A 54,191-nucleotide genomic window follows, 5' to 3' on the forward strand; every position below is an offset into this window, starting at 1 on the left:
CGTCGACCACCTCCAGGCCGGTGCCCTCGAGCAGCTTCGGTAGCAGTTCGGCGGCGGGCAGCCCCACCCGCTGCCGCAGCGTCTCCAGCGGCATTCCCGCCGCGACGTCGTGCTCGTCCGCCCAGCGCCGCACCGCCGCCGTCGCGCACTCGCGCCGCCCGGCCCACCACTGCGGGTCCACCACCCAGTCCCCCACCCGGAGCCCGGCCAACGGCAGGCCCATGGCCCGCAGCTCGACCGCGCGGGCGCACTCGGGCGGGCGGATCCGGCCGGTCGCCAGCTCCGCGGCGCGATCGCGGGCGGCGCCCCGCCGGCGCAACGCCGGCGGCCGGACGTCGAGCACCCGGATGCCCGCCGCGATCCGGTGCTCGCCCGGGTCGCGTAGCAACCCGACGTCCCCGACCCGCAGCGGCAGGGGCCTCGCGAGGCGCAGCCGGGCCGCGGCCGCTCCCAGCTGACGCACCTGGACCGGCACGGCCGCGGACCCGACGTGCAAGACCAACTGGCGATGCAAGCCGTCGGCGGCCCGCAGGGCGACGTCGATCTCCGCGGTGTCCAGCCACGCCCCGGGCGTGCGGACGGTGTCCCCGCGACCGACGTGCTCGCGGTCCACGCCGCGCAGGTTCAGCGCGACGCGCGCCACCGCGCCGACCGCCGGTTGGTCGCGGCCCAGCGACTGCACGCCGCGCACCGTCACGCGCCGGCCGGCCTGTTCCAGCTCGTCGCCCACCCGGATCGTGCCCGCGGCCAGGGTGCCGGTCACCACCGTGCCGGCGCCCCGGACGGTGAAGCTGCGGTCGACCCACAGCCGCACGTCGGCGTCCGGGTCCGGGACCGGCAGCCGGTCGGTCAGCGCCAGCAGCTCCGCGCGCACCCGCTCCAGGTCGGTGCCGACCGCGACGGGCGCGCCCGCGAGCGAGGTGGCGGCGAACCGTTCGCGCGCCTGCGCGATGGCCGGGCCGGGATCGGCCAGGTCGGCCTTGCTGATCACCAGCAGCGCGTGGCGCACCCCGAGGGCGTGCAGCGCCGCGAGGTGTTCCTCGGACTGCGGCATCCAGCCCTCGGTCGCGGCGACGACGAACATGACGGCCGGCACCGCCCCCACACCGGCGAGCATGTTGGCCACGAACCGTTCGTGGCCGGGAACGTCGACGAACGCCAGCTGGCGGCCACCCAGCTCGGTCCACGCGAAGCCGAGGTCGATGGTCAGGCCGCGGCGTTGCTCCTCGGCCAGCCGGTCGGGCCGCATGCCGGTGAGCCGGTGCAGCAGCGTGGACTTGCCGTGATCGACGTGCCCGGCGGTGGCTATGACGAACATGCCCGCACCGCCGCGGCCAGCAGCGCGTCGTCCTCGGCCGCCACCGTGCGCAGGTCGAGCAGGCAGCGGCCCGCCTCGAGGCGGCCGACGACGGGCGGGCTGGCGGCGCGCAGCGCGGCGGCGTAGGACTCGGGCAGGCTCACGGCGGCGCTGGGCAGCCGGACGTCCGGCGCGCCGCCGCCGCCGACGGCCGCGAAGCAGTCCACCGCCTCGGCGCCCGGCAGCGCGGCGGCGAGCGTCTCCGCACGGGCCCGCAGCTCCGCGACGTCGACCACCAACGCCCCGGCGACCGGCGTCGGCGGGCCGGTCAGCGTCGCTTCCAGCGCGGCCAGCGTCAGCTTGTCGACCCGCAGTGCGCGCGCCGCGGGGTGGCGGCGCAGTCGCTCGATCAGCTCGGCGTCACCCAGCAGCAGGCCGGCCTGCGGGCCGCCGAGCAGCTTGTCACCGCTCGCGGTGACCAGGTCGGCGCCGTCGCGCAGCGTCGTCGTCGCGTCGGGCTCGTCGGGCAGCACGGGGTGCGGCGAGAGCAACCCGGAGCCGATGTCGACGACCAGGGTCACCCCGAGGTTCGCCAGCTCCGCGACGCCGACGGCCGAGGTGAACCCGGTGACGTGGAAGTTCGACGGGTGCACCTTGAGCACGAAGCCGGTCTGCGGCCCGATCGCCTCGGCGTAGTCGCGCAGGCTGGTGCGGTTTGTGGTGCCGACCTCGCGCAGCCGCGATCCGGCCGAGGCCAGCAGCTCGGGGATGCGGAAGCCGTCGCCGATTTCGACGAGCTCGCCGCGGCTGAGCACGATCTCCTTGCCCGGGGCCAGCGTGAGCGCGGTCAGCAGCAGCGCGGCGGCGTTGTTGTTGACCACGTGCACGCCACCGGCGGCGGGCACCGCCCGGGACAGCGCCGCCAGCGCGGCCCGCCCGCGGCGGCCGCGCCGTCCCGTCGCCAGGTCTAGCTCGACGTCCGTGGTGCCGGCCGCGGCGACCACGGCGTCGACGGCGGCCCGCGACAGCGGCGCCCGCCCCAGGTTCGTGTGCACGACCACGCCGGTGGCGTTGATGACGGGGCGCAGGCTCGACGCGGTGGCCGGCAGGGCGGCGACGGCGTGCTCGGCGACCCGCTCGGGCTCGATCTCCCCGGCGCGCGCCCGCTGCTGCGCGTCGGCGATCACCGACTTCACCAGCGCGCGGCCCAGCAGCCGCTGGGCTTCGACCAGGCGCGGATCGGCGAGCAGGGTGTCGGTGCGCGGCACCCGCCGACGCGGGTCGCTCACGTCACGCTCGAGGGAATATGGCGGAGGCGGACGGGAATCGAACCCGCCAGCGGCAGCGTCTGCCGTTCGACGGTTTTGAAGACCGCGCCGGTCACCAGACCGGACACGCCTCCTCGGACCATGCCGACCATTATGTATCCGTGGCCTACCGACTAACCCAGTACGCCCACGGCGGCGGCTGCGCGTGCAAGATCCCGCCCGGCGAGCTGGAGGACGTGATCCGCGGGCTGGGCGCGAGCGCGCCGCGCGACCCGGTTGGCGAGCTGCTGGTGGGCCTGGACCACGGCGACGACGCCGCGGTGGTGCGCCTGCAGAACGGCACGGCGGTGATCGCGACGACGGACTTCTTCACCCCGGTGGTCGACGACGCGTACGACTGGGGCCGCATCGCGGCCACCAACGCGTTGTCCGACGTGTACGCGATGGGCGGCCGCCCGGTGGTCGCGCTGAATTTGCTGGGCTGGCCCCGCGATGTGTTGCCGTTCGAGCTGGCGGCCGAGACGCTGCGCGGCGGGCTGGACGTCTGCGGCCTGGCCGGTTGCCACCTCGCCGGCGGGCACAGCGTCGACGACCCGGAACCCAAATACGGGCTCGCCGTCACCGGGACCGCGGATCCGAACCGGTTGCTGCGCAACGACTCCGGCAAGCCCGGCACGCCGTTGTCGTTGACCAAGCCGCTGGGCGTCGGCGTGCTGAACAGCAGGCACAAGGCCACCGGTGAGCGCTTCGAACAGGCGATCGCCGCGATGACGACGCTCAACGCGGCGTCCGCCGCGGCCGCGCTGGCCGCGGGTGTCGAATGTGCCACGGACGTAACCGGTTTCGGCCTGCTCGGACACCTGCACAAGCTGGCGCGGGCCAGCGGTGTGACCGCGATCGTCGAGGCGGCGGCGGTGCCGTATCTGGACGGCGCGCGGGATGCGCTGGCGGCCGGCTATGTCAGCGGGGGCACGCGACGCAACCTCGACTGGGTGGCCCCGCACGCCGACCTGTCGGCCGTCGGCGAGGACGAGGCCCTGCTACTGGCCGACGCCCAAACCTCGGGCGGGCTGCTGATCGCCGGCGAGATCCCGGGCGCGCCGGTGGTCGGGGAGCTGGTGCCGCGCGGCGAGCACACGATCATCGTCCGCTGAGCCGGGCGGTGTTTCGGCGGCCGGCACTAGGGTAAAGGTCATGGCTATGCGGAAGCTTTTCTTACAGTGGCCGGTGGTGCGTCAGCTGCGCTCGGGTGACAAGCTCGGCCGCGGGTCGGCGGTGACCTCGAAGCAGACGCGCGCCGTCACGCCGCGCACGACGACGGCCGACCGGGTGGTGCAGAGCATCTGTCCCTACTGCGCGGTCGGCTGCGGGCAGCGGGTGTACGTCACCGACGAGCGGGTGGTGCAGATCGAGGGCGACCCGGACTCGCCGATCTCACGAGGTCGCCTGTGCCCCAAGGGCGCCGCGAGCGAGCAGCTGGTGAACTCGCCGGGCCGGCAGCTGCACGTGCTCTACCGCCCGCCGAGGGCGACCGAATGGCAACCGCTGGACCTCGAGACCGCGATCGACATGGTCGCCGACCGCTTCGTCGAGGCCCGCCGGCACGCCTGGCAGGACATCGACAAGAAGGGCCATCCGCTGCGGCGCACCATGAAGATCGCCGCCCTCGGCGGCGCCACCCTGGACAACGAAGAGAACTACATCATCAAGAAGCTCTTCACCGCCGCCGGCGCCATTCAGATCGAGAACCAAGCTCGCATTTGACACAGTTCCACGGTTCCCGGTCTGGGGACCTCCTTCGGGCGCGGTGGCGCCACCCAATCACTGCAAGACATGGCCAACGCCGACTGCATCGTCATCCAGGGCTCCAACATGGCGGAATGTCATCCCGTCGGCTTCCAATGGGTCGAGGAGGCAAGAGCTAACGGCGCCAAGGTCATTCACGTCGACCCACGCTTCACCCGTACCTCGGCAGTTTCGGACAAGCACATCCCGATCCGGGCCGGCTCTGACGTGGTGCTGCTCGGCGCGCTGATCAATCACGTCATCAGCAATGATTTGTGGTTCAAAGATTACGTCGTCGCGTATACGAACGCCGCCACCCTGATCAACGAAAACTATCGTGACACAGAGGATCTGGGCGGCGTGTTCTCCGGTTACGATCCCGAGACCGGGCAGTACGACACGTCGACGTGGGCCTACGCCGGACAAGAGCAGGGTCAGCAACGGCAAGAGCACGGCGCCAGCGCGTCCGCCCGCGCCGCCGGCGATGTGCACGGTAGCGGCGGTCCGCCGCTGCCGCACGCCCGCGTGCAGCGCGACGAGACCCTGCAGCATCCCCGAACGGTGTTTCAGATCGTCAAGCGACACTACGCCCGCTACACGCCGGAGATGGTGCGTGACGTCTGCGGCATCAGCACCGAGGACTTCCATTACCTCGCGCGCACCATTGCGGCGAACTCCGGCCGCGAGCGCACCACCTGTTTCGCCTACGCCGTCGGCTGGACTCAACACACGCTGGGGGCCCAATTCATCCGCACCGCAACGATTCTGCAGCTACTGCTGGGCAACGTCGGCCGCCCGGGCGGCGGCATCATGGCGCTGCGCGGTCACGCCACGATCCAAGGCTCGACCGATATCCCGACATTGTTCAACCTGCTGCCGGGCTACCTGTCGATGCCGAAGGCCGGTGTGCACGACACCTTCGACGAGTACATCAAAGCGGTCGGACCGAAGAACCAGAAAGGTTTCTGGGCCGACGCCGACACCTACATCGTCAGCCTGCTCAAGGCGTGGTGGGGCGAGGCGGCCACCAAGGACAACGACTGGGCCTACGACTACCTGCCGCGGCTGTCCGGTCCGCACGGCACGTACCAGACCGTCATGTCGATGCTCGACGACGATGTCGACGGCTACTTCCTGCTCGGCCAGAACCCCGCCGTCGGGTCGGCGCACGGCCGGCTCCAGCGCATGGGCATGTCGCACCTGAAGTGGCTGGTGGTGCGCGATCTCAACATGATCGAGTCGGCGACCTTCTGGAAGGACGGCCCGGAGATCGCGTCCGGCGAGCTGAAGACGGAGGAGATCGAGACCGAGGTGTTCTTCTTCCCGGCGGCGACGCACGTCGAGAAGGCCGGCTCGTTCACCCAGACCCAACGCCTCGTGCAGTGGCGGCACAAGGCGGTCGATCCGCCCGGCGACTGCCAGAGCGAATTGCAGTTCTTCGTAGAGCTGGGCAAGCGAATCCGCCAGCGGCTGGCCGGCTCCACCGACCCGCGTGACCGACCACTGCTCGATCTGACGTGGGACTATCCCACCGACGAGAGTGGCGAACCCGACCCCACCGCGGTGTTGGCCGAAATCAGCGGCTGCTACCTGACGGGCCCCAAAGCCGGCCAGCCCGTCCCCGGCTATACCGAACTCGGTGCCGACGGGTCGACCTCGTGCGGATGCTGGATCTACTCGGGCGTGTACGCCGAGGGTGTCAACCAGGCCGCCCGCCGAGCGCCGCTGGGCGGGCCGAGCCCGAGTCAATCGGAGTGGGGGTGGGCCTGGCCGGCCGACCGCCGCATCCTGTACAACCGCGCCTCGGCCGACCGGGATGGCAAACCGTGGAGCGAGCGCAAGCGCTACATCTGGTGGGATGAGCAGCGCGCCCGCTGGGTCGGCGACGACGTGCCCGATTTCCCCGTCGACCGCGCCCCGCACGTCCGGCCCGATCCCGAGGTCGGCGGGCCCGACGCGCTTGCCGGCGACGACCCGTTCATCATGATGGCCGACGGCAAGGCGTGGCTGTTCGCGCCCAAGGGCATGGTCGACGGTCCGCTGCCCACGCATTACGAACCGCAGGAGTCGCCGGTCGCGAACGCGTTGTACCCCCAGCAGCGCAACCCGGGACGAATCACGTTCCCGCGCAAGGACAATCTCAGCGCGCCCAGCGCCGGGGAACCCGGGGCCGACGTGTACCCGTACGTGTTCACCACCTACCGGCTCACCGAGCACCACACCGCCGGCGGAATGAGCCGGTGGCTGCCCTATCTCTCGGAGCTGCAACCGGAGATGTTCTGCGAGGTGTCCCCGGAGTTGGCCGCCGAACGCGGGCTGGAGCCCTACGGATGGGCCACCATCGTCTCACCCCGCGCGGCGATCGAGGCCCGGGTGCTGGTCACCAAACGCGTTGCGCCACTGATTGTCAACGGCCACACCGTGCATCAGATCGGGTTGCCATACCACTGGGGCGTCGGCGGCGACGCGGTGGTGAGCGGGGACGCGGCCAACGACCTGCTGGGCGTGACGCTCGACCCCAACGTGCAGATTCAGGAGTCGAAGGCCGGGTCGTGCGACATCCGGCCGGGGCGCCGGCCGCGCGGCGAGGACCTGCTGCGCCTGATCGCCGAGTACCAGTCGCGATCGGGTGCCACCACCGAGACCGGCAACGTGCGGATCAGCGAGGGAGTCTGGGAAGGGGGAGCCGATGGGTCAGCTGAGCGGACCGACCGACCCGACGAGTGACGCCGGCTGGGCAGAACCCAAGCCGCGCAAGGGATTCTTCACCGACACCTCCATCTGCATCGGCTGCAAGGCCTGCGAGGTCGCGTGCAAGGAGTGGAACCGCAACCCGCGCGACGGGGACCTGGAGCTGCTGGGCTCGTCCTACGACAACACCGGCTCGTTGGGCGCCAGCACCTGGCGGCACGTGGCGTTCATCGAGCAGGGCCGCGACCGGATCGACCAGGCGCGCGAATCCGGCCGCGCGCTCATCGATTTGGGCATGCCCGCGGTCCCCCGGCCCCCGGATACCTCGCCGCCGGACACCCCGGAGTTCCGCTGGCTGATGTCGTCGGACGTGTGTAAGCACTGCACGCACGCCGGTTGTTTGGACGTCTGCCCGACGGGCGCGTTGTTCCGCACCGAGTTCGGCACCGTTGTCGTTCAGGATGACGTCTGCAACGGGTGCGGCACCTGCGTCGCGGGTTGCCCGTTCGGTGTCGTCGAACGCCGCAGCGACGGCACCTACACGACGCCGGCGCAGCGGCCGGATCGCCCGGCCGAGAAACCCGTCTCCGGGGTGGCCCAGAAGTGCACCCTGTGCTACGACCGCCTCGTCGAAGACCAGATCCCGGCGTGCGCCAAGACCTGCCCGACGACGTCGATCAAGTTCGGCGACCACGACGACCTGGTGGTCAAGGCCAGGCAACGGGTCGCCGCGCTGCATGCCCAGGGACTCACGGAGGCCCGCCTCTACGGGGCCAACGAGCACGACGGCGTCGGCGGCACCGGGTCGATCTTCCTGCTGCTCGACGAGCCGGAGGTGTACGGGCTGCCGCCGGACCCGCGCGTGTGCACGGCCGACCTGCCGCAGATGTTCAAGCGGGCGACCATGGCCGCGGCCGGCATGGTCGGCGCGGCCGCATGGGCGTTCTGGAGTAGCCGGTGAGCACTTCGGAATTCGACAGCCTTCGCCCGCCGGAGCCGGCGGGCGGGAAGCGCAGGAAATCAAGCCGCAGGCGCCGTGGCCGCGATGAGTCGCTGATGGTTCCCGACGCCGAGTTCACCTCGTATTACGGACGTCCGGTCGTCAAGCCCGCGCCGTGGGGACCCGAGGTGGCGGCGTATTTGTTCCTGGGCGGCGTCGCGGGCGGCTCGGGGCTGTTGGCAGCCGGCGCCCAGCTCACCGGGCGAAACACGTTGCGCCGCAACACGAGGCTCTCCGCCTTGATCGCGATCGGGCTGGGCGCGGTCGCGTTGGTGAAGGACCTGGGCCGGCCGGAGCGATTCTTCAACATGCTGCGGACGGTCAAGCTGACCTCGCCGATGAGCATCGGCTCCTGGATCCTCAGCTTTTTCGGCGCCGGTATCGGGGTGGCCGCGGTGTCCGAGGTCGACCGGATGACCGGCGAACGAATCCCGTTGGGGCCGCTGCGTCCCGTCCTGCGCGCCCTGGAGGGTCCGGCCGGGCTGGAGGCCGCCGTCTTCTCGCCGCCGCTCGCCGTCTACACCGCGGTGTTGCTCACCGACACCGCCACCCCCACCTGGAACGCCGCCTACCGGGACCTGCCGTTCGTGTTCGTCAGTTCGGCAAGCCTGGCCGCCTCGGGGTTGGCGATGATCACCACCCCGGTGTCCGAGGCGGGCCCCGCGCGCACGCTGGCCGTCATCGGCGCGGTCGGCGACCTGATCTCCGCCAGGTTCACCGAGTTTCGAATGGACCCGGTGACCAGGGAACCGCTGCACCAAGGCAGGCCCGGCCGGCTCCTGGCCGCGAGCGAATGGCTCGCCGCGGCCGGCGGCCTGGGCGCATTGCTCGGCGGCCGTCACCGCGGCCTTGCGGCCCTGTCCGGGGTGACCCTGCTGACGGCTTCGGCCATGCTGAGGTTCGGCTTCTTCGAGGCGGGACTGGCGTCGACCCGCGATCCGCGCTACACGATCGAGCCGCAGAAGCGCAGGCTGGCGGCGCGCCGCGCGGCGGGCATCACGGGAGACTCGATCACCACCGCGGACTGAGCGAAGCGGCGGTTTGCGTATCGCGCGCCGGGGTACGTATAAGGGCATGACGAATTTCGGCTACACTCTGATGACCGAGCAGAGTGGGCCCAAAGATCTTGTACGGCAAGCTGTTTCGGCCGAAGAGCGGGGCTTCGACTTCGAGGTCTGCAGCGACCACTTCTCGCCCTGGCTGACGTCCCAAGGCCACGCGCCGAACGCCTGGACGGTGCTGGGCGCGGTCGCACACGCCACCGAGCGGGTGGACCTCTACACCTACGTCACGTGCCCGACGATGCGGTACCACCCCGCGATCGTCGCGCAGCAGGCCGCCACCGTGCAGATCCTGTCCGACGGCCGGTTCACCCTGGGCCTGGGCAGCGGCGAGAACCTCAACGAACACGTCGTCGGCAAGGGTTGGCCCACCGTCGAGCGCCGCCAGGACATGCTCCGCGAGGCCATCAAGATCATCCGCGAGCTGTTCGGCGGCCAGCTGGTGAACTTCACCGGCGAATACTTCCGGGTGGACTCCGCGCGCCTGTGGGACGTGCCAGAGGTCCCGGTCGGCATCGCGGTGGCGATGGCCGGTGCCAAGGGCATCGAAAGATTCGGCAGGCTGGCCGACCACTTCGTCGCGGTGGAACCCGACGGCGAGCTCGTCGACGCCTGGCACGCCGCGCGCCAGGCCGCCAACCTGGCCGGTGGGGGCCGCGTCGTGGGCCAGATCCCGGTGTGCTGGGACCCCGACCGCGACGCCGCGGTCAAGCGCGCCCACGAGCAGTTCCGCTGGTTCGCCGGCGGCTGGAAGGTCAACGCCGACCTGCCGACCCCGGCCGGTTTCGCCGGCGCCACCCAATTCGTCCGGCCCGAGGACGTCGCCGACTCCATCCCCTGCGGACCCGACCTCGACGCCATCGTCGAGGCGGTCCGGCCGTACTGGGAGGCCGGGTTCACCGACGTCGCACTGGTGCAGGTCGGCGGCGAATCGCAGGATCTCTTCCTGAAAGAAGCCGCCGAACCTTTGCTTGCCGCGCTGCGCGAGGCAGCAAACTAATCCAGGTTTGGCCCGTATCTGCCCGGGTATCCGCCTTCAATCGTGCGCAGCCGCCCGTACGGGCCGGCGGGGCGCGCGTATACCGGCTAGCAGCGCCGACTACCCGTGACCTGCAAAGCGGCTGTCTTGCAGCAACTTTGCCCGAAATGTGTTCGCCGAACGGCAAGGAGTGTTGACGATGGGCGATCGATCCGCCAGTACCACCTCCGCTTTGGTCAAGGCGCTCAGCGGCGCCAGTTTCGGGCTAGGTCTGACCGAGTTGGTCGCGCCCGGAAAGGTTGCTGCGATCGCGGGCGTGGACGACACCGCCCGGTCGCGCCGGGTCATCCGCGCGCTGGGCGCGCGGGAATGCGGCCACGGCGCGGCGCTGTTGGGTGGCCCCGAGAAGCTGGTATGGACCCGGGTGGCCGGCGACGTCCTGGATGTGGCGTTGTTGGTGGCCGGGGTGGCCGCCCGCGGCCCCGGGCGGCGACGGCGGGGCGCGATCTCGACCGCGCTGCTCGCGGGGATCGGGGGGCTCGACCTCTACACGGCCCTGCGCACGACCAACGGCGGCGGCCGGCACCTCAATGGCGCCCGGCATCGCACCCTGCGCGCCGCCGTCACCGTGCGGCGCCCGCCCGAGGAGGTGTACCGGTTCTGGCGCGACCTGGAAAACCTGCCGAGCTTCATGCACCACCTCGAGTCGGTCACCTCCGGCGCCGACGGACAGTCGCGGTGGGTCGCCAACGCCCCGGCCGGACAGTCGGTGCAGTGGGACGCGCAGATCACCGAGGACGACCCCGACAAGCGGATCGCCTGGCAGTCGCTGCCCGGCTCGGCGATCGAAAACGGCGGCAGCGTCGAATTCACACCCACCGCCACCGGCGACGGCACCGAGGTCCGGGTCAGCATCGGCTACCACATCCCGGGTGGCCTGTTCGGCAAGGCGGCGGCGAGCCTGTTCGGGGAGTCCCCCGAGCAACAGGTCAACGACGACCTCCGGCGTTTCAAACAGATCCTCGAAACCGGGCAGGTGCTGCGTTCCGACGGGTCCCCCGAGGGGACGGCCGCGGTCCGGCAGATGCATCAGCAGCCCGCTCAACCGAATGAAGGAGCCAGCGTATGAGGGCCACCGTGTGGGCGGGCCGCAACAGCGTCCAAGTCGAATCGGTTCCGGACCCCAAGATCCTCAACGATCGTGATGCCATCGTGCGCATCACCTCGACCGCGATCTGCGGTTCGGACCTTCACCTGTACGACGGTTACATCCCCACGGTGAAGCACGGCGACGTGCTGGGCCACGAATTCATGGGCGAGGTGGTCGAAGTCGGCAAGGCCGTCAACAACCTCGCCATCGGCGATCGGGTGGTGGTTCCGTTCCCGATCGCGTGCGGGGCGTGTTCCGCCTGCCAGCGTGACCTGTACTCGCTGTGCGAGAACTCCAACCCCAACGCCGGCATCGCCGAAAAGTTCATGGGCCACTCACCGGCCGGGCTGTTCGGCTATTCGCACATGCTGGGTGGATTCGCCGGCGGCCAAGCCGAATACGCGCGGGTGCCGTTCGCCGACGTGGGACCGTTGAAGATCGAAGACGACCTCACCGACGAGCAGGTGCTGTTCCTGTCCGACATCCTGCCGACCGGCTACATGGGCGCGGAGATGTGCGGCATCACCCCCGGCGACGTCGTCGCCGTGTGGGGGGCCGGCCCAGTCGGGCTGTTCGCGATCATGAGCGCCTATCTGCTCGGAGCGGCGAAAGTCATTGCCATCGACCGCGTTCCGTATCGTCTCGAGCTGGCCCAACAGATCGGCGCCACCGCGGTCAACTTCGCCGAGACGTCGGTCCTCGAGGAGCTGCGGGACATCACCGCCGGGCGGGGTCCCGACCATTGCATCGACGCCGCCGGCATGGAAGCGCGCAGCGGCTCCGCCCCGGTGGACGCCTACGACCGCGTCAAGCAGGCCGCGCGCCTGGAAACCGAACGCCCACACGCCATTCGGGAGGCGGCGATGAGTTGCCGCAACGGCGGCACCCTGTCGATCGTCGGGGTGTACGGCGGCATGATGGACAAGTTCCCGATCGGCGCGGTCATGAACCGGTCGCTGACCATCAAGACCGGTCAGTGTCACGTGCACCGCTACATGCGCCCGCTGCTGGACCGGATTCGCAAGGGCGAGATCGACCCGACCATCATCGTCAGCCACCACCTGAGCCTCGACCAGGCGCCCCACGGCTACGAGATCTTCAAGAACAAAGAGGATCGGTGCACCAAAGTCATCCTCAATCCCACGTAATAAAAGGGGAATAGTCATGGCAAATGAATTGCAGGGCAAGAAAGTCGCCATTCTCGCGGCCGACGGCGTGGAGAAGGTGGAACTCGAACAACCCCGCGCGGCGCTGGAAGAGGCCGGCGCGCAAGTCGAGCTGCTTTCGCTGAAGACCGGAGAAATACAGGCCCGCAACCACGATCTCGAACCTGCCGGAACTTTCCCGGTCGACCGTGCGGTGAAAGAGTCTTCGGCAGCCGAATTCGACGGCCTGGTGCTTCCCGGCGGGACGGTGAATCCGGACAAGTTGCGGATGGACGGCGACGCGGTCGACTTCGTGCGGGAGTTCGTCGGCTCCGGCAAGCCGGTCGCCGCGATCTGTCACGGCCCGTGGACGCTGGTGGAAGCCGGTGTGGCAGAGGGTCGCACGCTCACGTCGTACCCCTCGATCCGCACCGACCTCCGCAACGCCGGCGCCAACGTGGTGGATCAGGAGGTCGTCGTGGACGGCAACCTGATCACCAGTCGTTCACCGAAGGACCTGCCGGCATTCTGCGCGGCCATTGTCAAGCAATTCGCCCATGCGGCCGCGAGTTAACGAAGAAATGGCGATTGCCCCGCCGTTTGAACCCATCGGTTTGCGGGCATTACACAGGCCAAGCAGTGATCGCCCCGGCGATCCGTCGAAAGGCCAAAGTTGACCACAACATATCCAGGACCCGCCGTCTCGGCTGTTGCCAACGTTTATCAGCCGCAGGAGGATTCCCGATTGCTGGTGGAGGTAATGTGGGAAAGCGGGCTCATTTCAGGACGGCGTGTCCTCGATCTGTGTACGGGTAGTGGATTCGTCGCGATTGCCGCCGCCGAGATGGGCGGCGAGGACGTGACGGCTTTCGACATCTGCCCGAACGCGGTGGGTTGTTCGCGCGGAAACGCGGCCGCCGCCGGCGTGAATGTCGATGTCCGCAAGGGGACATGGAGCGACGCCCTGGACTGCGCGCCGTTCGACGTGGTCGTGTCTAATCCGCCGTATGTGCCGACACCGCCCGGCGGCGACACGGAGCACATCAGTCCGAGCGCGGGCCCGTCGTGGGCCTGGAACGCCGGCGTCGATGGACGGACGGTGCTGGACCCGCTGTGCGAATCTGCGCCAAAGTTGCTGTGCGACGGGGGTTCCCTGCTCCTCGTGCACTCGGCACTCGCCGGTGTCCAGCAATCTCTGGATTCGCTGAAGTGGGCCGGCATGGACGCGGAAGTGGTTGCGTCCAAATGGATACCGTTCGGCCCCGTGATGACGGCGCGCGCGACCTGGTTGGAGAGCGTCGGGCTGATACCGCCCGGCCGCCGCGAAGAAGAGCTGATCGTGATCAGGGCGGACAAGCGGTGAGCGCCACGCGGGTACAGGTGGTCGCGGGCGGGCCGGTGCTGGTATCCGGCCCGGTGCGCATCGAGATGCCCAATGGTGAGGTCGTCGAGTCCGACCGGTTCATGGTGGCGATCTGCACATGCCGGCGCAGCGAACAGTATCCCTTGTGCGACACCAGTCATCGGCGATGCCGGAACCTGGGACGCCGGACGCCTAGTCCAGCGCCCGCCGCAACGACGTCCGATCCTGCTGCCACGACGCCATAACCGCGTCTGCCAACCGGTTTTCGACCGCGGCGTGCGCGCGGATACCGAACACGATGTCATGGTCGAGTTGCGGTTCCCGGGCAACCAAGTCGCCGACCACATCGATGCGCACGACGTGCTCGTGCACGGCGTCGGCCTCGACATGCTCGGCGTAGAACTCGACGCAGGCCGACGGTGCCCCCATTCGCTGCAGGGCCCGCACCATCCGGCGGGATCCGGGCGGCGACGTGATCTCGGTCGACGCGAAGTGTCCGATCGCGGCCCCGCGCAGCTCGCGGTGCAGCCCGAACAGTGACATCAGGTTCACCGCGGCCAGAGCCTCGGCGCGGACGGCATCCGCGTAAGCCAGATACGTCGGGTCCAGATCCGCGGCCGCCATCAGATCGGCGAAGAGCTGCTGATGGAGCCGGGGACCCCGCCCGGCGCCGTACTCGTCGAATTCGATTGCCACGAAAGCCGCTTTCGCGACGCCCGTCAGCCGCGGGATCGCCCACGCGTGCGGGTCGCCCTCTTTGAGGTGATAAACCGACCGGTGCACGAAGTATTCGCGCATCTGCTGCCAGGTTCCGGTGTCGCGCAAGTAATACGACGGCCCGGTGCCGTCGACCGGTTCGACCGAAATCGCGTCCATTTCGGCGGCCGCCGTCTGGTCCGGCGGGATGGGGCCGACGTCGCGGCGCACGCCGGCCAGGAACACGCGTTCCAGTTCGCCGCGCAGCGTCAGCAGCGCCGGGCTCCATTCCCAGCCGGGGTCCACGCCCGCGAAGCCCCGGTAGTGCAGCTCGTAGCACATGCACAGCGCCAGCTGTAGATCCAGGCCGTAGGGGTCCGAATCGCGGACGGACGCGCCGATTCGGGTCAGGTGGTCGTGTGACGGCGGCCCGGTCAGGGCGCGACGAACGGCGGTCGACAGCGGCCCGTGTGCCGCCGGCAGGGCGGGTTCGGTGGTGATCGATGCGCGGGTCACGCCCACGACTACCCGGTATCCGGGGGGCACAAACGGTGCCAGGCCCCTAGTCGGCCTCGGCCGGTAGCCGAAACGTCAGGTCGGCGGTGGTGCCGGTGGGGGTGCACGTCATTTCCATCGTGCTGCTCAGGGCCTGCATCAGCAGCAAGCCCCGCCCACCGTTGCGCGGGTTTTCGTCAGGTGTCTTCCACGAGCCGTGGTCGGTGATCCGGGCGCGGACCTCGCCTTCTGCGAGTTCGGTCTCCAGCAGCATCGTGCCCGCCGGGCGTCCGGCGTATGCGTGTTCGACGCAGTTCGTGCACGCCTCGTTGACGACCAACACGATGTCGGCCGCCGAATCTTCGGGCAAACCGGCGGTGTCCAGCCAGTCGGCCAGCCGATGCCGGATGCTGAGCAATCGCTCTGCGCTGGCCTCGCTTTCGATCCGAAGCGGGGACTGCTGATGTCGGTAGATCACCATCGCCACGTCGTCGTCATACCCCGCGGCGGGGGCCAGCTCACGCAGTACGGCATCCGCGACGGAATCGAGCGGCAACGTCGTCGTCTTCACCAGTACCGCCGCGGCACGGGCGATCCCGTCGTCGATGGACTCGTGCTTGCGTTCGACCAGTCCGTCGGTGAACAGCATCAGGGTGGAGCCGGACGGCAACACGCGGCTGGTCTGCGGCCGGGGTTCCGATCGGCGGACCGCGAGCGGGACCGACGCGGCGTCGGTCAAAAATGTCGTCGTGCCCGGCTCGGACCCGACCAGCACGGCGGGCATGTGACCGGCGTTGCTGTACTGCAGAACCCCGGACTCGGTGTCGAGGATTGCCAGGAAAACGGTGGTGCAGTAAGCATTCGGGATGAGTGAGGCCGCCGAGTCGAGTTGCTCGAGCAACAGCGCGGGCTCGGCCCCGTTGATCAGCAGGGCGCGCGCCGAGCTGCGCAGCTGGCCCATGACCGCGGCCGCCGGCAGGCCACGGCCCACACAGTCGCCGACGACGATCCCGATGCGATGGTCGCCGATTGGCAGCACGTCATACCAGTCGCCGCCGATCTCCAATGGCGGCACCGCCGGCTCGTAGCGCACGGCGAAGCCCGGCGGCGGCTCCAGAGTCGGCAGCAGCGCGCGCTGCAACGTCAGCGATGTCTCACGGGCGCTCTCGAATTGGCGGACATGCTGCATGGCCAGGCTGAGGTGGCCGATCAACACCGTGACCAGCAGCCGGTCTTCCGCGCTGACCCAGCGCGGCGAGCGCAGCTCCAACCACAACGCGAGGTCGCCCGCCCCGGAGAGCACCGCGACCAATCCCTGTGCCTTGCCGGGATTGTCGGGCCGCTCGACCGTCTTGGCCGTCAGCGGCAGCTGATGGCGTGCCTCCTCGAAGGTCTGGCGTAACCAGGGATCCAGCCTGCGCCAAGGCGTTTCGGACTTCTCGCCCGCCACCTGGACGGTGGGTTCGCCCTCGCCGGTCGGCCAAGAGATCGCCACCACCCGTTGCACATCGATGGCGGTGCTGCATTCGTCGAGGGTGATCGACAGTAGCTCGTCCACACTCTTGGCAACCGCCACCGCCGTCGCCAGCCGCAGGACCGCGCTTTCCCTTGCGGCGAAGGCACGTTCGGCGGTGATGTCACGGATCGTGCCCACGAAGACGTCCTGGTCGCTGCCGCTGCCCTGGACCGCGTTGATGCTCACCGTCACCCACACCAGGTGCCCGTCGCGGTGCCGGATCGGTGTCTCGTAGGCGGTGGTGCCGATGCTTTGGACCAGCGCCTGCTGTTGGCGGGCGCCCTTCTGGTCGACCAGCCACGGGTGGGGCCACCGGTAGGGCAGACCCTCGGCGGGGTAGCCAAGAATCTCGATCAGGGCGTTGTTCATCTCGATCACCGAACCCTCGTGGTCGCTGACGAAGAACCCCTCCTGCAACGAATTGACCAGTGCCGTACGGAATTTGTCGCGATCGGCCAACCCCTCGGCGCGGGCGCGCTCGCGCGCGAAGCGCCTGGTGCCGTCGAGGAAGCCGCGGGTGGCGATGTCCAGCGGGACCAGCATCTGCAGCAGGAACTCCAGCGCGACCGGCGCGTCGATCCGCACGTCCTGTGACGTCGCGAGGATCAGCTCGACGTGACGCTCGATGATCGCCAACAGGCTGACTTCCTCCTGCAGGGCCCGGCGCCCGAGCTCGTAGGCGACCGCCAAACTGTCCTCGTCACGCTTCTTCAGGTAGGTGCGCAACGCGGCCGCGTACTTGGCGTGGAAGTCGTCGTCGTCGGTCATGCAAGGGCTCCCCGATGACGGGCGGTCAGCACCATGGCATCGTCGGTTTCCTTGGCGTCTTTGCCGAGGAGCTCTTCGGCAATGACGACGGCCGGGGCCGAGAAGTCGATGTGGTCGAGGTAATCCTCGGTGATTCCGTCGGTGCTTATCACCAGCAGGTCACCCGTTCGGATCGAAACAACTTGGGCCGGCCGGATTTCCGGTATGCGGTAGCCGACGATGCCCGCGGTGAGCCGCGCACTGGATCGGACCTGGACGCCGGTCGGGGACTTGGCCACCAGGTGAGCGGTCACGTTGCCGACGCCCGTCCAAGTCAGCGTGTTGGCCGCAAAGTCCACCCGCGCCAAGGTCATTGCGACTCCCCTGGTGCCCTCGAGCACGCGGTGGCACAGCTGGATCAACACCTCGAGCCGCTCGGAGCTGGAGCGTTTCACCGCTTCGATGGCGTTCAGCGCGGCGGTTGCGGCCTCCGGGCCGTGGCCGAGGCCGTCCACGACGCCGAACAGCGCGGCCGCACCGTCGATGTCGACGGCGAGACCCCGGTCGCCGGAGACGTACTCGCTCGGCAAGGGCCGGCCCGCCCTTGCCCATTCGATGGGACCGAACCGCCCGTTGTCACGCACGGGGCGGCACCCATTTCCACATCTCGACGACCGTTCCCCGGCCGAGCGTGGACTCCACGTGCAACCTGTCCATCAGCCGGCGCGAGCCGGGCAGGCCCATCCCCAACCCGCGGCCGGTCGAGTAGCCGTCCTCCATGGCCCGCTCGATGTCGGCGATGCCCGGCCCCTCATCCTCGGCGCGCACCACCAGGGCCTTGCGGCCCTCCCGGTCGGCGACGAAGACGCGCACGGCGCCGCGGCCGGCGTAACTGGTGATGTTGCGGGCGATCTCGGAGATCGCCGTGGCGATCATCGTGACGTCGGTGAGCGAGAACCCGAGATCGAGTGCGAGGTGGTGTCCGGCTTTGCGTGCTTCGACGATGTCGTCGGGAGTGTGGATGTCGACGACGATCTCAGCCCCCACCGTCGCGCCCGATCGTCGGTTTGCGCTGTCCCAGTTGGCGATTCAGCAGGGCCAGACCCTCTTCGAGGTCGAGCGCGGTGTTCATGTCGTCGAACGCCAAGCCGAGCTGGACCATCGCGAAGGCCACCTCCGGCTGCAGGCCCACGATCACCGTGTCGGCGCCGCGCAGCCGGGTCATGTGCGCGATCGTCCGCAGCGACCGGGCCGCGAACGAGTCCATCACGTCGATGGCGGTGACGTCGACGATGATGCCCTGCGCGCGGAACCGGCTGACCCGCTCCATGAGGTCGTAGCGCAGCCGCTCGGCGTCGGAGTCGCTGAGCGCGGCCTGCACCGAGGCGATGAGGATCGCACCCTGTTTGAGGATCGGTACCGGCATGGGACGCTCGCGTTCCTGATATCTAGCCGGTCTGCTCGCCGGTGCGAGAGACCTCGTAACCCAGCAGGCGTTCGGCTTCCTCGATGCCGCCCTGCAGGTCGCCGACGGCGTTCATCTTCGACAGGTCCAGGCCGATCGTCACCAGCGTCAGGGCGATTTCGGAGGACAGGCCGGTGATGATGACGCTGGCGCCCATCAGCCCCGACGCGTCGACGGTCTGCACCAGGTGGTTGGCCACCGTGGAGTCGATCGTCGGCACACCGGTGATGTCGATGACCACCACTTTCGCGCGGTTGGCGCGGATGGCCCGCAGCAGTTGCTCAGTGACCTGGCGGGCCCGCTGGCTGTCGAGCACCCCGATGATCGGCAGGATCAGCAGCTGTTCGCGCACCTGCAGCACCGGCGTCGACAGCTCGCGGATGGCCTCCTGCTGTTGGCGGATGATGCGCTCGCGTTCCTGCACGAAGCTGACCGCGACCGTGTTGGCGATGCGGTTGGCCGCCGGCTCGTAGGCGTCCAGAACCCGGTTGAGCATCTCGAATTCGGCCTGATACTTCTCGAACAACGAGCGCGCGAGCACGTCGCGCAGCAGCAGCACGATGCCGACGACCTCGTCGGTTTCCACGCCCCGCGGAATGATGCGTTCCGACAGGTCGCGCGCGTAGGCCTGCAGCGCCTCGACGCTACCGGTCTCGAGCACCTCCACGTAGTTGTCGTAGACGGCGGTCGCCTCGGAGAACAGCTCCTCCGGTGTCATCGCGGTGAGCAGTTCGGCCTCGGTGATCCTGCGCGCCCATTCCTCGCGCAGCACGGTTCGGTTCTGCCGCAGGTGCTGGACGAGCTGGGGCAGCAGGCCCTCGCTGGATACATTGTTCGCCTGTGCGGTGGCGGCCGCGCTGCTGAACTCCGCCGGCGAATCTGACATGTGGCCTCCCGAGTGCCGGTCCGCGCCCCGTCCGTATGCAGGCTCGTTTTGCGAGACTAGCGTGGGTTGTCGCGGGGCAGGTGTTGAGGGCATATTCTTCTCGCAGTTCGCAACGCAGGCTAGGCTTGCACCACACTTAATGCCCAGGGACAGAGGTTCGCCATTGTCAGCTCCTGATTCGATCACCACGTTGGTTGAGGACCATGATGGGGTGTCCGTGGTCAGTGTCAGCGGCGAAATCGATCTGGTGACGGCGCCGGCCCTGGAACAGGCCATCGGCGCGGTAGTCGCGGGCAACCCGACGGCGCTGGTCATCGACCTTTCGGCGGTGGAATTCCTCGGCTCGGTGGGCCTGAAGATCCTGGCGGCGACCTACGAGAAGCTGGGCGACGCGACGGGGTTCGGGGTGGTCGCCCGCGGCCCGGCGACCCGTCGGCCGATTCACCTGACCGGCCTGGACAAGACGTTCCCGCTGTACCCCACTCTGGACGACGCCCTGACCGCGGTGCGGGACGGCAACATCAACCGCTAGCCGGATATCGGTGTCAGCGCTTGCGCGACAACGTTTTTGGCGAATTCGGATGCCGAATGGCCGCACCGCGGTAATCAATTCGAATTCACGGCGGATAACGATTCTCGTGCCGTCGTCGTGAAACGGCGCTGGCGCATACGACAGGTGCGATGATCACGGCTATGGACGTCGATAATCCGCAAGACGACCAGCGCTGGGATAGCCGTGAGCGGGGCGAAACAGAAATCCAACGGCTGGACCGCAATTGGAACAGCCTGCTGCAGGAACTGCGGGTGGTGCAGACCGGTGTGCAGCTGCTGACCGGCTTCCTGTTGACGCTGCCGTTCCAGCAGCGTTTCGACGTCCTGGCGCCCGCCCTGCGCGACGCCTACCTGATCACCGTGGGCTGCTCGGTCGGCGCGACCGTGCTGCTGATCGCCCCGGTCGGCATGCACCGGATGCTGTTCCGCCGACACCGCCTGCAGGTGCTGGTGTCGGCCGCCCACCGGTGCGCCTACGCCGGGCTGGCGTTGCTCGGACTCGCTTTGACCGGCGTGACGGTCATCGTGTTCGCCGCCGTGGCCGGGCGCAGCCCGGCCCTGATCGCGGGAGTGTGTGCGCTGGCGCTGTTTACGTTCTTCTGGTGGCTGCTACCGCTGTTGCTCCGCACTCGCGGCATGTAGCGCGAGTTCGCCGATGCGGGTCGAGTCCAGATTCTCGAGCAGATCCTGCGGATCGGTGAAAATCGGGGACGAGCCCGCCGCCTGCAGCTCCTCGCGGGCGATGCCGCCGCTCAGCAGCCCGATGCACGGCACGCCTGCGCCCGCCGCGGCGTGCGCGTCCCACACGGCGTCCCCGATGAACACGGCGTGGCCGGCGTCGACCCCGGCCCGGTCCAGCGCGACCTGCACGATGCCGGGTTCGGGCTTGGCCATGTCGACGTCGCGCGACGACGTCGTTTCGGAGATGACGTCGTCGCAGTCGAGGACCTTGCGCAAGATCTCCAGCTCGTCGTCGGGCGCCGAGGTGGCCAGCACCACCTGCAGGCCGAGGTCGGCGACACGGCGCAGCAGTGCGCGGGCCCCGGGCAGCGGCGCCAGCAGCGGGGTGCACTCGCGGTAGAAGCGGCTGTGCCCGTCGCTCAGTCGCTCCTGCACCTCGTCCGGGGCGTCTTTGGAGAGCGTTCGCACCAGCGTGGAGCCGTCCATGCCGATGCAGCGGTGGATCTGCCAGGCGGCCACGGGCAGTCCCTCGGCGTCGAAGGCGCGTTGCCAGGCGTACACGTGCAGGTAGTTGGAGTCGACCAGGCTTCCGTCGACGTCGAACAGAACGGCGGGTTTCATCTGCCCGGCATACCCAGGCCGCGGCCTGCTGACACCGGTGGCGTCGTTTGGTTATCGACGCGACGGGTAACCGCCACCCAGGTCCGCGCAGCGGCGGCCACTGCAAAGCTCCGCGGCTTGCCGCACGGATCGCCCTGATACCCAAGCCTTCTCGCAAGGAATGACGTTGAATTACCACAAGATCGACCCAGTCGATCACCAACGAACCGCGCGGCAGCACGCCGGCGAAACCTTCACCTACGGCGCCAATGCGCCCGGGCTCGCCGGCGCGGGTGTCGCGGTGCTCGCCCTGATCGTCGGCTTGTTTTCGTTGGCGACGCGGCACTTGTCGGCGGGATTGACGGCCGTGATCCTCGCCGTCGTGCTGGGCGCGGCGAGCGCGGTGTGGCTGCGGCGCACGCACCGCAGGGTCCGGGACGCCGAGCTGGCCTGGCACACCGAGAATGCCGACCGGCCGGCCCCGCCGCCGAGCAGCTGACCCCTGTGAGCTAACGAACACCCGTCCCTGTTCGACCGCCGGGCCGTTTAACTGCGCCGATGGCCGGGTAAATGGGGAGCATGGTCGCGCCCGTTTCGTTGCGAGCAGCAAATTACCGGGGAGAGTACGAGCGTGACTTCCCCGTGCTCGCCGTCGCGGCCGTGGCGGTGTGGGCGGTCAGCCTGGCGATCGGTCTGTTCGAGTTGTTGGTCGGGCACGAAGGGGTTGCCATACCGGCGCTGATCGTGTCCATCGTCGCGCCGTGGTTGGGCTTGGCGCTCGCGCACTTACCCGCCGCCGTCCGGCAGCTGAGGCGGCTGGGCCCGCGCCGGCGCAACTTTTTTGCGCCGTCCGGTGTAACGCGCGCCTGAACGGGGTACTGCCTGCGCCACGGGATGACTACAGCAAAGTGCGTCAACCCGGCTCATCAGCAGGAAGGAACTGCCATGCCGACCGCAAGCGACTATGACGCACGCCGGGTCTCCGACATGGACGCCCAGGACAAGTCCGCGATCCGCGAATTAGCGCCGACACTGCAGGAATCGTCGATCGCGGTGGTCGACGAGGATCCCAACGATGTGGCCTTCTTCGAGCTGCCGGGCGCCGACCTGTCCGGCGAAGAGCTGTCGGTGACGGTGATTCCCCAGCGGTCGGACGAGTTCACCTGCTCGAGCTGCTTTTTGGTCCAACACCGCAGCCGGTTGCGCAGCTCGAACGGCGGGCTTCCCGTCTGCGCCGACTGCGCATAACCGACGGGCCGGTCGCGCGCGAAAACCCTTGTGCGCGCGGGGACTTGAGCGTGGAGGCCCGAAAACTGTTCACGCCTGGGCCCATTCGCGTTCGCACCCGCCGCAGCGCCGGGTGACCATCGCCCAGTCCGGTTCGTCCTTGGCGGGCTCGCGGATCAGGTGCGCGGACGTGTCGCCGCAGCCGGGGCAGGTGCAGATGGCGCGGTAGGGCTCCTGCAGTTGTTGTCCCATCAGCTTCAAATTCTCCGCGCGGGTGAACGGCACGATCACCAGCGACTCGGGGCGAGGGGGCGGGTGCGGGTTGTCGAACCACAACAGACCACAGGTCACGGTCCCCACCGCCGTGAAGATGGCCAGGATCATCGTCGGGATGTCCCAGGGCCAGTTCGGCGGGATGGGCGTCACCGCGAGAACCACCAGCACCACCGAGATCAGCGCGCCGACGATGGTTACCGGTTTGGCGAACCGGTAGCCGCCCACGTTCAGCGCGGTCCACGCCTCGATCTCCTGGCGCCGCTGCGCGATCTCAGCCAGGGTGGGGTGATCGGGGGTGCCGGCCGGGGCACGGGAGTCAGCAACGCGCCTGGCCGGTTGGCCGACCCTGCGCCGCCGCCTCTGCCCGGGCGACCGGCTTACCAGCGCCATGCGCGGTGAGCTTAATGGCAAAGCCGCCGGGTCGCAGTGTCAAATCTTGTCGCCGGCCGTCCTGCCAGCTAACACAAACTGAGTCGGGGTGGCGGGATTTGAACCCACGGCCTCTTCGTCCCGAACGAAGCGCGCTACCAAGCTGCGCCACACCCCGCTTGAAGCTCCGACAGCCTATCGCACCGGCCCAGCGGCTGGCCAAATCGCGGTGTGGCGGGTCACTTCCACACGCAGGAGCGCTCGAACTCCACCAGCGCCTCGGCGGGTCCGCCCGGATCGAGCCCCTGCGCGCTGACCCAGTCGTCGTCGAAGTAGGTGTCGTGGTAGCGGTCGCCGCTGTCGGCGAGCAGCGTGACCACCGAGCCGCTGCGCCCGTCGGCGACCATCTCGGCCAGCAGGCCGAAGGCCCCCCACAGGTTGGTGCCCGTCGAGGGCCCCACCCGGCGGCCCAGCACGGCGCTGACGTGGCGGGCGGCCGCGATGGACGCGGCGTCGGGCACGGCCACCATGCGGTCGACCACGCCGGGCAGGAACGACGGCTCCACCCGCGGCCGGCCGATGCCCTCGATGCGCGACGAGGTGGGCATCACGACGTCGTCGCGGTCGTCGGCGTAGGCGGGGAAGAACGCGGAGTTCTCCGGGTCGACGACGCACAACCGGGTCGGGTGGCGCCGGTAGCGGATGTAGCGGCCGATCGTCGCGCTGGTGCCGCCGGTGCCCGCGCCGACGACGATCCACTCCGGAACGGGGTGGGCCTCCTCGCCCATCTGCTCGAAGATCGACTCGGCGATGTTGTTGTTGCCCCGCCAGTCGGTGGCGCGTTCGGCGTTGGTGAACTGGTCCAGGTAATGCCCGCCGGTATCGTGGGCGACGCGCTCCGCCTCGGCGTACACCTCGGCCGAGTTCTGCACGAAATGGCAACGGCCGCCCTGGGATTCGATCAGCGCGATCTTGGACGAGCTGGTGGACGCCGGCATCACGGCGACGAACGGCAGGCCGAGCAGCGCGGCGAAGTAGGCCTCCGACACCGCCGTCGAGCCCGAGGAGGCCTCGACCACCGTGGTGCCCTCGTGGATCCAGCCGTTGCACAGCGCGTACAGGAACAGCGAGCGCGCGAGCCGGTGCTTGAGGCTGCCGGTGATGTGGGTGGTCTCGTCCTTGAGGTACAGCGCGACCTGAGCACCCGGGCCGTGTCCGGCCCAGGCCTCCGGCAGGGGATAGCGCGGCAGGTGCGTGTCCGCGCTGCGGCGGGCGTCGGCCTGGATGAGCCGGACCGCGTTGTCGGTCCAGCTGCGGGAATGGCTGCGGACCGCGATCCGGGCCCGCTGCGTCAACGCACCGAAGCTGTTGGCTGCGAACGGCTCAGGTCGCTGGCCGAGTCGCGACCGCCCATCGGGGTGGCGATCAGCGTCAGCAGGGTGGCCTCGGGCCGGCAGCAGAACCGTACCGGCGCGAACGGCGAGGTGCCGATCCCGGCGGACACGTGCAGCGCCGTGTTCGCGCCCCAGCGGGACGGTCCCTTGGCGCGCGACCGGTCCAGCCCGCAGTTGGTCACCAGGGCCCCGTAGAGCGGCAGGCAGACCTGCCCGCCGTGGGTGTGTCCGGCCATCACCAGCTGGTAGCCGTCCGCGGCGAAGCGGTCCAGCACCCGCGGCTCCGGCGAGTGGGTCAGTCCCAGGCGCAGGTTCGCGGCCGGGCTGGCCGGGCCCGCGATGGTCTCGTAGCGGTCCCGGTCGATGTGCGGGTCGTCGACGCCGGCGGCCGCGACGTGCAGGCCGGCCACCTCGAACTCACGCCGCGTGTGGGTGAGGTCGAGCCAGCCGCGCTCGGTGAACGCCGCCCGCAGGTCCTGCCACGGCAGCGGTTCACCGCGGACCCGGTGCGACGGGTTGGTCACATAGTTCAGCGGGTTCTTCAGGCGCGGCCCGAAGTAGTCATTGCTGCCGAACACGAAGACACCCGGTCGCGACAGCAGGTCACCGAGGGCCTGCACCACCGCGGGCACGGCCTTGGGGTGCGCCAGGTTGTCACCGGTGTTGACCACCAGGTCGGGCTCCCAGTTGGCCAGCTCGCGCAGCCAGGCCTGCTTGCGGCGCTGGTTGGGCGTCATGTGCAGATCGCTGAGATGCAGCACCCGCAGCGGCGTGGAGCCCGGCGTCAGGACGGGCATGGTGATCTCGCGCAGGACGAAGGCGTTGCGCTCGACGACGGCGGCATAACCGATGCCGGCTACCGCCGAGCCGAGCGCGACGGCACTGGTGCGTATCAGCGTGGGCAAAACATCAGCCATGGTGGCAGCCTACTGCCGGTTGCGCTTTGGCAACGCATAGCTGGCGCCACGGCGTCATGGTCGGCGCGGCGATTACGGGGGCGGGGCGCCCGGCGGCGGAGGCGGCGGCGCCAGCAACGGAATGGTGATCGGCGGCAGGCCCGGAATCTCGACCACCTGCGACCCGACCGGCACCGGCGCGCCCTCCGGCGGCGGCGGTGGGGCCGGCGGGATGCCGTTGCTGACCTGAATGGTGATGATGGAGCCCGGGATCGTCGCGCCGCTCGGGGTGGTTCCGACCACCTCGCCCTGCTTGGCGCTGCTGTTGACGAAGTTGTTCTGGTCGGCGACCTGGAAGCCGGCCTCCTTGAGGCGGGCACGCGCCGCGTCGATATCCAGGCCCGCGACGCTGGGCACCCGCGACCCGGGCGACCCGTCCACGTAGCGGGGATCGGTGGGCGGCAGCGCCACCGGCCCGAAGTTGTTGGCGATCGGCTTCATCGCGGTGAACCAGGTGCGGGCCGGCTCGTTACCGCCGTACAGGTCGCCCTCGCCGCAATGGCGCAGGGGCGCCGAGCACAGGTCCGTCGGCGAGGTCGAGTCGTCGTAGATGTAGTTGGCCGCGGCGTAGTGATTGGTGAAGCCCACGAAGCCGGAGGAACGATGCGCCTCGGTGGTGCCCGTCTTACCGGACATCGGCAGCGTCCAGCCCGCGGCGCCGGCCGAGCCGGCGGCGGTGCCGCCGCCCACCGCGTCCTTGCTCATCGCGTTGGCCAGGGTGTTCGCCAGCCCCTCGGGCACCACCTGGTCACAGGTCTCGGTGGTCACGGCGACCTCGTTGCCGTGCCGGTCGATCAGCTTGTCGATCGGGTTGGGCGGGCACCAGGTGCCGCCGGAGGCCAGCGTGGCCGCGACGTTCGACAGTTCGAGCGCGTTGACCTCGATGGGGCCCAGGGTGAACGAGCCGATGTTCTGCCGTTTGACGAAGTCGGCCAGGCTCTCGTTGCTGTCCGGGTTGTAGTCGCGGGCGGTGCCCGGGTCGGCGTAGGACCGCAGCCCTAGCTTGATCGCCATGTCCACCGTGCGGGTCACCCCGACCTGCTGGATCAGCTTGGCGAACGCGGTGTTGGGCGAGGTGGCCAGCGCCTCGGTCACGTTCATCGACCCGCGGTAGTTGCCGGCGTTGACCACGCACCAGGTGTCCTTGGGGCAGCCCTTGGCGCCGCCACTGCCCATGCCCTTGGCCTGGAACCGGCTCGGCACCTCGAGCGTGGCGTTGGTGCCCATCCCCATGTCCAGGGCGGCGGCCGTGGTGAAGATCTTGAATACCGAGCCCGCGCCGTCGCCGACCAACGAGAACGGTTGCGGGCGCATGGTTTCGCCCGCGTCGAGGTTCAGCCCGTAGGTGCGGTTGCTCGCCATCGCCATCACCTTGTGCGACGTCTTGCCGGGCTGGATCACGCTCATCACGCTGGAGATGCCCGGCAGCGTGGGGCTGGCGAACTGGTCGATGGCCGCCTTGACCGGTATCTGCACGTCCGGGTCCAGCGTGGTGCGGATGAGGTAGCCGCCGCGGGCCACCTGTTCTTTGCTGATTCCGGCGCGGGACAAATACTCCTGGACGTAGTCGCAGAAGAACGCGCGGTCGCCGGCCGCGATGCAGCCCCGCGGCAACTCGTTGGGCTGCGGCAGCACGCCCAGCGGCGTGGCCTTGGCGGCGCGCAGCGCGTCGGCCTCCTGCGGGATGTTCTCGATCATGGTGTCCAGCACCAGGTTTCGCCGCGCCAGCGCGCCCTCGGGGTTGGTGTAGGGGTTGAGCGCGCTGGTCGACTGCACCATGCCGGCCAGCAGGGCGGCCTGCTGCCAGTTGAGGTCCGAGGCGTTGATGCCGAAGTACGTCTGCGCCGCGTCCTGCACACCGAACGAGCCGTTGCCGAACGACACCAGGTTCAGGTAGCGGGTCAGGATCTCGGGCTTGGTGAACGTCTTGTCCAGCGTGAGCGCCATCCGAATCTCGCGCAGCTTGCGCGCCGGGGTGGTCTCCACGGCGGCGCGCTTTTCGGCGTCGGTCTTCGCCGTCACCAGCAACTGATAGTTCTTGATGTACTGCTGCTCGATCGTCGACCCGCCGCGGGTGTCGACGTCGCCGCGCGCGTAGCCGGCCAACCCGGTCAGCGTGCCCTTCCAGTCCACCCCGGCGTGCTCGGCGAACCGCTTGTCCTCGATGGACACGATCGCCAGCTTCATCGTGTTGGCGATCTTGTCGCTGGGCACCTCGAAGCGGCGCTGGGAGTACAGCCAGGCGATGGTGTTGCCCTTCGCGTCGACCATCGTCGACACCGCGGGCACCTCGCCTTCGAGTAGTTGGGCCGATCCGTTGGCGACGACTTCGGAGGCCCGGTTGGACATCAGGCCCAATCCGCCCGCGAACGGAAACATCAGCGCGGTGGCGACGACGCCGGCCAGCAAGCAGTACCCCGCAAGCTTGAGAATCGTGAGGGCGGCCCGGGGGCGGTCTGACATGGCTATTACAGTAGCGGCCCCCAGTCACGTCGCCACGCCGCGCGTTCACCCACTTTTTGCCCCCGGCATTGACCAGCGCTTTACCGCCGCGGGCGGGATAAAATTTGCGCAGGCGTCAGTAGAAAGCGTGCGGGCTGACGTGTCCAAGATCACTTCTTCGCGTACCGTTCTGGGACGAGACGGGACGCCCGTCCCAAAAAAAGCGTTATCGGACTGTTGCGCAATTGGCAGCTGACCACCTAACTTAGACACACGGTGAGATTCAGGTAACACCGATGTACACAGTGTGGCGTAGATCGCAGGTGAGGATCTGCACCCGAGGAGGGCGGTCGCGAGGGCGGCCGGTAGGGAAGGGAACAGTTCGTGTCAGGAACACGGCCTGCGGCGCGTAGAACAAACATTGCGGCCGCACAAGGGGTACTCCGCAGCGTTGATGCCGAAGAACGGATCGCCTGGGTTTCCAAAGCACTGTGTCGAACCACCGACCCGGACGAGCTATTCGTTCGCGGGGCCGCGCAGCGCAAAGCCGCCGTCATTTGCCGGCACTGCCCGGTGATGCAGGAATGCGGAGCGGACGCACTGGACAACAAGGTCGAGTTCGGCGTCTGGGGCGGCATGACCGAGCGTCAGCGCCGGGCCCTGCTCAAGCAGCACCCCGAGGTGGTGTCCTGGGCGGACTTCTTCGACAAGAGGCGGGCCCGCAGCGTCGGCTGACGCCGCGATCGGGCCCCTAGCGTAGGGGCCCCTGGGCAGCGGCGCGGGCCGCGTCGCCGACGGTCGAGGTGATCTGGTCGGCAAGCGCGCGCAACGCCTCGAGATCCGAGACGTCGAACGGCAGCGAGGGCACCCCGATGACCGGGACGTGCGGATTGGCTCCGGTGAACCGCGACAGCAACCTGATTTCCCGTTTGGCGGTCTGCGCGCGGTCGGCGTGAATCCTCAGCACGGCGGCGGCCAGCGACGCCGCCTCGGAGTCCGTTTCGGCCTCCAGCGTTTCGGTCCCGTCGATCGCCCGCTCGGCGGGCAACGAGCACAACGTCGGGTGGGTGCGGTTCAAGATCAGCCCGGCCAGCGGCATGCCCTCCTGCGACAGCCGGTCGACGAAGAAGGAGGCTTCGCGCAGTGCGTCGGGCTCGGCCGCCGACACCACGACGAACTGCGTGCCGCGCCTCTTCAGCAGCGCGTAGGTGCGATCCGCCTTCTCCCGAAACCCGCCGAACGTGGCGTCCAGTGATTGCACGAACGCGGCCGCGTCGCTCAGCATCTGCGAGCCGAGCACGGTGGACATCGCCTTCATCGCCAAACCCATTGCGCCGGTGACCAATCGGCCGATGCCCCGGCCGGGCGCGAGCAGCAGCCGCCACAGCCGGCTGTCCATGAAGCTGCCCAGCCGCTTGGGCGCGTCCAGGAAGTCAAGCGCGTTGCGCGACGGCGGGGTGTCCACCACCACCAGATCCCACCGGTCCTCGGCCAGCAGCTGACCGAGTTTCTCCATCGCCATGTACTCCTGCGTGCCGGCGAGCGAGCTGGCGACCGTCTGATAGAACTGGTTGTCCAGAATCGCTTGCGCGCGACCGGGTCCGGAGTACTGGACCACCATCTCGTCGAACGTGCGGCGCATGTCGAGCATCATCGCGTGCAGCTCACCGGGAACCTCCGGCGCCAGGGGCACCGATTGCGGGGTGTTGCCAAGGTCGTTGACCCCCAGCGCCTGTGCGAGTCGCTTGGCCGGGTCGATCGTCAGCACGCACACGTTGCGGCCGTATTCGGCCGCGCGCAGCGCCATCGCCGCGGCGGTGGTGGTCTTGCCCACGCCGCCCGCCCCGCAGCACACCACGACCCGGTTGGTCGTGTCGGCCAGGATCGCCGCCAGATCAAGCCTATTCGGCGTTGTACTCATCGAACTCCCTGCTGCGCAAGCGATTCCGACAGCTCATAAAGGCTGCCCAGGTCCACGCCGTCGGAGATCGCGGGCAATTCGAGTCGCGGCACCTTCAACGCGTCGAGCTGTTGGGCGATCTCGGCGCGCGCGGCGATGACCGTCGCGTGCTCGATGGTTTCGGTCAGCAGCCCGGCGAACTCGGTGTCGTTCAGCTTGATCCCGGCCATCTCCAGGCCCGCCCGCACCGAGTCCGCGTCGACGTCACCCTCGGCGGCCTTCGCCAGGTCGGCCGGCTGCAGATGCGACGCGATGTTGCGGTTCACGATCACGCTGCCGATCGGCAGCTCCATCTCGGCGAGCTCCTCGATGGCCTCCAGCGTTTCCTGCACTGGCAACGCCTCCAGCAGGGTGACCAGGTGGATGGCGGTCTGCTCGGAGTGCAGCAGCTTCACCACGCCCTCGCTCTGCGAGTGCACCGGCCCGCCCTTGGCCAGATCCGACACCGCCTTGGTGACGTCCAGGAAGCGGGCGATCCGCCCCGTCGGGGGAGCGTCGACGACGACCGCGTCGTACACCGGGTTCTTGGCCCCCTTGTTCAGGCGCACCACCGACTCCTTGATCTTCCCGGTGAGCAGCACGTCGCGCAGGCCGGGCGCGATCGTCGTCGCGAACTCGATGGCCCCGATGCGGCGCATCGCCCGCCCGGCGATGCCCAGGTTGTAGAACATGTCCAGGTATTCCAGGAACGCGGCCTCGATGTCGATCGCCAGGGCGTTTACCTGTCCGCCGCGTTCGGCGGTCGCGATCTTGACCTCCTGGTAGGGCAGCGGCGGGACGTCGAAGAGTTGCGCAATGCCTTGGCGCCCTTCGACTTCCACGAGGAGGACCTTGCGACCCCCGGCTGCCAGGGTCAGCGCCAGCGCGGCCGCGATCGTCGACTTGCCCGTACCGCCTTTGCCGGTGACGAAATGCAGCCGGGCCTTCGACAGCCGGGCCGGCCAGCCGACCGCGCTACCGCCGCTCGATGTGTTTGTCACCTTCGCATGCTAGCCCGACCGATCCCCGGGCAGGCCGGAGCCGTTCAGCTGCGACCGATAAGCTCGCGCCATGAGCCAACCCACCGCATGGGAATACGTCACGGTCCCGCTGCTGACGCACGCCACCAAACAAATCCTCGACCAGTGGGGCGCCGACGGTTGGGAATTGGTCTCGGTACTGCCCGGACCGACCGGCGAGCAACACGTCGCGTATCTGAAGCGCCCGAAGTAGATGAGCGCCTCGGCCCGGCTCGCGGAACTCGGTGTCGCGCTGCCCGAGGTCGTGGCCCCGCTGGCCGCCTACGTGCCCGCGGTGCGCACGGGCGATTTGGTCTATACGGCGGGTCAGCTGCCGATGCAGGCGGGACAGCTCGCGGGGACCGGCAAGGTCGGTGCCCAGGTCAGCCCGGAAGAGGGTAAGGCGCTGGCGCGCGTCTGCGCGCTCAACGCCCTGGCCGCCGTGGATGCGCTGGTCGGCATCGACGCGGTGACCCGCGTGGTCAAGGTCGTCGGCTTCGTCGCGTCGGCCCCGGGTTTCAACGGCCAGCCCGGCGTCATCAACGGGGCTTCCGAGCTGCTGGCCGACGTGTTCGGCGAGCGGGGCGCGCACGCCCGGTCGGCGGTCGGGGTGTCCGAGCTGCCGTTGGACGCGCCGGTGGAGGTCGAACTGATCGTGGAGGTCGGCTCACGACCGTGACCGAGGCGCAAGAGTCGTTGAGCCATCCCGCATACGGCAGGCTGCGGGCGGTCACCGACGCTGCCTCGGTGCTGTTGGCCGACAACCCCGGATTGCTGACGCTCGAGGGGACCAACACCTGGGTGCTGCGCGGCCAGGGCAGCGACGAATTGGTCGTGGTGGATCCCGGGCCGGACGACGACGAACACATCGCGCGCGTCGCGGGGTTGGGCCGCATCACGCTGGTGCTGATCAGTCACCGGCACGGCGATCACACCGACGGCATCGACAAGCTCGTCGAGCGGACCGGCGCGACCGTGCGGTCGGCGGGCAGCGGGTTCTTGCGTGGCCTCGGCGGTCACCTGACCGACGGTGAGGTCATCGACGCGGCCGGCCTGAAGATCAAGGTGATGGCGACGCCGGGCCACACCGCCGACTCGCTGTCGTTTCTCATCGACGACGCGGTGCTCACCGCCGACAGCGTCCTGGGCCGCGGCACCGCGGTCATAGATTCCGAAGACGGCAGCCTGGCCGACTACCTGGAATCGTTGCGCCGGCTGCGCGGACTGGGCCCGCGCACGGTGCTGCCCGGCCACGGGCCGGACCTGGCCAACCTGGAGGCCGTCGCGTCGGGCTACCTGATGCACCGGCACGAGCGCCTGGAGCAGGTGCGCGCGGCGTTGCGCGACATCGGCGACGACGCCACCGCCCGCCAGGTCGTCGAACACGTCTATGTGGACGTCGACGAGAAACTCTGGGACGCCGCCGAATGGTCGGTTCAGGCGCAGCTGGACTATTTGCGGCGAGGCTGAAAATTCGCAGGATGAAGTGCGAGTAGGCGCCTGCGGAATTACCGGCTCGGCGCAATTAGCGCGCTCGCCTCGCCAGCCTTTCGGAGTCCGAAATCAGCACACTCTTGCCCTCCAGGCGGATCCAGCCGCGGTGGGCGAAGTCGGCCAGCGCCTTGTTCACCGTCTCGCGGGAGGCGCCCACCAGCTGGGCGATCTCCTCCTGGGTCAGGTCGTGGGTCACCCGCATCGCGCCACCCTCCTGGGTGCCGAACCGCTGGGCGAGCTGCAGCAGCTGTTTGGCGACCCGGCCGGGCACGTCGGTGAAGATGAGGTCGGCCAGGTTGTTGTTGGTGCGGCGCAGCCGGCGGGCCAGCACCCGCAGCAGCTGCTCGGCGATCTCGGGACGGTCGGCGATCCACGCCCGCAGCGCGTCGCGGTCCATCGACACCGCGCGCACCTCGGTGATGGTGGTCGCGCTGGAGGTCCGCGGGCCGGGGTCGAAGATGGACAATTCGCCGAACATGTCCGACGGGCCCATGATCGTCAGCAGGTTCTCCCGACCGTCGGGCGAGCGACGGCCGATCTTCACCTTCCCCGAGACGATGATGTACAGCCGATCGCCCGGCTCCCCCTCGGCGAACACCGTGTGCCCACGGGGGAAGTCGACGGGTTGCAGTTGCTTGGTCAGCGCGGCGACGGCGCTGGGCTCAACCCCTTGGAAGATTCCTGCCCTTGCCAGGATCTCGTCCACGTTGCCTCTTCAGGTTTTAATGACGGTGATACGTGCAGGTTAATCCCGTGCTCGCGTGATGAGTCTAGCGGTCGGACATTTTGTCCAACGTGCAACGCTACACACGATTGACGTATCGAGGGGCCTTAAACTGCGGATTGATGCGCGTCTGCGCGTGTATTCGCGTCGGCAATGTCAGCTCGCCGCGGTCGACGAAGCTGGCGGCGAACGACGGCGCCGCGTGACGCGGCCCGGCGGTCAGCCCGCCCAGCGCCGCCGCCGCGAGTTCCCGGTCCTCGCGCCGGTGCAGGTATTCCACCGCCTCCGGCATGCCCTCGCGGGCCAGGGTGCGCACGTCCATGAACTCCACGTGCTCGAAGAGCTCGGCGACCGCGATCATCGTGACGTCTGCGCGGGCGAGCCCCCGTTCGAGGCGCCCCAAGCCGAGCGCCGCCAGCATCAGCAGCCCGGGAACGCAGGCCACCAGCAACCATGACACAAGGAGAGTAAACAGGGCCTTCAATCAACACGAGGTCTCGGCGAGATCACGAAATCAGTACTCTGTCGTAGGTGACAGCGGCAAAGTCGTCCGGGCGCTCGAAGTCCACCCCCGCCCCGGCGGGCGGCGACGCCGCGCGGCGCTTCTCCGAGGAGACCCGAGTCGGCCTGGTGCGACGGGCCCGCCGCATGAATAGGGCTCTGGCGCAGGCGTTTCCGGACGCGCACTGCGAGCTGGACTTCACCACGCCGCTGGAGCTGACGGTCGCCACCATCCTTTCCGCGCAGAGCACCGACAAACGGGTGAACCTGACGACGCCGGCGTTGTTCAAGCGCTATCCCTCGGCGCTGGACTACGCGCAAGCCGACCGCGACGAACTGGAAACCCTGATCCGCCCCACGGGGTTCTTCCGGAACAAGGCGACCTCACTGATCGGCCTCGGGCAGGCGTTGGTCGAGCGGTTCGACGGCGAGGTGCCCGCCACGATGGAAGAACTGGTCACGCTGCCCGGCGTGGGCCGCAAGACCGCCAACGTCATCCTGGGCAACGCCTTTGGCGTCCCCGGCATCACGGTCGACACCCATTTCGCGCGGCTGCTGCACCGGTGGCGCTGGACCACCGACAAGGATCCGGTCAAGATCGAGCGCGCGGCCGGCGAGTTGATCGAACGCAGCGAGTGGACCATGCTCAGCCACCGCGTGATCTTCCACGGCCGCCGGGTATGCCACGCGCGCAAACCGGCCTGCGGTGTCTGCGTGGTGGCCAAGGATTGCCCGTCGTTCGGCCTCGGCCCCACCGAGCCGCTGCTGGCGGCGCCGTTGGTGCGGGGCCCGGAGACCGAGCACCTGCTGGCCCTGGCCGGCCTGTAGAGCACGGCCTTGACGCGTTCCACGCGCTGGACGATCGCGATCCTCGCGGTGGTGGCGGCGCTGACCGCGGCCCTGGTGGCCCAGCTTCGCGACCAGTCCGCGCCGACGACGACCCCCGGCACCGCGCAGGGCACGCCGGACCGCGAGCACCGCGACGCCGACACGGCGGCCGCGCTGGCCGGTCCGCGGCAGCGGGCCAATCTGGCGCCGTGTCCGGGCGCCGGCGACGGTCCCGGGCCCCCGGCGCTGCGCGGGGTCACCGCCGAATGCGCCGCGGACGGTTCGGTTGTCGACGTCGCCCGCGCGCTGGCCGGGCGCCGGGTCGTGCTCAACCTGTGGGCGTATTGGTGCGCGCCGTGCGCGGCCGAGCTGCCCGCGATGGCCGAGTATCAACGGCGAGCCGGGTCGGACGTGATGGTGGTGACCGTGCATCAGGACGAGAACGAGACGGCGGCGTTGCTGCGGCTGGCCGAGCTGGGCGTTCGGTTGCCGACCCTGCAGGACGGTCGCCGTCGGCTCGCGGCGGCGCTCGGCGTGGTAAACGTGATGCCCGCGACCGTGGTTCTGCGGTCGGACGGTAGCGTTGCCCAGATGCTGCCGCGGGCCTTCGCCAGTGCCGACGAGATCGCCGCCGCGGTCGGAAATGACAAGGGATAAGCCTGAAATTGGACCGATTGGAGCGCCGGGTGAGTGTCGGGGGCGAGCCCCCGCATGCGGCGGGCAAGCCCCCGTCCCGCGCGCGCGGGACGATGCCGCTGATGCCCGACGCCTCCCCGCGGTGGCTGCGTCCCCTGGTCGATAACGTCGAGCGGATGCCGGACGCGTACCGGCGCCGGCTGCCGGCCGACGTGCTCGCGATGATCACCGGCAAGGCCGCGTCGTCGTTGTCGGCGATGAGCGGCCGGGGTCGCGAAGCCGCCGTCCTGGTGCTGTTTTCGGGTCCCGCGTCCGCGCCGGCCGACGGCGGCGTCCCCGACGACGCCGACCTGCTGCTCACGGTGCGGGCGTCGACGCTGCGCCACCACGCCGGGCAGGCGGCGTTTCCCGGCGGCGCCTCCGATCCGGGCGATGACGGCCCGGTGTCCACCGCCCTGCGCGAAGCGGAGGAAGAAACCGGGATCGACGTCTCCCGGTTGCGGCCCTTGGTCACGATGGAACGGACGTTCATCGCGCCGTCGCGATTTCACGTCGTGCCGGTGCTGGCCTACTCGCCCGATCCCGGGCCGGTGGCCGTCGTCAACGAGGCCGAAACCGCGATCGTCGCGCGAGTTCCGGTGCGCGCCTTCATCAACCCGGCCAACCGGCTGATGGTGTACCGGGGCGACCTCGGGCGCCGGTGGGCCGGACCGGCGTTTCTGCTGAACGAGATGCTGGTTTGGGGATTCACTGGCCAGGTGATCTGTGCGATGCTCGACGTCGCCGGCTGGGCCCAGCCCTGGGACACCACCGACGTCCGCGAATTGGACGCGGCGATGGCGCTGGTCGGCGACCAGGGTGAGGCCCCCGGATGAACCTGAACTCGATGAGCCCGTCGCAATGGCTTGACGTGGCCGTGCTGGCGGTCGCGTTCATCGCGGCCGTGTCGGGTTGGCGTTCCGGCGCGGTCGGCTCGCTGTTCTCGTTCGTCGGGGTGTTGTTGGGCGCGATCGCGGGTGTGCTGCTGGCGCCCCACCTGGTCGCCCACATCGCCGCGCCCCGGGCCAAGCTGTTCGCCGCCCTGTTCCTGATCCTTGCCCTGGTCGTCATCGGCGAGGTCGCCGGAGTGGTGTTGGGCCGGGCGGTTCGGGGCGCGATCCGCAGCCGCACCATCCGGACGGTCGACTCGTTCATCGGGGTGGGGGTCCAGCTGGTGGTGGTGCTGACCGCGGCCTGGTTGCTGGCGACGCCGCTGACCCAGTCGAAGGACCAGCCGGAGCTGGCCGCCGCGGTCCGCGGCTCGCGGGTGCTGGCCAAGGTCAACGAGGTCGCCCCGCCCTGGCTGAAGACGGTGCCCAAGCGGCTGTCGGCGCTGCTGAACACCTCCGGCCTGCCCGCGGTGCTGGAGCCGTTCAGCCGCACTCCGGTCATTCCCGTCGCCTCTCCCGACCCCGCGCTGGCCACCAACCCGGTGGTGCAGGCCACCGCGCCCAGCGTCGTCAAGGTGCGCAGCCTGGCGCCGAGTTGCCAGAAAGTGTTGGAGGGCAGCGGATTTGTGGTCGCCCCGGACCGGGTGATGACCAACGCGCACGTGGTGGCCGGGTCCAACAGCGTGCAGATCTACGCCAGCGGCAGCCCGCTCGACGCCACGGTCGTCTCCTATGACCCGTCGGTCGACATCGCCATCCTCGCCGTCCCCAACCTGCCGCCGCAGCCGCTGGCGTTCGCCCAGTCCGATGCGAAGACGGGAACCAGCGTGGTGGTGCTGGGCTATCCGGGCGGCGGAAACTTCACCGCCACCCCGGCCCGCATCCGCGAGGTCATCAAGCTCAGCGGCCCGGACATCTACCGGGACCCCGCACCCGTCACCCGTGACGTCTACACCATCAGAGCCAATGTGGAGCAAGGCAATTCGGGGGGACCGCTGATCGACCTGAACGGTCAGGTGCTCGGCGTGGTGTTCGGGGCGGCCGTCGACGACCCGGACACCGGCTTCGTGCTGACGGCCGACGAGGTGGCCGGCCAGCTCGCCAAGCTCGGCGATACCCAGCAGGTCACCACCGGCGCCTGCGTCAGTTGACCACCGAGTCGAGGAATCGCAGCAGGTGCCTGTTGATTTCCTCGGGCGCCTCTTCGTGGCTGAAATGCCCTGCGCCCGAAATGGATACATAACGCCCCTGCGGGGCGTAACGCTGTGTCCGGTCGACCGGGTCGGCCAGCACGTAGGGGTCGGCGTCGCCGCGCAGGTGCAGCAGCGGCACGCTGAGTTGCTGGCACATCGATTTCATGAAGCGCCGGCCTTCGTCGCGCAGCTGGCTGCGCACGGCCCAGCGCTGATATTCCAGCGCGCAGTGCGCCGCCGACGGGATCTGGATCGCCGTCCGCAGATAACCGATTGCCTCGGAAAAGTCTTCGGATGCAAGCCATTTGGCGCAGCTGCGGCTGCGGACCAGGCGTTCGATCTCGGCGCCGTTGTCGCGGGTCAGTAGGCGCTCGGGCCAGATCGGCATCTGGTAGCGCAACAGTGTGGACAGCAGGGCGTAGCCTTGGTCGCGCCGAGTCAGGGTGGACCGGCGCAGCGCCGCCGGGTGCGGCGAGCTGATCAGCGCGATGGCCGACACCAACCGCGCGTGCAACAACGCGGTGGCCCAGCAGGCCAGCCCGCCGTCGGCGTGCCCGACCAGCGTCGCCGACGAGTGCCCCAGCGCGCGAATCAGGCCGGCGGTGTCGCCGGCCAGTGTCCAGCCGTCGTAGCCGCGGGGTGGCTTATCGCTGCCGCCGTAGCCGCGCAGGTCGACCGCGACCACCCGCGCCCCGGTCAAGCCCCGCAACTGATGGCGCCACGACCACCAGAACGAACCGAAACCGTGCAGCAGCATCACCAGCGGACGGGCCGTGGGCGGTGCGGTCGCGTCGCCGCCCGCGGGCAGGGCCTCGACGACATGGAACCGGATCCCGTTGGCGTGCACGTCCAAATGGCGCCATGGCCCGTCGATGCGGGTTACCGACGGATCCGGCGGGGCCATCTACCAACCCGATGGATCGGTTTCGGGCTTCTCGTGTCGGCCGCGCTCGGTGAGCTGCTTGGCCGCGTCCGGCGTCTTGTCGTGGCCCGGCGTGAGCGCGGTGCGGGTCTCCTTGACCGATTCGATGGTCTCCCGCGGCCCCCGGATCCGGCGCACCTTCAGGAAGCCCAGCAGGGCCAGCAGGGCACCGACCACCACCTGAACACCGAAGACGATCAGGAACGCCACCCAGCGCCACAGCCAGGTGTCGAGCAGCTCGGCGACGAAGAAGAAGAAAAAGAACGTGGAGTAGAACAGCACCACCAGCGCGGCGATGAAGTACACGCTGCCGGTCAGGCCCTTTTTGACGTCCCGGGTGATCTCGGCCCGGGCCAGCTCGACCTCGGCGCGCACCAGCGTGGAGACTTGCGTGGTCGCGTCCTTGATCAGGTCACCGATCGACGGCTCGGCGGGCCGGGCGTGCGGGTCGGTCAGGGGAATCGTGGTCAGCGTGCTGGGCACACCGTTCTTGCCATCGGCTTTGCTCACAGACGGTCCCCTCTTTCGTCATCGCCCGGCTGGCTGTCCTCGCGGTTCATGTTGCCATGCGCCGACATGGCAGACGAGGCCAGCCGACGGCCACGCTCGGCACGGCGGGCGAGACGCCCGGCCGACTAGACTGGCCAAGCCGGTCCGGGTCCGGCCTGTCGATGGGAGTGGTGCTGTGCAGACGGCGCACCGGTACTTCGTGGCGGCGACGGTGGCGGTGCTCTTGGTCCTGGTGGGCTGCCCCGCGCGCGCCGCGGCCGCCGACGTCAGGATCCCGATGGGCGGCGGCGCCGGCATCGTCATCAACGGGGACACGATGTGCACCCTGACCACCATCGGGGGCGATGCCGCCGGTGATCTGATCGGCTTCACTTCGGCGCATTGCGGCGGGCCGGGCGCGCAGGTGGCCGCCGAGGGCGCCGAAAACGCCGGCATCCTGGGCACCATGGTCGCCGGCAACGACAACCTCGACTACGCGGTGATCAAGTTCGATCCCGCCAAGGTGACGCCGACCGCCAACTACAACGGCTTCGCGATCAACGGGCTCGGCCCGGACCCTGCCTTCGGCGAGATCGCGTGCAAACAGGGCCGCACCACCGGCAACTCGTGCGGCGTCACCTGGGGCCCCGGCCAAGAACCGGGCACCATCGTCATGCAGGTCTGCGGCCAGCCGGGCGACTCGGGAGCGCCGGTGACCGTGAACAACATGCTCGTCGGGATGATCCACGGGGCGTTCAGCGACAACCTGCCGACCTGCATCATCAAGTACATCCCGCTGCACACGCCGGCCGTCGTCCAGTCGTTCAACACGATCCTGGGCGACGTCAACGCCAAGCACCGGCCCGGCGCGGGGTTCACGCCCCTACCGGGCTGAGTCGGCTACTTCGAGGCCTGGATCGCGTCGAACACCCCGGGGTCGAGCAGCGTCGACGTGTCTCCGAGCTCGCGGTTTTCGGCGACGTCCCGCAGCAGCCGGCGCATGATCTTGCCGCTGCGGGTCTTGGGCAGCTCGGGCACCACGTGGATCTCCCGCGGCTTGGCGATGGGCGAGATCTCCTTGGCCACCTCGGCCCGCAGCTCGTCGACGATCCCGTCGTGCACTTCGTACTCGGCGCACAGGACGACGAACGCGCAGACGGCCTGGCCCGTGGTCTCGTCGGTCTTGGCGACCACCGCGGCCTCGGCCACGCCGTGGTGGCCGACGAGCGCCGACTCCAGTTCGGCGCTGGAGAGCCGGTGCCCGGACACGTTCATCACGTCGTCGATGCGGCCCACCACCCAGATGGCGCCGTCGCGGTCGTAATAGGCGCTATCCCCGGCGAAGTACCAGCCCTGCTCGGCGAACCGGGACCAGTAGGTCTCGACGTAGCGTTCCGGATCGCCCCAGATGCCGCGCAGCATCGACGGCCACGGCTGGTCCAAGACCAGGTAGCCGGTGATGTGTTCGCCGTGGTGGACGGTGGGCGTCAGGTGTTCGCCGTGGTCGTCGACGATGCTCGCGGAGATGCCGGGCAGAGCCCTCATCGCCGAACCCGGTTTGGCCGCAGCGACTCCGGGCAGGGGGGAGATCATCGCGGCGCCCGTCTCGGTCTGCCACCAGGTGTCCACGATCGGGAGGCGCTCGGCGCCGATCACCTTGTGGTACCAGCGCCACGCCTCGGGGTTGATCGGCTCGCCCACCGTGCCCAGCAGTCGCAGGCTGGACAGGTCGTGCGCGTCGGGGATCTCGCGCCCCCACTTCATGAACGTGCGGATAAGCGTGGGCGCGGTGTAATAGATTGTGACGCCGTACTTTTCGATGATCTCGAAATGCCGGTGCTGGGTCGGCGAGTCGGGCGTGCCCTCATAGAGGACCTCGGTGACCCCGTTGGACAGCGGGCCGTAGACGCCGTAGGTGTGCCCGGTGACCCAGCCGATATCGGCGGTGCACCAGAAGACGTCGCGGTCGGGCTTGATGTCGAAGATGTAGTAGTGCGTGTACGACGACTGCGTCAGATAGCCGCCGCTGGTGTGCACGATGCCCTTGGGCTTGCCGGTGGTCCCGGAGGTGTACAGCAGGAACAGCGGCTGCTCGGCGTCGAACGGCTCCGGCGTGTGTTCGGGCGACGCGGCGTCGACGACGTCGTGCCACCACAGGTCACGGTCGCCATTCCAGGACACGTCGATTCCGGTGCGCCGCACCACCAGAAGGTGCTCGACCGGGCTGTCCGCGTCCGAGACCGCCTCGTCGGCCGCGTCCTTGAGCGGGGCCGGCTTGCCGCGGCGAAACTGACCGTCGCTGGTGATCAGCAGCTTGGCCTGGGCATCGGCGATCCTGGCCCGTAGCGCCTTCGCGGTGAAGCCGGCGAACACCACGCTGTGCATGATGCCCAGCCGGGCGCAGGCCAGCATCGCGATCACCGCTTCGGGGATCAACGGCATGTAGATGGCGGCCCGGTCACCGGCGACCAGTCCGAGGCCGGTGAGCGCGTTGGCCGCCTTGCAGACCTCGGCCTGTAGGTCGGCATAGGTCAGGCTGCGGCTGTCGCCGGGCTCACCCTCCCAGTGGATGGCGACGCGATCCCCGTGGCCGGCCTCCACGTGCCGGTCGACGCAGTTGTAGGCGACGTTGAGCTTGCCGTCGGCGAACCACTTGGCGAACGGGGCGTCCGACCAGTCCAGCACCTCGGTGAACGGGGTCGACCACGACAGCCGATTGGCCTGCTTGCCCCAGAACGCCAGCCGGTCCTCGTCGGCCTCGCGGTACAAGTCCTCGCCCGCGTTGGCCTGCTCGGCGAACTCCGCCGGCGGGGGATACGACGACGGGCCTACGGCGTCGGTGGCGGTCACTGGCTTCCTCCTGGTGTCGAGGCTCGTCGATCGTCAGAGAGCCTAGCCCCACAAGGTGAAAAGCGGAGCTTGAAATCGAGGTCGAAGCCGGCCCCGGTGGCGGATAATCACCGATGTGCCGGATCACGGGCGACTACTTCGCAGCTTTGTCGCGGCCGCAACGGGTTACGCGGCCAGCGCCGCGCTGGGGCCGGCCGCGTGGGCCATGCCGACCGACAACGCGGACGCCCCGACCCCGTGCTGGTCGGACCAGATCGCCGTCACGGCCTCGCCGACTCAGGCGGCGGTGGGCCACCGCGCGGCCACGCTGGTGTTCAGCCTGGCCGGCGGCGCGGAACCCTGCACGCTGACCGGATACCCCGGCGTCGACTCCGGGTCCGGAGGACCGCTCGTTCACGCCCAGCCCACGCTGCGCGGCTACATGGGCGGCCTGCCGGGCGGCAACGAGGTGCCACCTACCGTCGTCCTGTCCCTATCCACCCAGGCGCAGGCCGTGGTGGAGGGGCTTGCCGTCGACGCGAACGGCAGCCCGTGCCCCACCTACACCGACCTGTTGGTCAATCCGCCGGACACCACCGTGGTCCTGACCGTGCCGGCCACCATCGACGCCTGCGCGCTGCAGGTGCACCCCGTCACTCCCGTCTGAGGACCGTCAGTCGGTGTTCAGGCCCTAGGGTCGGGTGTTATGCGTCGGGCCCCGCGCGCCTTGCCGGCCTTCGTCGCCGCCGGCTTCCTGGCGGTCGCGTCGCTGACCGCGTGTGGTGGCGGGGCGCTCAGTCCCGAACTGGTGGTGGTCAATGGTGGCGAGCCGCCGAACCCGCTGATTCCCACGGGCACCAACGACAGCCTCGGTGGCCGAATCCTGGACCGACTTTTCGCCGGTTTGGTGTCGTATGACGCCGCCGGCAAACCGTCGCCGGAGGTGGCGCAGTCGATCGAGACAACCGACAACGTCAACTACCGCATCGCGCTCAAGCCCGGCTGGAAGTTCACCGACGGCTCGCCGGTGACGGCCCATTCGTTCGTCGACGCGTGGAACTACGGCGCGCTGAGCGCCAATGCCCAACTGCAACAAAGCTTTTTCAGCCCGATCGTCGGGTACGACGACGTCGCCGGGCCCGGTGGGGGCGGGAAGACCACCATGTCCGGGCTGCGCGTCGTCAGCGATCTCGAGTTCGATGTGCGGCTCAAGGCGCCGACCGTCGACTTCACGTTGCGGCTGGGACACAACGCGTTCTACCCGTTACCCGACATGGCGTTTCGGGACATGGCGGCATTCGGCCGCCACCCGGTGGGCAACGGCCCCTACGAGTTGGCGGACGGCCCCGACGGGCCGGCCTGGGAACACAACGTCAAGATCGACCTGAAACCCAACCCCGACTACCACGGCAATCGCGTGCCCCACAACAAGGGCCTGAGGTTCGAGTTCTACGCCAACCTGGACACCGCCTACGCCGACCTGCTGTCGGGCAATCTCGATGTGCTGGACACGATTCCGTCCAGCGCGCTGACCATCTTCAAGCGTGACCTCGGCGGCAACGCCGCCAGCGGGCCCGTCGCGGTCAGCCAGTCGCTGGACACGCCGTTGCGGCTGCCGCACTTCGGCGGCGAGGAAGGCCGGCTGCGCCGCTTGGCGTTGTCGGCCGCCGTCAACCGGCCGCAAATCTGTCAGCAGATCTTCAACGCCACCCGCAGCCCGGCCCGCGACTTCACCGCCAGCTCGCTGCCCGGGTTCGACCCGAATATCCCGGGCAACGACGCGCTGGACTTCAACCCCGAACGGGCACGCCAACTTTGGGCGCAGGCCAATGCGATTTCGCCATGGAGCGGGCGGTACTCGATCGCTTACAACGCCGACAGCGGCCATCAAGAGTGGGTGGACGCCGTGGCCAACAGCATCAAGAACGTCCTGGGCATCGACGCCGTCGGCGCGCCGCACCCCACGTTCGCCGGCTTCCGCACCCAGATCACCAACCGCAGCATCGACACCGCGTTCCGCGCGGGCTGGATCGGCGACTACCCGTCGATGATCGAGTTCCTGGCTCCGCTGTACGCGACCGGGGCGGGATCCAACGACGTCGGATACTCCAGCCCGGAATTCGACGCCGGGCTGGCCGCCGCCGAGGCGGCACCGGACCTGCACCAGGCGGATGTGCTCGTCAACCTCGCCCAACGAATCCTGTTGCGCGACATGCCCGCCGTGCCGCTGTGGTACTACATCGCGGTGGTCGGATGGTCGCCGCAGGTCAGCGGCGTCAAGCTGACCTGGAACGGCATGCCCGACTACGAGAACATCGTCAAGGCCTGAGATGGGTTGGTACATCGTGCGCCGGATCGCCGTCATGGTGCCGGTGTTCCTCGGCGCCACGCTGTTGATCTACGGCATGGTCTTCCTGTTGCCGGGCGACCCGGTGGCCGTGATGGCCGGGGACCGGCCGTTGACGCCCGAGGTCGCGGCGCAACTGCGGGCGCGCTACCACCTCGACGACCCGTTCCTGGTGCAGTACCTGCGTTACCTGGGCGGCGTCCTGCACGGCGACCTGGGCCGGTCCTACTCCGGGCTGCCAGTGAGTAACGTTCTGGCCCATGCCTTTCCGGTCACGCTGCGGCTCGCGCTGATCGCCCTGGTGGTCGAGGCGGTGCTGGGCATCGCCTTCGGGGTGATCGCCGGCCTGCGCACGGGTGGCCTGTTCGATTCCACCGTGCTGGTCGCCGGGCTGGTCATCATCGCGGTACCCATCTTCGTCCTGGGATTCCTGGCGCAGTTCGTTTTCGGGGTGAAGCTGGGCATCGCGCCGGTCACGGTGGGGGAGCGGTCGACGTTCGGGCGGCTGCTGCTGCCCGGCGTGGTGCTGGGCTCGGTGTCGTTCGCCTACGTGGTGCGGCTGACCCGATCCGCCGTGGCCGCCAACGCGCACGCCGACTATGTCCGCACCGCCACCGCCAAGGGGCTGTCCCGGCCCCGGGTGGTGACGGTGCACATCCTGCGCAATTCGCTCATCCCGGTCGTGACGTTTCTGGGGGCCGACCTGGGGGCGTTGATGGGCGGGGCCATTGTCACGGAAGGCATTTTCAACGTCCACGGCGTGGGCGGCGTGCTCTATCAGGCCGTCACCCGGCAGGAGGCGCCGACCGTGGTGTCGATCGTGACCGTGCTGGTGCTGATCTACCTGGTCACCAACCTGGCGGTGGACCTGCTGTATGCCGCACTGGATCCGAGGATCCGGTATGGCTGAGCCGGCACGGGCCAGTGGCTTCTGGCGCGACGCCTGGCGCGGGTTGCGCGGGCGACCGAAGTTCATCGTCGCCGGCCTGCTGATCGCGTTCGTCGTCGCGGTCGCGCTGTTTCCGGCGGTGTTCACCGGGGCCGACCCCGCCTACGCCGACCCCGCCCAGAGCCTGCTCCCGCCGTCGCGCGCGCACTGGTTCGGCACCGACCTGCAGGGCCACGACGTCTACGCCCGCACCGTCTACGGGGCACGGGCCTCGGTCACCGTCGGCCTGGGAGCCGCCCTGGCCGTGTTCGTCGTCGGCGGGGCCCTCGGCGCGCTGGCCGGCTTCTACGGCGGGTGGATCGACGCGGTGGTCTCCCGCGTCAGCGACGTGTTCTTCGGCCTGCCCCTGCTGCTGGCCGCCATCGTGCTCATGCAGGTCCTGCACCACCGGACGGTGTGGACGGTCATCGCCATCCTCGCCCTGTTCGGCTGGCCGCAGGTGGCCCGCATCGCGCGCGGATCGGTGCTTGCCGTGCGGGCCAGCGACTATGTGGTCGCCGCAAAAGCACTGGGGTTGAGCCGCTTTCAGATCCTGCTCCGCCACGTGCTGCCCAACGCCTTGGGCCCCGTCATCGCGGTGGCCACCATCGCCCTCGGCGTTTTCATCGTCACCGAGGCCACCCTGTCCTACCTGGGTGTCGGGCTGCCCGCGACGGTGGTGTCCTGGGGCGGTGACATCAATCTCGCCCAGACGCGGTTGCGGGCGGGATCGCCCATCCTCTTCTATCCCGCCGGCGCGCTGGCGATCACGGTGCTGGCGTTCATGATGATGGGCGACGCGCTGCGCGACGCCCTGGACCCGGCGTCCCGAGCGTGGCGCCCATGACCGGCACGCCGCTGCTCTCCGTCGAGGGCCTGAAGGTCGACTTCGGTGATCAGGCCGCCGTCCGCGGCGTGGATTTCGCCGTCCAACCCGGCCACACCGTCGCGGTGGTGGGGGAATCGGGATCGGGCAAATCCACCACGGCGGCCGCGATCCTCGGCCTGCTTCCCACCGGCGGCCGGATCACGGCCGGGCGCATCGTCTTCGACGGCTCCGACATCGCCGGGGCCGACCGCCGGACGCTGCGTGCGATCAGGGGCCGCGAGATCGGCTATATCCCCCAGGACCCGATGACCAACCTCAACCCCGTCTGGAAGGTGGGCTTCCAGGTTGCGGAGGCGTTGCGGGCCAACACTTCCGACCGCCGGTCCCGGCGAAGGGCGGTCGAACTGCTCGCCCAGGCCGGGATGCGGGACCCCGACAAACAGGCCGGCCGCTACCCGCACCAGCTCTCCGGCGGCATGTGTCAGCGGGCGCTGATCGCGATCGGGTTGGCGGGCCGGCCGCGGCTGCTGATCGCCGACGAACCGACCTCGGCGCTGGACGTCACCGTGCAACGCCAGGTGCTCGACCACCTGCAGGGGCTCACCGCGGAACTCGGCACCGCGCTGCTGCTGATCACCCATGACCTGGCGCTGGCCGCCGAACGCGCCGAGTCGGTGGTCGTCATGCGCGACGGCGTGGTGGTGGAATCCGGTGCGGCGCGGTCGATCTTGCGGAGCCCGCAGCACGAATACACCCGGCGGCTGGTGGCCGCCGCACCCTCGGTGACCGTCAAAGGCCCGCCCCGGCCACGGCCGGCGAACGATGGGGCGCCGGACGACATCCTCGTCGCCTCCGGGCTGACCAAGGCATACCGGGAATCCCGCGGGGCGCCGTGGCGGCGCGCGGAATTCCTTGCCGTCGACGGTGTTTCGTTCCGCCTGCGGCGAGCGAGCACCCTGGCGATCGCCGGGGAGTCCGGCTCGGGGAAGTCCACGCTGGCGCAGCTGGTGCTAGGCCTGCTGCCGCCGACCTCGGGCACGGTCGTCTTCGACGGCGAGCGCGTCGACGCCGCGGTGAACCGCGATCGGCAATTGGCGCTCCGACGCCGGATGCAGCCGGTCTTCCAAAACCCCTACAGCAGCCTCGATCCCATGTACACGGTGTTTCGGGCCGTCGAGGAACCGCTGCGCATCCACCGCGTCGGCGACCGCCGGCAGCGCGAGCGCGCGGTGCGCGAGCTCGTCGACCAGGTGGCGTTGCCGTCGTCGGTCCTGGGGCGGCTACCCCGCGAACTGTCGGGCGGCCAACGGCAGCGGGTGGCGATCGCTCGGGCGCTGGCGTTGCGGCCCGACATGCTGGTCTGCGACGAGGCGGTTTCCGCGCTCGACGTCCTGGTGCAGGCGCAGATACTGGATCTGCTGGCCGAACTGCAGACCGAGCTGGGGCTCACCTATCTGTTCATCAGCCACGACCTGGCCGTGATCCGTCAGATCGCCGACGACGTCCTGGTGATGCGCGCCGGGCGCGTGGTGGAGCACGCCGCCACCGAGGAGCTGTTCGCCCGGCCCCGGCACGAATACACCCGCCAGTTGCTGGAGGCCATCCCGCACGCGCCGACATCGGATCGGTGAAGCCGGGATAGGTTGGCAACCTGTGACCGCTGATCCCCTGGCTCCGCTGATGGAGCTGCCCGGCGTCGCCGAGGCCAGCGATCGGGCCCGCGAGGCGCTGGGGCGCGCCCACCGCCACCGCGCCAACCTGCGCGGTTGGCCGGTGACCGCCGCCGAGGCGGCGCTGCGGGCCGCGCGCGCCTCCTCGGTGCTGGACGGCGGTCCCGTGCGGCTGGAAGACCTCGCGGACGCGGGTGCGGTCAGCGACCCGGTGTTCGGCGGGGCGCTGCGGGTGGCCCAGGCGCTGGAGGGCGGCGAGGGACCGCTGGTCGGAATCTGGCGGCGCGCGCCGCTGCAGGCGCTGGCCCGACTGCACATGCTGGCGGCGGCCGACCAGGTCGACGAGGAACGGCTGGGCCGGCCCCGCGCCGACGCCGGCGTCGGGCCGCGGCTGGAGTTGCTGGCGGAGTTGGTCAGCGGCGGCACCCGGGCGCCGGCGCCGGTGGTGGCCGCCGTCGCGCATGGGGAGCTGCTGACGCTGCGGCCCTTCGGCAGCGCGGACGGGGTGGTGGCCCGAGCGGTGTCGCGGTTGGTCACCATCGCCAGCGGCTTGGACCCGCACGGGTTGGGCGTGCCCGAGGTGAATTGGATGCGGCAGCCCGCCGATTATCGCGATGCGGCCGAAGGTTTCGCCGGCGGTACCGCGGAAGGGGTGGGGGCCTGGCTGGTGCTGTGTTGCCGCGCAATCCGAGCCGGTGCGCAGGAGGCGTGGGCGATCGCCGATTCGCTGTCGAGTCGATAGCTGATTCGGTAGCCCGCGGCCGACGAAAACGGCACCGAACAATGCAAAGCGGGCGACGTCCGAAAGGAATTCGGTCCGCCGCCCGCTAGCACGGAGCTCGGTTACCATGCGTGCATTTCTGGGCTGCGTGGGTTGGCCTCGGCGATCTTGCGATGCTTGTGGCTGCAACCCCACCCAAAGGGTCGTCGTCACCGTTCACATTTCGCAATTACGCAGGCCCGCAACACTTCTGCCATTTTCGCGGCTATGACTCCGCGTGGGTGCCGAGCACCGTGCTGGGCGCCCGGGTCGGGAGAACGAACCTTCTCTTCCGGATCGACCTTGGCCTCACCGGGCTTCCGTGGTTCCTTTGTACTACTAGACCCCTAGCGCAGCAAGGCCCAATTTTGCAAAAGCCGGGAAGCGAAGTGGCATCGGAGTTTGCTGCGAATCGCGGTGCCGGCTAGAACGCGAACCGGCGCAACAGCGAGTAGGTGACCGCGCCCGCGGCCAGCGCGCTGACGCCCACCGCGGCGGTCGTCGCGATCGCGGCGCCCGACGGGGCGGGGATGCGATCGCGCAGCGAAACCGGTTTGGAGAACGACAACACGGGCCAACCACGCTCGACGGCTTCCCGGCGCAATCCGCGGTCCGGATTCACCACGCTGGGGTGGCCGACGGACTCGAGCATCGGCAGGTCGGTGATCGAGTCGGAGTAGGCGTAGCAGTGCCGAAGCGGGTAGCCCTCGCGGGCGGCCAGCTCGCGGATCGCTTGCACCTTGCCCTCGCCGTAGCAGTAGAACGCGATCTCGCCGGTGTACCGGCCGTCCTCCACCACCATGCGGGTCGCCATCGCGTGGGTGGCGCCCAGGGCGCGGGCGATCGGCGCGACGATCTCCTCGCCGGAGGCGGAGACCACGACCACGTCGCGGCCGCACAGCTTGTGCGCGGCGATCAGGTCCGCGGCCTCGGCGAACACCAGCGGGGTCACGATGTCGTGCAGCGTTTCGTTGACGATCGACTTGACCTGTTCCACGTCCCAGCCGGCGACCATGTTCGTCATGTGGATGCGCATCCGGTCCATCTGGTCATGATCAGCACCGGAGAGCAGATAGATGAACTGGGCGTAGCTCGATTTGAGCACGGCGCGGCGGTTCAGCAGTCCCTGGTTGAAGAAGGGTTTGCTGAAAGCCAGCGTGCTGGACTTGGCGATGATCGTCTTGTCCAGGTCGAAGAAGGCCGCGGTGCGGGCCCGGGGAGCGGTGGCCGCCGCCGTGTGCTGCTCCGCGGCCGGGTCGAAGACGGTCACCGACCCAGCATATGTCGGCCGTGCGCCCGGGCCCCGGTTCCGGGGCCGAAACGCCGCTCAGCAGTGTGGGACCGGCGGTAACGCACTGTTTTTGCGGCTCAACGTGTTCTTTCCTGGAGAAGAGCCCTTGCGTTACCGCCGCTAGTCATGTGTATAGTAAGCATTACTCGGCCTGAGCCGAGGGTGTATCAGCCCGACCCCCCGGGGCTGATGCACGACGACCCTCGCCTCCTCCCCCCCTGGCGGGGGTCGTCCCTTTTCTGGGGTCAGATCCTCTTTGACGTGCCGCGTGGCGCGGCGTTCACGTGGTTGCGGACATTGCGACTTCTGTGTGCCGGCCGCTCCCGGCCGACGCGCTTTGTGCACACTCGCGTCTCTATCCCCAAATCGGTATTTGGGACTGGTGTCCAATATCGCGGGTCCGACAGGGTGGGTCCGTGACGAGCATCTCCCAGGCCGAGCCCGCGGGCGTGCTGGCGGTGTTGGCGGATCCGGAACTGCGCCGGGAATTCGACCGCGTGGCGGCGGCCGTCGGTGTCCGGGTGGTCCACGCGGGCGGTGCCGTGAGTCGCAAAACGTGGTCGGCGGCCGCGGCCGTCGTGCTGGACGAAACGGCGGCCGACCGGTGCGGGCGGGCGGCGCTGCCGCGCCGCGCTCACGTCGCCGTGCTGACCGCGGGTGACCCGGCGACCGCGGCGTGGGCGGCGGCCGTCGCGGTCGGCGCCGAGTGCGTGCTGCGGCTGCCCGAGCAGGAGGCCGGGTTGGTCCGCGCGCTCGCCGAGGCCGTCGAATCGTCGCGCGACGACGGGTCGCGCGGCGAAGTGGTCGCGGTCGTCGGGGGGTGCGGCGGGGCCGGCGCGTCAACGCTGGCGGCCGCCCTGGCGCAGGCCGCCGCCGACGCGGTGCTGGTCGACCTCGACCCGTGGGGCGGGGGCATCGATCTGCTGCTGGGCGCCGAGACCGCGCCCGGCCTGCGCTGGCCGGACCTCGCCCTGCAAGGCGGCCGGCTGAACTGGTCGGCGGCGCGGGAGGCGTTGCCGCGACACCGCGGGGTCAGCGTGCTGTCCGGCACTCGGCGCGGATACGAGTTGGCGGCCGGGCCGGTGCACGCCATCGTCGACGCCGGCCGCCGCGGCGCGGTCACCGTGATCTGTGACCTTCCGCGCCGTCTCACCGACGCCGCGCAGGCCGCGCTGGACGCCGCCGACCTCGTCGTCGTGGTCAGCCGCTGCGACGTGCCCGCGTGCGCGGCGACGGGTGCGCTCGCCCCGGTGCTGGCCGCCATCAATCCCAACGTGGGGTTGGTGGTGCGGGGCCCGTCGCCGGGCGGGTTGCGGGCCGGTGAGATCGCCGACATCACCGGGCTGCCGTTGCTGGCGGCGATGAGGGCCGAACCCCGGGTCGCCGAGCAGCTCGAGCGCGGCGGCCTGCGGCTCGGGCGACGATCCGCGCTCGCCGCGGCGGCCCGCCAGGTGCTCACCGTGCTGCCGCGCGCATCGTCGGGTCCGACGCGAAACGGTAGGGCCGCGTGAGCGGTTCGCTGATCGACCGGGTGCGTGAGCGGCTGGCCGCCGAAGCCGGACCGCTGGGATCTCCGTTGGGCCCGAACGCCGTGGCGGCCGCGATCCGGGCCGAGTCCGGCGGGATGCTGGGCGACACCGAGGTGTTGGCCAACCTGCGGGTGCTGCAGACCGAGCTGACCGGCGCCGGCATCCTCGATCCGTTGCTGTGTGCGGACGGCACCACCGACGTGTTGGTCACCGCGCCCGACGCGGTGTGGGTCGACGACGGGAATGGGTTGCGGCGCACTGAGGTTCGGTTCGCCGACGAGGCGGCGGTGCGGCGCCTGGCGCAGCGGCTGGCGCTGGCCGCCGGCCGACGCCTGGACGACGCGCAGCCGTGGGTGGACGGGCAGCTGACCGGCGTCGGCGCCGGGTTCGCGGTGCGGTTGCACGCGGTGCTGCCGCCCGTGGCGGCCGGGGGCACCTGCTTGTCGCTGCGGGTGTTGCGGCCGGCCAGTCAGGACCTGGCGGCCCTGACCGCGGCCGGCGCCTTGGCGCCCGAGGCCGCCGCCCTGGTCGAAGACATCATCGCGGCCCGGTTGGCGTTCCTGGTGTGCGGCGGAACCGGGGCCGGCAAGACGACCTTGCTCGCGGCGATGCTCGGCGCCGTGACGCCCACCGAACGAATCGTGTGCGTCGAGGATGCCGCCGAGCTGGCGCCCCGGCATCCGCACCTGGTGAAGCTCGTCGCGCGGTGCGCCAATGTCGAAGGGGTGGGCGAGGTTCCGGTGCGCCAACTCGTTCGGCAGGCCCTGCGGATGCGACCCGACCGCATCGTGGTCGGCGAGGTGCGGGGCGCGGAGGTGGTCGATCTGCTCGCCGCGTTGAACACCGGCCACGACGGGGGAGCGGGCACGGTGCACGCGAACAACCCGGCCGAGGTGCCCGCCCGGCTGGAGGCCCTCGGCGCGCTCGGCGGCCTCGATCGCGCGGCGCTGCACAGCCAACTCGCCGCGGCCGTGCAGGTGCTGTTGCACGTCACGCGGGATCGCACCGGGCGGCGCCGGCTCGGCGAAATCGCGGTGCTACGCGCGGTCGAGGGGCGGGTGCGGGCGGTCACGGTGTGGCACGCCGACGGCGGCCCGACCGACGACGCGGGATCGCTGAAACGGTTGTTGCAGAGCCGGATGCCGGCATGAACGGGGCGACGGCCGGCGCGCTGCTGTTGGCGCTCGCGCTCATCGTGCTGCCGCCGTCACCCGGGCGCCGCCTCGCGCCGGTGACGCCGAACCCTTGGTGGCGCCCGCGCGCCGCGGCCTGTCTTGCGGTGGGGGTCGCGGGTGCGGCCGCCGCGGTGCTGCCGCTGACGACGGTGCTGGCCGTCGCGGTCGTGGGCGCGACCGCGGGCGCGCGCGCTCGCCGCCGCCACCGCATCCGATGCGCACTGCGCGAGGGCCAAACGCTGGAGGGCGCGCTCGACGTGCTCGTCGGTGAATTGCGCGTCGGGTCCCATCCGGTGCGTGCGTTCGGGGTGGCCGCCGGTGAAACCACCGGTGCGGTCGCGGCGTCCTTGCGGGCGGTCGCGGCCCGCGCCAGGCTCGGGGCCGACGTCGCGGCCGGCCTGCGCGCCGCCGCGAAATCGTCGGCGCTGCCGCCGCATTGGGATCGCCTCGCGCTGTGCTGGCAGCTGGCCAGCGACCACGGCCTGGCGATCGCGACGCTGATGCGCGCTGCCCAGCGCGATATCGCCGAACGGCAACGCTTTTCGGCGCGGGTCACATCGAACATGGCCGGCGCGCGCGCCACCGCTGCCATTCTGGCGGGCCTGCCGGTGCTCGGCTTGCTGCTGGGCCAATCGATCGGCGCGCGGCCGCTGGCCTTCCTGCTCGACGGGCATGCGGGCGGCTGGCTCCTGGTCGCCGGTTCCACGCTGGCGTGCGCGGGCCTGTGCTGGGCGGACCGCATCACCGATCGGGTCGGGGCGTGACCGCGGCGGCGCTGTTTCTCGCGGTGGCCGCGTGGATCGGACCCGGGCCGTCGCTGGTCCGGGCGCGGGCGCGGATCCCGGCCCGCGAGCGTCGGCGGCGCCCGGGGCGCAGGCCGGCGCGCGGCCCCGATCCGCTGGCGGTCGCGTCCTGTTTCGACGTGCTGGCCGTGTGCCTGGGCGCGGGCATGGCGGTGGCCACCGCGGCCGCCGCCGCCGCGACGGCCGCCCCGCCGGTGTTGGCCCGCGTGCTGCGGCGAGCGGCCGACCTGCTGGCGTTGGGCGCGGATCCCGTTGTCGCATGGGCGGTTTCGCCGGAGGTAGGTGCCGATGCCCAGGTCGAGGCGCTGCTGCGGTTGGCTCGGCGTTCGGCGGCCTCGGGCGCGGCGCTGGCCGAGGGCGTCGCCGAGCTGGCCGACCAATCCCGTCACGACGCCGCGCACGCGGCCACCGCCGCCGCCGAGCGCGCCGGGGTGTTGATCGCCGGCCCCCTCGGGTTGTGCTTCTTGCCGGCGTTCGTGTGCCTGGGGATCGTCCCGGTGGTGGCCGGGCTCGCCGGCGATGTCTTCCAGTCTGGATTATGGTGAGAGGAAAGGAAACCATTGCTGTACAACATGATTCGGGTCATCGTCGCCCGGGCGACGGTGTTGGCGTCGGACGAGTCGGGCATGTCCACGGTCGAGTACGCCATCGGCACCGTGGCGGCGGCCGCCTTCGGGGCGATCCTGTACACCGTCGTGACCGGCGACTCCATCGTGTCGGCGCTGACCAACATCATCGGCCGCGCGCTCAACACCAAGGCCTAGCCGGCAGTGCCGGTGCCGCCACCGTCGAGGCCGCGACCAGGGTGGCCGCGCCCCGATCATCCCGAGGGCTCGGCCACCGAAACAGCCTTGGCCACAATCTCGATCGCCGGCAACAACTTGGAGTGCGCGACCACGGTGGCCACCACGAACTCACCGTCGCGGTGCACCTCGACGCGCGCCCCGCCGGGGGCGACGCGGCGGGCGACGCCCACCGCCGAGCCCTCGTCCCCGCGGGCGGCCAGGCGGGCGGCCTCCCGGGCGGCGTCCACGCAGCGCACCTGCATCGACACAGCCGTGATGCCGGCCAGACACAGCACCAGCACGACGACGAGCGTGGCGATGCCCAGCGCGGCCTCGACGGTGGCGGCACCGGCACTGCCGGCTAGGCCTTGGTGTTGAGCGCGCGGCCGATGATGTTGGTCAGCGCCGACACGATGGAGTCGCCGGTCACGACGGTGTACAGGATCGCCCCGAAGGCGGCCGCCGCCACGGTGCCGATGGCGTACTCGACCGTGGACATGCCCGACTCGTCCGACGCCAACACCGTCGCC

Annotated in this window: 58 protein-coding genes and 2 tRNA genes; 35 read left to right on the plus strand and 25 right to left on the minus strand. The window is 69.8% G+C overall.

Annotated features, from left to right (window positions below; genetic code table 11):
* From A5680_RS09515 to A5680_RS09525, 3 genes are all read right to left on the minus strand, one after another.
* Positions 1 to 1,318: GTP-binding protein (locus A5680_RS09515; protein WP_067818633.1), on the minus strand; the 1,318-nt coding region annotated here is incomplete at its 3' end.
* Positions 1,306 to 2,586, minus strand: coding sequence for an L-seryl-tRNA(Sec) selenium transferase (selA, locus tag A5680_RS09520; RefSeq protein WP_067818636.1), 1,281 nt, complete (start codon positions 2,584 to 2,586; stop codon positions 1,306 to 1,308). The genes selA and A5680_RS09515, both read right to left, overlap by 13 nt.
* Before the next feature lie 18 nt (positions 2,587 to 2,604).
* A tRNA-Sec gene (locus A5680_RS09525) sits at positions 2,605 to 2,699 on the minus strand.
* 27 nt (positions 2,700 to 2,726) lie between these two features.
* Between A5680_RS09525 and selD the strand changes: the two genes are divergently transcribed.
* The 10 genes from selD (at position 2,727) to A5680_RS25120 (ending at position 13,984) form a co-directional block, all read left to right on the plus strand.
* A complete protein-coding gene (gene selD, locus A5680_RS09530; protein ID WP_067818714.1) occupies positions 2,727 to 3,719 on the plus strand; it encodes a selenide, water dikinase SelD in 993 nt (330 codons plus the stop codon).
* Positions 3,720 to 3,759: 40 nt separating this feature from the next.
* Complete coding sequence (fdh, locus tag A5680_RS09540; RefSeq protein WP_231977604.1) at positions 3,760 to 7,077, plus strand: formate dehydrogenase; 3,318 nt, start codon at positions 3,760 to 3,762, stop codon at positions 7,075 to 7,077.
* Positions 7,040 to 8,002 (plus strand): 4Fe-4S dicluster domain-containing protein, encoded by a 963-nt coding sequence (locus A5680_RS09545; protein WP_067818717.1) that lies wholly within the window; start codon positions 7,040 to 7,042, stop codon positions 8,000 to 8,002. The genes fdh and A5680_RS09545 overlap by 38 nt, the downstream gene beginning before the upstream one ends.
* On the plus strand, positions 7,999 to 9,069 hold the full coding sequence (gene nrfD / locus A5680_RS09550; protein ID WP_067818640.1) for an NrfD/PsrC family molybdoenzyme membrane anchor subunit: 1,071 nt from the start codon (positions 7,999 to 8,001) through the stop codon (positions 9,067 to 9,069). Before A5680_RS09545 ends, nrfD begins: the two co-directional genes overlap by 4 nt.
* 46 nt (positions 9,070 to 9,115) lie before the next feature.
* On the plus strand, positions 9,116 to 10,102 hold the full coding sequence (locus A5680_RS09555) for an LLM class F420-dependent oxidoreductase (RefSeq protein WP_067818643.1): 987 nt from the start codon (positions 9,116 to 9,118) through the stop codon (positions 10,100 to 10,102).
* A gap of 178 nt (positions 10,103 to 10,280) precedes the next feature.
* Entirely contained in the window at positions 10,281 to 11,210 is a 930-nt protein-coding gene (locus A5680_RS09560) for an SRPBCC family protein (protein ID WP_067818719.1), read from the plus strand.
* Complete coding sequence (locus A5680_RS09565; protein ID WP_067818645.1) at positions 11,207 to 12,379, plus strand: zinc-dependent alcohol dehydrogenase; 1,173 nt, start codon at positions 11,207 to 11,209, stop codon at positions 12,377 to 12,379. The genes A5680_RS09560 and A5680_RS09565 overlap by 4 nt, the downstream gene beginning before the upstream one ends.
* A gap of 16 nt (positions 12,380 to 12,395) precedes the next feature.
* Entirely contained in the window at positions 12,396 to 12,950 is a 555-nt protein-coding gene (locus tag A5680_RS09570) for a type 1 glutamine amidotransferase domain-containing protein (RefSeq protein WP_055399926.1), read from the plus strand.
* 99 nt (positions 12,951 to 13,049) lie between these two features.
* Entirely contained in the window at positions 13,050 to 13,739 is a 690-nt protein-coding gene (locus A5680_RS09575; protein WP_067818648.1) for a HemK2/MTQ2 family protein methyltransferase, read from the plus strand.
* Positions 13,736 to 13,984, plus strand: a complete 249-nt coding sequence (locus A5680_RS25120) for a CDGSH iron-sulfur domain-containing protein (protein WP_231633886.1) — start codon at positions 13,736 to 13,738, stop codon at positions 13,982 to 13,984. The genes A5680_RS09575 and A5680_RS25120 overlap by 4 nt, the downstream gene beginning before the upstream one ends.
* Here the strand turns inward: A5680_RS25120 and A5680_RS09580 are convergent.
* The 6 genes from A5680_RS09580 to A5680_RS09605 are packed head-to-tail and all read right to left on the minus strand — an operon-like array spanning position 13,932 to position 19,544.
* On the minus strand, positions 13,932 to 14,951 hold the full coding sequence (locus tag A5680_RS09580; protein WP_067818722.1) for an iron-containing redox enzyme family protein: 1,020 nt from the start codon (positions 14,949 to 14,951) through the stop codon (positions 13,932 to 13,934). The genes A5680_RS25120 and A5680_RS09580 overlap by 53 nt on opposite strands.
* 46 nt (positions 14,952 to 14,997) lie before the next feature.
* The gene (locus A5680_RS09585; protein WP_067818651.1) at positions 14,998 to 17,214 is read right to left on the minus strand and encodes a SpoIIE family protein phosphatase; all 2,217 of its coding nucleotides are present in this window, start codon (positions 17,212 to 17,214) and stop codon (positions 14,998 to 15,000) included.
* Positions 17,211 to 17,837, minus strand: coding sequence for a SpoIIE family protein phosphatase (locus tag A5680_RS09590; protein ID WP_067818654.1), 627 nt, complete (start codon positions 17,835 to 17,837; stop codon positions 17,211 to 17,213). Before A5680_RS09590 ends, A5680_RS09585 begins: the two co-directional genes overlap by 4 nt.
* Positions 17,830 to 18,240: an anti-sigma regulatory factor gene (locus A5680_RS09595; RefSeq protein ID WP_055399933.1), complete on the minus strand. Its 411-nt coding sequence runs from the start codon at positions 18,238 to 18,240 to the stop codon at positions 17,830 to 17,832. The genes A5680_RS09590 and A5680_RS09595 overlap by 8 nt, the downstream gene beginning before the upstream one ends.
* Positions 18,230 to 18,619 carry an STAS domain-containing protein gene (locus A5680_RS09600; protein WP_055399935.1) on the minus strand — a complete coding sequence of 130 codons (390 nt, stop codon included), beginning with the start codon at positions 18,617 to 18,619 and terminating at the stop codon, positions 18,230 to 18,232. The genes A5680_RS09595 and A5680_RS09600 overlap by 11 nt, the downstream gene beginning before the upstream one ends.
* Positions 18,620 to 18,641: 22 nt before the next feature.
* The gene (locus tag A5680_RS09605; RefSeq protein ID WP_067818655.1) at positions 18,642 to 19,544 is read right to left on the minus strand and encodes an STAS domain-containing protein; all 903 of its coding nucleotides are present in this window, start codon (positions 19,542 to 19,544) and stop codon (positions 18,642 to 18,644) included.
* 163 nt (positions 19,545 to 19,707) lie between these two features.
* On the opposite strand from A5680_RS09605, the gene A5680_RS09610 reads away from it, so the two are divergent.
* Both A5680_RS09610 and A5680_RS09615 read left to right on the plus strand, forming a co-directional pair.
* Positions 19,708 to 20,076, plus strand: a complete 369-nt coding sequence (locus A5680_RS09610) for an STAS domain-containing protein (RefSeq protein ID WP_156349423.1) — start codon at positions 19,708 to 19,710, stop codon at positions 20,074 to 20,076.
* Between the two features lie 161 nt (positions 20,077 to 20,237).
* The gene (locus tag A5680_RS09615; RefSeq protein WP_055399940.1) at positions 20,238 to 20,738 is read left to right on the plus strand and encodes a DUF6328 family protein; all 501 of its coding nucleotides are present in this window, start codon (positions 20,238 to 20,240) and stop codon (positions 20,736 to 20,738) included.
* On the opposite strand, the gene A5680_RS09620 is transcribed toward A5680_RS09615, so the two are convergent.
* The gene (locus A5680_RS09620; protein ID WP_067818659.1) at positions 20,706 to 21,398 is read right to left on the minus strand and encodes an HAD family hydrolase; all 693 of its coding nucleotides are present in this window, start codon (positions 21,396 to 21,398) and stop codon (positions 20,706 to 20,708) included. The genes A5680_RS09615 and A5680_RS09620 overlap by 33 nt on opposite strands.
* A gap of 160 nt (positions 21,399 to 21,558) precedes the next feature.
* Between A5680_RS09620 and A5680_RS09625 the strand changes: the two genes are divergently transcribed.
* The 3 genes from A5680_RS09625 to A5680_RS09635 all read left to right on the plus strand — a co-directional run bounded on the left by A5680_RS09625 (position 21,559) and on the right by A5680_RS09635 (position 22,625).
* On the plus strand, positions 21,559 to 21,876 hold the full coding sequence (locus tag A5680_RS09625; RefSeq protein ID WP_067818662.1) for a hypothetical protein: 318 nt from the start codon (positions 21,559 to 21,561) through the stop codon (positions 21,874 to 21,876).
* Between the two features lie 80 nt (positions 21,877 to 21,956).
* Positions 21,957 to 22,247 carry a hypothetical protein gene (locus tag A5680_RS09630; protein ID WP_156669648.1) on the plus strand — a complete coding sequence of 97 codons (291 nt, stop codon included), beginning with the start codon at positions 21,957 to 21,959 and terminating at the stop codon, positions 22,245 to 22,247.
* A 75-nt stretch (positions 22,248 to 22,322) separates the two neighbouring features.
* Positions 22,323 to 22,625: a DUF4193 domain-containing protein gene (locus tag A5680_RS09635; protein ID WP_055399948.1), complete on the plus strand. Its 303-nt coding sequence runs from the start codon at positions 22,323 to 22,325 to the stop codon at positions 22,623 to 22,625.
* 69 nt (positions 22,626 to 22,694) lie between these two features.
* Here the strand turns inward: A5680_RS09635 and A5680_RS09640 are convergent, their stop codons facing one another.
* The 5 genes from A5680_RS09640 to ponA2 all read right to left on the minus strand — a co-directional run bounded on the left by A5680_RS09640 (position 22,695) and on the right by ponA2 (position 28,062).
* A complete protein-coding gene (locus tag A5680_RS09640; RefSeq protein ID WP_067818668.1) occupies positions 22,695 to 23,270 on the minus strand; it encodes a hypothetical protein in 576 nt (191 codons plus the stop codon).
* Between the two features lie 83 nt (positions 23,271 to 23,353).
* Positions 23,354 to 23,427, minus strand: a tRNA-Pro gene (locus A5680_RS09645).
* A gap of 61 nt (positions 23,428 to 23,488) precedes the next feature.
* The gene (locus A5680_RS09650; RefSeq protein ID WP_067818671.1) at positions 23,489 to 24,604 is read right to left on the minus strand and encodes a PLP-dependent cysteine synthase family protein; all 1,116 of its coding nucleotides are present in this window, start codon (positions 24,602 to 24,604) and stop codon (positions 23,489 to 23,491) included.
* A complete protein-coding gene (locus A5680_RS09655; protein ID WP_067818674.1) occupies positions 24,601 to 25,560 on the minus strand; it encodes a metallophosphoesterase in 960 nt (319 codons plus the stop codon). Before A5680_RS09655 ends, A5680_RS09650 begins: the two co-directional genes overlap by 4 nt.
* A 72-nt stretch (positions 25,561 to 25,632) precedes the next feature.
* Positions 25,633 to 28,062, minus strand: coding sequence for a transglycosylase/D,D-transpeptidase PonA2 (gene ponA2 / locus A5680_RS09660; protein ID WP_067818677.1), 2,430 nt, complete (start codon positions 28,060 to 28,062; stop codon positions 25,633 to 25,635).
* Positions 28,063 to 28,425: 363 nt separating this feature from the next.
* On the opposite strand from ponA2, the gene A5680_RS09665 reads away from it, so the two are divergent.
* Complete coding sequence (locus tag A5680_RS09665; protein ID WP_055404068.1) at positions 28,426 to 28,776, plus strand: WhiB family transcriptional regulator; 351 nt, start codon at positions 28,426 to 28,428, stop codon at positions 28,774 to 28,776.
* 16 nt (positions 28,777 to 28,792) lie between these two features.
* Here A5680_RS09665 and A5680_RS09670 read toward each other — a convergent pair whose 3' ends face one another.
* Both A5680_RS09670 and A5680_RS09675 read right to left on the minus strand, forming a co-directional pair.
* Positions 28,793 to 29,962 carry an ArsA family ATPase gene (locus A5680_RS09670; RefSeq protein WP_067818679.1) on the minus strand — a complete coding sequence of 390 codons (1,170 nt, stop codon included), beginning with the start codon at positions 29,960 to 29,962 and terminating at the stop codon, positions 28,793 to 28,795.
* Positions 29,959 to 30,981 (minus strand): ArsA family ATPase, encoded by a 1,023-nt coding sequence (locus A5680_RS09675; RefSeq protein ID WP_156675050.1) that lies wholly within the window; start codon positions 30,979 to 30,981, stop codon positions 29,959 to 29,961. Before A5680_RS09675 ends, A5680_RS09670 begins: the two co-directional genes overlap by 4 nt.
* Before the next feature lie 70 nt (positions 30,982 to 31,051).
* On the opposite strand from A5680_RS09675, the gene A5680_RS25655 reads away from it, so the two are divergent.
* The 3 genes from A5680_RS25655 to A5680_RS09685 are packed head-to-tail and all read left to right on the plus strand — an operon-like array spanning position 31,052 to position 32,469.
* On the plus strand, positions 31,052 to 31,213 hold the full coding sequence (locus tag A5680_RS25655; protein WP_007166633.1) for a DUF4177 domain-containing protein: 162 nt from the start codon (positions 31,052 to 31,054) through the stop codon (positions 31,211 to 31,213).
* Positions 31,214 to 31,678: a RidA family protein gene (locus A5680_RS09680; protein ID WP_055404065.1), complete on the plus strand. Its 465-nt coding sequence runs from the start codon at positions 31,214 to 31,216 to the stop codon at positions 31,676 to 31,678.
* Positions 31,675 to 32,469: an MBL fold metallo-hydrolase gene (locus tag A5680_RS09685; protein WP_067818681.1), complete on the plus strand. Its 795-nt coding sequence runs from the start codon at positions 31,675 to 31,677 to the stop codon at positions 32,467 to 32,469. The genes A5680_RS09680 and A5680_RS09685 overlap by 4 nt, the downstream gene beginning before the upstream one ends.
* Positions 32,470 to 32,524: 55 nt before the next feature.
* Here the strand turns inward: A5680_RS09685 and crp are convergent, their stop codons facing one another.
* Positions 32,525 to 33,199 carry a cAMP-activated global transcriptional regulator CRP gene (gene crp, locus A5680_RS09690; protein ID WP_007166630.1) on the minus strand — a complete coding sequence of 225 codons (675 nt, stop codon included), beginning with the start codon at positions 33,197 to 33,199 and terminating at the stop codon, positions 32,525 to 32,527.
* Positions 33,200 to 33,296: 97 nt separating this feature from the next.
* Positions 33,297 to 33,677: a hypothetical protein gene (locus A5680_RS09695; protein ID WP_067818684.1), complete on the minus strand. Its 381-nt coding sequence runs from the start codon at positions 33,675 to 33,677 to the stop codon at positions 33,297 to 33,299.
* A 188-nt stretch (positions 33,678 to 33,865) separates the two neighbouring features.
* Here A5680_RS09695 and nth point away from each other — a divergent pair, with 188 nt between their 5' ends.
* From nth to marP, 4 genes are read left to right on the plus strand one after another with little or no spacing between them, the layout of a single operon-like run.
* Positions 33,866 to 34,546 carry an endonuclease III gene (nth, locus tag A5680_RS09700; protein ID WP_055404062.1) on the plus strand — a complete coding sequence of 227 codons (681 nt, stop codon included), beginning with the start codon at positions 33,866 to 33,868 and terminating at the stop codon, positions 34,544 to 34,546.
* Positions 34,547 to 34,555: 9 nt separating this feature from the next.
* Positions 34,556 to 35,203: a TlpA disulfide reductase family protein gene (locus A5680_RS09705; RefSeq protein WP_067818687.1), complete on the plus strand. Its 648-nt coding sequence runs from the start codon at positions 34,556 to 34,558 to the stop codon at positions 35,201 to 35,203.
* Positions 35,204 to 35,232: 29 nt separating this feature from the next.
* Positions 35,233 to 36,057, plus strand: a complete 825-nt coding sequence (locus tag A5680_RS09710; protein ID WP_156675051.1) for a CoA pyrophosphatase — start codon at positions 35,233 to 35,235, stop codon at positions 36,055 to 36,057.
* 11 nt (positions 36,058 to 36,068) lie between these two features.
* Entirely contained in the window at positions 36,069 to 37,262 is a 1,194-nt protein-coding gene (marP, locus tag A5680_RS09715) for an acid resistance serine protease MarP (protein ID WP_156349618.1), read from the plus strand.
* Here the strand turns inward: marP and A5680_RS09720 are convergent.
* Positions 37,255 to 38,208 (minus strand): alpha/beta fold hydrolase, encoded by a 954-nt coding sequence (locus A5680_RS09720; RefSeq protein ID WP_067818690.1) that lies wholly within the window; start codon positions 38,206 to 38,208, stop codon positions 37,255 to 37,257. The two genes, marP and A5680_RS09720, sit on opposite strands and share 8 nt — an antisense overlap.
* The gene (locus A5680_RS09725) at positions 38,209 to 38,736 is read right to left on the minus strand and encodes a phage holin family protein (RefSeq protein WP_055404057.1); all 528 of its coding nucleotides are present in this window, start codon (positions 38,734 to 38,736) and stop codon (positions 38,209 to 38,211) included. It lies immediately after the preceding gene.
* Positions 38,737 to 38,911: 175 nt separating this feature from the next.
* On the opposite strand from A5680_RS09725, the gene A5680_RS09730 reads away from it, so the two are divergent.
* Complete coding sequence (locus A5680_RS09730) at positions 38,912 to 39,610, plus strand: hypothetical protein (RefSeq protein WP_055404056.1); 699 nt, start codon at positions 38,912 to 38,914, stop codon at positions 39,608 to 39,610.
* A 5-nt stretch (positions 39,611 to 39,615) separates the two neighbouring features.
* Here A5680_RS09730 and acs read toward each other — a convergent pair whose 3' ends face one another.
* A complete protein-coding gene (gene acs, locus A5680_RS09735) occupies positions 39,616 to 41,565 on the minus strand; it encodes an acetate--CoA ligase (RefSeq protein ID WP_067818693.1) in 1,950 nt (649 codons plus the stop codon).
* Positions 41,566 to 41,680: 115 nt separating this feature from the next.
* Here acs and A5680_RS09740 point away from each other — a divergent pair, with 115 nt between their 5' ends.
* The 6 genes from A5680_RS09740 to A5680_RS09765 are packed head-to-tail and all read left to right on the plus strand — an operon-like array spanning position 41,681 to position 48,060.
* Positions 41,681 to 42,211: a DUF4232 domain-containing protein gene (locus A5680_RS09740; RefSeq protein WP_369808543.1), complete on the plus strand. Its 531-nt coding sequence runs from the start codon at positions 41,681 to 41,683 to the stop codon at positions 42,209 to 42,211.
* Between the two features lie 39 nt (positions 42,212 to 42,250).
* Positions 42,251 to 43,873, plus strand: a complete 1,623-nt coding sequence (locus A5680_RS09745; protein ID WP_067818697.1) for an ABC transporter substrate-binding protein — start codon at positions 42,251 to 42,253, stop codon at positions 43,871 to 43,873.
* A 1-nt stretch (position 43,874) separates the two neighbouring features.
* Complete coding sequence (locus A5680_RS09750; RefSeq protein ID WP_055404053.1) at positions 43,875 to 44,801, plus strand: ABC transporter permease; 927 nt, start codon at positions 43,875 to 43,877, stop codon at positions 44,799 to 44,801.
* Complete coding sequence (locus A5680_RS09755; protein WP_055404052.1) at positions 44,794 to 45,666, plus strand: ABC transporter permease; 873 nt, start codon at positions 44,794 to 44,796, stop codon at positions 45,664 to 45,666. The genes A5680_RS09750 and A5680_RS09755 overlap by 8 nt, the downstream gene beginning before the upstream one ends.
* Positions 45,663 to 47,279 (plus strand): ABC transporter ATP-binding protein, encoded by a 1,617-nt coding sequence (locus A5680_RS09760; RefSeq protein ID WP_055404071.1) that lies wholly within the window; start codon positions 45,663 to 45,665, stop codon positions 47,277 to 47,279. Before A5680_RS09755 ends, A5680_RS09760 begins: the two co-directional genes overlap by 4 nt.
* A 22-nt stretch (positions 47,280 to 47,301) precedes the next feature.
* Positions 47,302 to 48,060: an oxidoreductase gene (locus A5680_RS09765; protein WP_067818700.1), complete on the plus strand. Its 759-nt coding sequence runs from the start codon at positions 47,302 to 47,304 to the stop codon at positions 48,058 to 48,060.
* A gap of 442 nt (positions 48,061 to 48,502) precedes the next feature.
* Here the strand turns inward: A5680_RS09765 and A5680_RS09770 are convergent, their stop codons facing one another.
* The gene (locus tag A5680_RS09770) at positions 48,503 to 49,348 is read right to left on the minus strand and encodes an HAD-IB family hydrolase (protein WP_067818703.1); all 846 of its coding nucleotides are present in this window, start codon (positions 49,346 to 49,348) and stop codon (positions 48,503 to 48,505) included.
* Between the two features lie 479 nt (positions 49,349 to 49,827).
* Between A5680_RS09770 and ssd the strand changes: the two genes are divergently transcribed.
* The 5 genes from ssd to A5680_RS09795 are packed head-to-tail and all read left to right on the plus strand — an operon-like array spanning position 49,828 to position 53,640.
* Complete coding sequence (ssd, locus tag A5680_RS09775; protein WP_082970324.1) at positions 49,828 to 50,880, plus strand: septum site-determining protein Ssd; 1,053 nt, start codon at positions 49,828 to 49,830, stop codon at positions 50,878 to 50,880.
* Positions 50,877 to 52,049: a TadA family conjugal transfer-associated ATPase gene (locus A5680_RS09780; RefSeq protein WP_067818705.1), complete on the plus strand. Its 1,173-nt coding sequence runs from the start codon at positions 50,877 to 50,879 to the stop codon at positions 52,047 to 52,049. Before ssd ends, A5680_RS09780 begins: the two co-directional genes overlap by 4 nt.
* Positions 52,046 to 52,837, plus strand: a complete 792-nt coding sequence (locus A5680_RS09785; RefSeq protein ID WP_067818708.1) for a type II secretion system F family protein — start codon at positions 52,046 to 52,048, stop codon at positions 52,835 to 52,837. Before A5680_RS09780 ends, A5680_RS09785 begins: the two co-directional genes overlap by 4 nt.
* Positions 52,834 to 53,421, plus strand: coding sequence for a type II secretion system F family protein (locus tag A5680_RS09790; RefSeq protein WP_197499760.1), 588 nt, complete (start codon positions 52,834 to 52,836; stop codon positions 53,419 to 53,421). Before A5680_RS09785 ends, A5680_RS09790 begins: the two co-directional genes overlap by 4 nt.
* A gap of 27 nt (positions 53,422 to 53,448) precedes the next feature.
* On the plus strand, positions 53,449 to 53,640 hold the full coding sequence (locus A5680_RS09795) for a DUF4244 domain-containing protein (protein WP_067818737.1): 192 nt from the start codon (positions 53,449 to 53,451) through the stop codon (positions 53,638 to 53,640).
* Positions 53,641 to 53,696: 56 nt separating this feature from the next.
* On the opposite strand, the gene A5680_RS09800 is transcribed toward A5680_RS09795, so the two are convergent.
* Both A5680_RS09800 and A5680_RS25130 read right to left on the minus strand, forming a co-directional pair.
* Entirely contained in the window at positions 53,697 to 53,987 is a 291-nt protein-coding gene (locus A5680_RS09800) for a TadE family type IV pilus minor pilin (protein WP_082970323.1), read from the minus strand.
* 35 nt (positions 53,988 to 54,022) lie between these two features.
* Complete coding sequence (locus A5680_RS25130) at positions 54,023 to 54,184, minus strand: DUF4244 domain-containing protein (protein ID WP_082970336.1); 162 nt, start codon at positions 54,182 to 54,184, stop codon at positions 54,023 to 54,025.
* Positions 54,185 to 54,191: the final 7 nt, after the last annotated feature.

This window comes from Mycobacterium sp. E2989 (assembly GCF_001667595.1).
Classification (GTDB): Bacteria; Actinomycetota; Actinomycetes; order Mycobacteriales; family Mycobacteriaceae; genus Mycobacterium.

Coding starts and splice junctions, on each gene's coding strand:
- A5680_RS09640 (WP_067818668.1), bottom strand. CDS start 23,270: ATGGCGCTGGTAAGCCGGTCGCCCGGGCAGAGGCGGCGGCGCAGGGTC.
- A5680_RS09570 (WP_055399926.1), top strand. CDS start 12,396: ATGGCAAATGAATTGCAGGGCAAGAAAGTCGCCATTCTCGCGGCCGAC.
- A5680_RS09545 (WP_067818717.1), top strand. CDS start 7,040: ATGGGTCAGCTGAGCGGACCGACCGACCCGACGAGTGACGCCGGCTGG.
- A5680_RS09795 (WP_067818737.1), top strand. CDS start 53,449: ATGATTCGGGTCATCGTCGCCCGGGCGACGGTGTTGGCGTCGGACGAG.
- ponA2 (WP_067818677.1), bottom strand. CDS start 28,062: ATGTCAGACCGCCCCCGGGCCGCCCTCACGATTCTCAAGCTTGCGGGG.
- A5680_RS09555 (WP_067818643.1), top strand. CDS start 9,116: ATGACGAATTTCGGCTACACTCTGATGACCGAGCAGAGTGGGCCCAAA.
- A5680_RS09720 (WP_067818690.1), bottom strand. CDS start 38,208: ATGGCCCCGCCGGATCCGTCGGTAACCCGCATCGACGGGCCATGGCGC.
- A5680_RS09655 (WP_067818674.1), bottom strand. CDS start 25,560: ATGGCTGATGTTTTGCCCACGCTGATACGCACCAGTGCCGTCGCGCTC.
- A5680_RS09585 (WP_067818651.1), bottom strand. CDS start 17,214: ATGACCGACGACGACGACTTCCACGCCAAGTACGCGGCCGCGTTGCGC.
- A5680_RS09755 (WP_055404052.1), top strand. CDS start 44,794: ATGGCTGAGCCGGCACGGGCCAGTGGCTTCTGGCGCGACGCCTGGCGC.
- A5680_RS09785 (WP_067818708.1), top strand. CDS start 52,046: ATGAACGGGGCGACGGCCGGCGCGCTGCTGTTGGCGCTCGCGCTCATC.
- A5680_RS09605 (WP_067818655.1), bottom strand. CDS start 19,544: ATGTCAGATTCGCCGGCGGAGTTCAGCAGCGCGGCCGCCACCGCACAG.
- nth (WP_055404062.1), top strand. CDS start 33,866: ATGAATAGGGCTCTGGCGCAGGCGTTTCCGGACGCGCACTGCGAGCTG.
- A5680_RS09635 (WP_055399948.1), top strand. CDS start 22,323: ATGCCGACCGCAAGCGACTATGACGCACGCCGGGTCTCCGACATGGAC.
- A5680_RS09625 (WP_067818662.1), top strand. CDS start 21,559: ATGACGTTGAATTACCACAAGATCGACCCAGTCGATCACCAACGAACC.
- A5680_RS25655 (WP_007166633.1), top strand. CDS start 31,052: ATGAGCCAACCCACCGCATGGGAATACGTCACGGTCCCGCTGCTGACG.
- A5680_RS09615 (WP_055399940.1), top strand. CDS start 20,238: ATGGACGTCGATAATCCGCAAGACGACCAGCGCTGGGATAGCCGTGAG.
- A5680_RS09600 (WP_055399935.1), bottom strand. CDS start 18,619: ATGCCGGTACCGATCCTCAAACAGGGTGCGATCCTCATCGCCTCGGTG.
- A5680_RS09565 (WP_067818645.1), top strand. CDS start 11,207: ATGAGGGCCACCGTGTGGGCGGGCCGCAACAGCGTCCAAGTCGAATCG.
- A5680_RS09670 (WP_067818679.1), bottom strand. CDS start 29,962: ATGAGTACAACGCCGAATAGGCTTGATCTGGCGGCGATCCTGGCCGAC.
- A5680_RS09680 (WP_055404065.1), top strand. CDS start 31,214: ATGAGCGCCTCGGCCCGGCTCGCGGAACTCGGTGTCGCGCTGCCCGAG.
- A5680_RS09760 (WP_055404071.1), top strand. CDS start 45,663: ATGACCGGCACGCCGCTGCTCTCCGTCGAGGGCCTGAAGGTCGACTTC.
- A5680_RS09630 (WP_156669648.1), top strand. CDS start 21,957: ATGGTCGCGCCCGTTTCGTTGCGAGCAGCAAATTACCGGGGAGAGTAC.
- marP (WP_156349618.1), top strand. CDS start 36,069: ATGAGCCCGTCGCAATGGCTTGACGTGGCCGTGCTGGCGGTCGCGTTC.
- A5680_RS09560 (WP_067818719.1), top strand. CDS start 10,281: ATGGGCGATCGATCCGCCAGTACCACCTCCGCTTTGGTCAAGGCGCTC.
- A5680_RS09745 (WP_067818697.1), top strand. CDS start 42,251: ATGCGTCGGGCCCCGCGCGCCTTGCCGGCCTTCGTCGCCGCCGGCTTC.
- A5680_RS09620 (WP_067818659.1), bottom strand. CDS start 21,398: ATGAAACCCGCCGTTCTGTTCGACGTCGACGGAAGCCTGGTCGACTCC.
- A5680_RS09750 (WP_055404053.1), top strand. CDS start 43,875: ATGGGTTGGTACATCGTGCGCCGGATCGCCGTCATGGTGCCGGTGTTC.